The sequence below is a fragment of the Kitasatospora sp. NPDC101176 genome (assembly GCF_044768035.1).
GTDB lineage: Bacteria > Actinomycetota > Actinomycetes > Streptomycetales > Streptomycetaceae > Kitasatospora.
On the sequence record NZ_JBIWPA010000001.1, the window covers coordinates 341,830 to 398,700 of the forward strand.

General features: G+C 74.8%; 49 protein-coding genes and 1 pseudogene (2 of these 50 cut by a window edge). 23 read left to right on the plus strand and 27 right to left on the minus strand.

From position 1 onward, the window contains the following. The 3 genes from ACIRS1_RS01410 to ACIRS1_RS01420 all read right to left on the minus strand — a co-directional run. Positions 1–3,025: the 5' portion of a nitrate- and nitrite sensing domain-containing protein gene (locus tag ACIRS1_RS01410; protein ID WP_402835921.1), read on the minus strand. Its footprint begins 5 nt before the window's first position; the window shows 3,025 of its 3,030 coding nt (coding positions 1–3,025); its start codon is at positions 3,023–3,025; its stop codon lies off the left edge, out of view. A gap of 116 nt (positions 3,026–3,141) precedes the next feature. Then, a complete protein-coding gene (locus tag ACIRS1_RS01415; protein ID WP_402835923.1) occupies positions 3,142–4,023 on the minus strand; it encodes an MHYT domain-containing protein in 882 nt (293 codons plus the stop codon). 454 nt (positions 4,024–4,477) lie between these two features. Next, positions 4,478–5,545: an RNA ligase (ATP) gene (locus ACIRS1_RS01420; RefSeq protein WP_402835925.1), complete on the minus strand. Its 1,068-nt coding sequence runs from the start codon at positions 5,543–5,545 to the stop codon at positions 4,478–4,480. A 473-nt stretch (positions 5,546–6,018) separates the two neighbouring features. Here ACIRS1_RS01420 and modA point away from each other — a divergent pair, with 473 nt between their 5' ends. The 3 genes from modA to ACIRS1_RS01435 all read left to right on the plus strand — a co-directional run bounded on the left by modA (position 6,019) and on the right by ACIRS1_RS01435 (position 9,129). After that, entirely contained in the window at positions 6,019–6,879 is an 861-nt protein-coding gene (modA, locus tag ACIRS1_RS01425) for a molybdate ABC transporter substrate-binding protein (protein WP_402835927.1), read from the plus strand. A gap of 119 nt (positions 6,880–6,998) precedes the next feature. Then, positions 6,999–7,811, plus strand: a complete 813-nt coding sequence (locus ACIRS1_RS01430) for an ABC transporter permease (RefSeq protein ID WP_387897496.1) — start codon at positions 6,999–7,001, stop codon at positions 7,809–7,811. Between the two features lie 253 nt (positions 7,812–8,064). After that, a complete protein-coding gene (locus ACIRS1_RS01435) occupies positions 8,065–9,129 on the plus strand; it encodes an ABC transporter ATP-binding protein (RefSeq protein WP_402835929.1) in 1,065 nt (354 codons plus the stop codon). 53 nt (positions 9,130–9,182) lie between these two features. Here the strand turns inward: ACIRS1_RS01435 and ACIRS1_RS01440 are convergent, their stop codons facing one another. Both ACIRS1_RS01440 and ACIRS1_RS01445 read right to left on the minus strand, forming a co-directional pair. Beyond that, positions 9,183–9,896 carry a response regulator gene (locus ACIRS1_RS01440; protein WP_402835930.1) on the minus strand — a complete coding sequence of 238 codons (714 nt, stop codon included), beginning with the start codon at positions 9,894–9,896 and terminating at the stop codon, positions 9,183–9,185. Then, the gene (locus ACIRS1_RS01445; RefSeq protein ID WP_402835932.1) at positions 9,893–11,095 is read right to left on the minus strand and encodes a sensor histidine kinase; all 1,203 of its coding nucleotides are present in this window, start codon (positions 11,093–11,095) and stop codon (positions 9,893–9,895) included. The genes ACIRS1_RS01440 and ACIRS1_RS01445 overlap by 4 nt, the downstream gene beginning before the upstream one ends. A gap of 296 nt (positions 11,096–11,391) precedes the next feature. On the opposite strand from ACIRS1_RS01445, the gene ACIRS1_RS01450 reads away from it, so the two are divergent. From ACIRS1_RS01450 to ACIRS1_RS01460, 3 genes are all read left to right on the plus strand, one after another. After that, positions 11,392–12,405, plus strand: coding sequence for an ABC transporter ATP-binding protein (locus ACIRS1_RS01450; protein WP_402835933.1), 1,014 nt, complete (start codon positions 11,392–11,394; stop codon positions 12,403–12,405). Further along, positions 12,402–13,136: a hypothetical protein gene (locus ACIRS1_RS01455; protein ID WP_402835935.1), complete on the plus strand. Its 735-nt coding sequence runs from the start codon at positions 12,402–12,404 to the stop codon at positions 13,134–13,136. The genes ACIRS1_RS01450 and ACIRS1_RS01455 overlap by 4 nt, the downstream gene beginning before the upstream one ends. A 107-nt stretch (positions 13,137–13,243) precedes the next feature. Further along, entirely contained in the window at positions 13,244–13,984 is a 741-nt protein-coding gene (locus ACIRS1_RS01460; RefSeq protein ID WP_402835937.1) for a hypothetical protein, read from the plus strand. A gap of 204 nt (positions 13,985–14,188) precedes the next feature. On the opposite strand, the gene ACIRS1_RS01465 is transcribed toward ACIRS1_RS01460, so the two are convergent. The 3 genes from ACIRS1_RS01465 to ACIRS1_RS01475 all read right to left on the minus strand — a co-directional run bounded on the left by ACIRS1_RS01465 (position 14,189) and on the right by ACIRS1_RS01475 (position 16,649). Further along, positions 14,189–14,935, minus strand: a complete 747-nt coding sequence (locus ACIRS1_RS01465) for an aminoacyl-tRNA hydrolase (protein ID WP_402835939.1) — start codon at positions 14,933–14,935, stop codon at positions 14,189–14,191. A 163-nt stretch (positions 14,936–15,098) separates the two neighbouring features. Continuing rightward, positions 15,099–15,623, minus strand: a complete 525-nt coding sequence (locus ACIRS1_RS01470) for a hypothetical protein (protein ID WP_402835941.1) — start codon at positions 15,621–15,623, stop codon at positions 15,099–15,101. Between the two features lie 96 nt (positions 15,624–15,719). Continuing rightward, the gene (locus tag ACIRS1_RS01475; protein ID WP_402835943.1) at positions 15,720–16,649 is read right to left on the minus strand and encodes a hypothetical protein; all 930 of its coding nucleotides are present in this window, start codon (positions 16,647–16,649) and stop codon (positions 15,720–15,722) included. Between the two features lie 124 nt (positions 16,650–16,773). Between ACIRS1_RS01475 and ACIRS1_RS01480 the strand changes: the two genes are divergently transcribed. Continuing rightward, positions 16,774–17,145 (plus strand): YbjQ family protein, encoded by a 372-nt coding sequence (locus ACIRS1_RS01480; protein WP_360205361.1) that lies wholly within the window; start codon positions 16,774–16,776, stop codon positions 17,143–17,145. Between the two features lie 236 nt (positions 17,146–17,381). Then, a complete protein-coding gene (locus ACIRS1_RS01485) occupies positions 17,382–18,569 on the plus strand; it encodes an NAD(P)-binding domain-containing protein (RefSeq protein ID WP_402835945.1) in 1,188 nt (395 codons plus the stop codon). Between the two features lie 107 nt (positions 18,570–18,676). Here the strand turns inward: ACIRS1_RS01485 and paaE are convergent, their stop codons facing one another. The 8 genes from paaE to ACIRS1_RS01525 all read right to left on the minus strand — a co-directional run bounded on the left by paaE (position 18,677) and on the right by ACIRS1_RS01525 (position 27,488). Then, positions 18,677–19,840, minus strand: a complete 1,164-nt coding sequence (gene paaE, locus ACIRS1_RS01490; RefSeq protein ID WP_402835947.1) for a 1,2-phenylacetyl-CoA epoxidase subunit PaaE — start codon at positions 19,838–19,840, stop codon at positions 18,677–18,679. Then, a complete protein-coding gene (gene paaD / locus ACIRS1_RS01495; RefSeq protein WP_402836293.1) occupies positions 19,841–20,347 on the minus strand; it encodes a 1,2-phenylacetyl-CoA epoxidase subunit PaaD in 507 nt (168 codons plus the stop codon). It abuts the gene before it with no gap. A 71-nt stretch (positions 20,348–20,418) separates the two neighbouring features. Beyond that, positions 20,419–21,333 (minus strand): 1,2-phenylacetyl-CoA epoxidase subunit PaaC, encoded by a 915-nt coding sequence (gene paaC, locus ACIRS1_RS01500; RefSeq protein ID WP_402835949.1) that lies wholly within the window; start codon positions 21,331–21,333, stop codon positions 20,419–20,421. A gap of 13 nt (positions 21,334–21,346) precedes the next feature. Then, positions 21,347–21,652 carry a 1,2-phenylacetyl-CoA epoxidase subunit PaaB gene (paaB, locus tag ACIRS1_RS01505; RefSeq protein WP_350578449.1) on the minus strand — a complete coding sequence of 102 codons (306 nt, stop codon included), beginning with the start codon at positions 21,650–21,652 and terminating at the stop codon, positions 21,347–21,349. Further along, positions 21,649–22,674 (minus strand): 1,2-phenylacetyl-CoA epoxidase subunit PaaA, encoded by a 1,026-nt coding sequence (paaA, locus tag ACIRS1_RS01510; protein WP_402836295.1) that lies wholly within the window; start codon positions 22,672–22,674, stop codon positions 21,649–21,651. The genes paaB and paaA overlap by 4 nt, the downstream gene beginning before the upstream one ends. Positions 22,675–23,097: 423 nt before the next feature. After that, a complete protein-coding gene (locus ACIRS1_RS01515; RefSeq protein WP_402835951.1) occupies positions 23,098–24,387 on the minus strand; it encodes a M20/M25/M40 family metallo-hydrolase in 1,290 nt (429 codons plus the stop codon). A 1,119-nt stretch (positions 24,388–25,506) separates the two neighbouring features. After that, entirely contained in the window at positions 25,507–26,166 is a 660-nt protein-coding gene (locus ACIRS1_RS01520; RefSeq protein ID WP_360205342.1) for a response regulator transcription factor, read from the minus strand. Continuing rightward, complete coding sequence (locus ACIRS1_RS01525; protein ID WP_402835953.1) at positions 26,163–27,488, minus strand: sensor histidine kinase; 1,326 nt, start codon at positions 27,486–27,488, stop codon at positions 26,163–26,165. Before ACIRS1_RS01525 ends, ACIRS1_RS01520 begins: the two co-directional genes overlap by 4 nt. A 254-nt stretch (positions 27,489–27,742) precedes the next feature. Here ACIRS1_RS01525 and ACIRS1_RS01530 point away from each other — a divergent pair, with 254 nt between their 5' ends. From ACIRS1_RS01530 to ACIRS1_RS01545, 4 genes are all read left to right on the plus strand, one after another. Further along, positions 27,743–28,663, plus strand: coding sequence for a translation initiation factor IF-2 (locus ACIRS1_RS01530; RefSeq protein WP_402835955.1), 921 nt, complete (start codon positions 27,743–27,745; stop codon positions 28,661–28,663). Between the two features lie 151 nt (positions 28,664–28,814). After that, positions 28,815–29,828 (plus strand): aldo/keto reductase, encoded by a 1,014-nt coding sequence (locus tag ACIRS1_RS01535; RefSeq protein ID WP_402835956.1) that lies wholly within the window; start codon positions 28,815–28,817, stop codon positions 29,826–29,828. A gap of 97 nt (positions 29,829–29,925) precedes the next feature. Beyond that, positions 29,926–30,513 carry a TetR family transcriptional regulator gene (locus tag ACIRS1_RS01540; RefSeq protein ID WP_402835958.1) on the plus strand — a complete coding sequence of 196 codons (588 nt, stop codon included), beginning with the start codon at positions 29,926–29,928 and terminating at the stop codon, positions 30,511–30,513. Between the two features lie 105 nt (positions 30,514–30,618). Beyond that, complete coding sequence (locus ACIRS1_RS01545; RefSeq protein WP_402836297.1) at positions 30,619–31,536, plus strand: ADP-ribosylglycohydrolase family protein; 918 nt, start codon at positions 30,619–30,621, stop codon at positions 31,534–31,536. Positions 31,537–31,686: 150 nt separating this feature from the next. On the opposite strand, the gene ACIRS1_RS01550 is transcribed toward ACIRS1_RS01545, so the two are convergent. Then, a complete protein-coding gene (locus ACIRS1_RS01550; protein WP_360205325.1) occupies positions 31,687–31,953 on the minus strand; it encodes a GlsB/YeaQ/YmgE family stress response membrane protein in 267 nt (88 codons plus the stop codon). 322 nt (positions 31,954–32,275) lie between these two features. Here ACIRS1_RS01550 and ACIRS1_RS01555 point away from each other — a divergent pair, with 322 nt between their 5' ends. Continuing rightward, the gene (locus ACIRS1_RS01555) at positions 32,276–33,520 is read left to right on the plus strand and encodes a glycosyltransferase (protein ID WP_402835960.1); all 1,245 of its coding nucleotides are present in this window, start codon (positions 32,276–32,278) and stop codon (positions 33,518–33,520) included. A gap of 115 nt (positions 33,521–33,635) precedes the next feature. Here the strand turns inward: ACIRS1_RS01555 and ACIRS1_RS01560 are convergent, their stop codons facing one another. The 5 genes from ACIRS1_RS01560 to ACIRS1_RS01580 all read right to left on the minus strand — a co-directional run bounded on the left by ACIRS1_RS01560 (position 33,636) and on the right by ACIRS1_RS01580 (position 39,511). Then, positions 33,636–34,199 carry a hypothetical protein gene (locus ACIRS1_RS01560; RefSeq protein ID WP_402835962.1) on the minus strand — a complete coding sequence of 188 codons (564 nt, stop codon included), beginning with the start codon at positions 34,197–34,199 and terminating at the stop codon, positions 33,636–33,638. Between the two features lie 237 nt (positions 34,200–34,436). Further along, entirely contained in the window at positions 34,437–35,981 is a 1,545-nt protein-coding gene (locus ACIRS1_RS01565; RefSeq protein ID WP_402835964.1) for an NCS1 family nucleobase:cation symporter-1, read from the minus strand. A gap of 36 nt (positions 35,982–36,017) precedes the next feature. After that, positions 36,018–37,040, minus strand: a complete 1,023-nt coding sequence (locus ACIRS1_RS01570) for a TIGR03842 family LLM class F420-dependent oxidoreductase (RefSeq protein WP_402835966.1) — start codon at positions 37,038–37,040, stop codon at positions 36,018–36,020. Between the two features lie 186 nt (positions 37,041–37,226). Further along, positions 37,227–38,657: a dihydropyrimidinase gene (gene hydA / locus ACIRS1_RS01575; RefSeq protein WP_402835968.1), complete on the minus strand. Its 1,431-nt coding sequence runs from the start codon at positions 38,655–38,657 to the stop codon at positions 37,227–37,229. An 11-nt stretch (positions 38,658–38,668) separates the two neighbouring features. After that, entirely contained in the window at positions 38,669–39,511 is an 843-nt protein-coding gene (locus ACIRS1_RS01580) for a nitrilase-related carbon-nitrogen hydrolase (RefSeq protein WP_360205310.1), read from the minus strand. A gap of 489 nt (positions 39,512–40,000) precedes the next feature. Here ACIRS1_RS01580 and ACIRS1_RS01585 point away from each other — a divergent pair, with 489 nt between their 5' ends. From ACIRS1_RS01585 to ACIRS1_RS01630, 10 genes are all read left to right on the plus strand, one after another. Next, on the plus strand, positions 40,001–43,333 hold the full coding sequence (locus tag ACIRS1_RS01585) for a hypothetical protein (RefSeq protein ID WP_402836299.1): 3,333 nt from the start codon (positions 40,001–40,003) through the stop codon (positions 43,331–43,333). Positions 43,334–43,477: 144 nt separating this feature from the next. Then, on the plus strand, positions 43,478–43,555 hold the full coding sequence (locus ACIRS1_RS01590) for a putative leader peptide (RefSeq protein ID WP_107086570.1): 78 nt from the start codon (positions 43,478–43,480) through the stop codon (positions 43,553–43,555). A gap of 195 nt (positions 43,556–43,750) precedes the next feature. Beyond that, complete coding sequence (locus ACIRS1_RS01595) at positions 43,751–44,404, plus strand: cysteine dioxygenase (RefSeq protein ID WP_402835970.1); 654 nt, start codon at positions 43,751–43,753, stop codon at positions 44,402–44,404. Beyond that, positions 44,398–44,796 carry a rhodanese-like domain-containing protein gene (locus ACIRS1_RS01600; RefSeq protein ID WP_360205304.1) on the plus strand — a complete coding sequence of 133 codons (399 nt, stop codon included), beginning with the start codon at positions 44,398–44,400 and terminating at the stop codon, positions 44,794–44,796. The genes ACIRS1_RS01595 and ACIRS1_RS01600 overlap by 7 nt, the downstream gene beginning before the upstream one ends. Before the next feature lie 304 nt (positions 44,797–45,100). Beyond that, positions 45,101–46,333, plus strand: coding sequence for an ABC transporter ATP-binding protein (locus ACIRS1_RS01605; RefSeq protein ID WP_402835972.1), 1,233 nt, complete (start codon positions 45,101–45,103; stop codon positions 46,331–46,333). Next, positions 46,323–46,991: an ABC transporter permease gene (locus ACIRS1_RS01610; RefSeq protein WP_402835974.1), complete on the plus strand. Its 669-nt coding sequence runs from the start codon at positions 46,323–46,325 to the stop codon at positions 46,989–46,991. The genes ACIRS1_RS01605 and ACIRS1_RS01610 overlap by 11 nt, the downstream gene beginning before the upstream one ends. After that, positions 46,988–47,665 carry an ABC transporter permease gene (locus ACIRS1_RS01615; protein ID WP_402835976.1) on the plus strand — a complete coding sequence of 226 codons (678 nt, stop codon included), beginning with the start codon at positions 46,988–46,990 and terminating at the stop codon, positions 47,663–47,665. Before ACIRS1_RS01610 ends, ACIRS1_RS01615 begins: the two co-directional genes overlap by 4 nt. Positions 47,666–47,702: 37 nt before the next feature. Continuing rightward, complete coding sequence (locus ACIRS1_RS01620) at positions 47,703–48,656, plus strand: ABC transporter substrate-binding protein (protein ID WP_402835978.1); 954 nt, start codon at positions 47,703–47,705, stop codon at positions 48,654–48,656. 132 nt (positions 48,657–48,788) lie between these two features. After that, positions 48,789–49,400 carry a hypothetical protein gene (locus tag ACIRS1_RS01625; protein ID WP_402835980.1) on the plus strand — a complete coding sequence of 204 codons (612 nt, stop codon included), beginning with the start codon at positions 48,789–48,791 and terminating at the stop codon, positions 49,398–49,400. An 851-nt stretch (positions 49,401–50,251) separates the two neighbouring features. Then, positions 50,252–52,306 carry a glycosyl hydrolase family 18 protein gene (locus ACIRS1_RS01630; protein WP_402835982.1) on the plus strand — a complete coding sequence of 685 codons (2,055 nt, stop codon included), beginning with the start codon at positions 50,252–50,254 and terminating at the stop codon, positions 52,304–52,306. Positions 52,307–52,375: 69 nt separating this feature from the next. On the opposite strand, the gene ACIRS1_RS01635 is transcribed toward ACIRS1_RS01630, so the two are convergent. The 5 genes and pseudogenes from ACIRS1_RS01635 to ACIRS1_RS01655 all read right to left on the minus strand — a co-directional run. Continuing rightward, entirely contained in the window at positions 52,376–53,650 is a 1,275-nt protein-coding gene (locus ACIRS1_RS01635) for a multidrug effflux MFS transporter (protein WP_402835984.1), read from the minus strand. Positions 53,651–53,977: 327 nt separating this feature from the next. Then, a complete protein-coding gene (locus ACIRS1_RS01640; RefSeq protein WP_360205285.1) occupies positions 53,978–54,460 on the minus strand; it encodes a hypothetical protein in 483 nt (160 codons plus the stop codon). Between the two features lie 423 nt (positions 54,461–54,883). Next, positions 54,884–55,816, minus strand: coding sequence for an alkaline phosphatase family protein (locus ACIRS1_RS01645; RefSeq protein WP_402835986.1), 933 nt, complete (start codon positions 55,814–55,816; stop codon positions 54,884–54,886). A gap of 211 nt (positions 55,817–56,027) precedes the next feature. Further along, positions 56,028–56,834 (minus strand): annotated as a pseudogene (locus ACIRS1_RS01650) (ATP-grasp domain-containing protein); the annotation flags it as partial. Further along, positions 56,831–56,871, minus strand: partial view of an ADP-ribosylation/crystallin J1 gene (locus ACIRS1_RS01655; protein ID WP_402835988.1) — the 3' end only. The gene runs 340 nt beyond the window's last position; only the last 41 of its 381 coding nucleotides appear in the window; its start codon lies beyond the right edge, outside the window; its stop codon occupies positions 56,831–56,833. The pseudogene ACIRS1_RS01650 and the gene ACIRS1_RS01655, both read right to left, overlap by 4 nt.

Sequence of the window (56,871 nt, forward strand, 5' to 3'; positions counted from 1 at the left end):
ACCGGTCCCCTTCGGGTCTGGACAGGCGCAGCGGGCGGCCGCCACCAGGATCGCCGGGGTCCGAGCCGGGGCCGGTATCGGGACCGGTATCGGAGGCAGAGTCCGGGCCGGAGTCGGGGCCAGCGTCCGAAACCGAGCGCCCGGCCGTACCCGAACTCCCGAACGAGCCCGTGCCGCGCGTCCATCCGGCCCGGAACGCGGACATCGCGGCGCCCGGCGCCTCCGGGCTCCGCCCCGCGGACGTCGACCCGGCCGTGGTACGGCCACCGCGTGCGGCCGCACCGGACGGGGCCTCGCGCAGCTGCGGGGCGAGGCTCGCCTGTCGGACGCGGCGCGGCAACTCCTCGTCCCCGTAGCCCCCGTCGTCCCCGTCGTCCCTGCGGCCACCGTCATCCACTCGTCGGGCCTGCCGTCCACCCGGCCACGGCCCGAGGACCGCGCCACTCCGCCCGGTCACCGGCCGCGGAGGACCGGGCTGCGGGCCAGACCGCGGACCAGGCTGCGGGCGGGGCTGCGGGCCGGGCTGCGGGCCGGGCTGCGGGCCGGAGGCGAGACCGGACCCCCCGCCCGCAGCCGGTCCGCCCGCCCGGGCAGCGGAGGCCCGGGCGGGGGTGCGGCGCGCCGGCCCGGGGTCGCCGCCCCGGGAGCCGAACGGCAGCAGCGCCCCACCTTCCGGCGACGGCCCACCCGCCGCCGGAAGCTCGTCCCCGGCCGGGGACAGCGGCCGGCCGCCCGGCTCCCCCTCCGGCAGGCCGTCCAGCAGCCCGTCGTCCAGGGTGAAGGCCGCGCCCGGACGCGCCCTGACCGGCCGGTCCATGTGCGCGCGCCCCTCTTCCACCGGAACGACGTCCAACTCCGGTACCGGCTCGGACTCCTGGACCTGCCGCCCGCCCTCCGCGCTGTCGGCCAGCAGCACGGCGGGCAACAGGACGACGGCGGTGGTACCGCCGTAGGCGGAGGTCACCAGCGAGACCCGGACGCCGTGCCGCCGGGCGAGCCGGCTGACCACGAACAGGCCGAGCCGATCGCTGTCGAAGAGGTCGCTCTGCTCCACGGCCGCGAGCCGCCGGTTGGCCGCGGCGAGGGCCGCCCGGCCCATGCCCAGGCCGCGGTCCTCGATCTCCAACGCGTAGCCGTTGCCGACCAGTTCGCCCCGGACGTGGACCCGGGTGCGTGGCGGCGAGAACCCGGTGGCGTTCTCCACCAGCTCGGCCACCAGGTGGGTGAGGTCGGCGACGGCCGCACCGCTGACGGCGGCGGGCGGCAGCGGGTGCAGCTGGATCCGGGCGTACTCCTCGACCTCCGACACGGCTGCGCGCACCACGTCCAGCAGCGGGACGGGTCGGCGCCAGGCCCGGCCGGGGGCGGCCCCGGAGAGGATGATCAGGCCCTCGGCGTGCCGGCGCATCCGGGTGGTGAGGTGGTCCAGCCGGAACAGGTCGGCGAGCTCGGACGGGTCCTCGGTGCGGCGCTCCATCGCGTCCAGCAGGGTGAGTTGGCGGTGCACCAGGACCTGGCTGCGCCGCGCCAGGTTGACGAACACCCCGGACACTCCGGAGAGCACCTCGGCCCGCTCCACCGCCGCGGTGACGGCCGCCCGCCGGACCGTCCCGAGCGCCCGGTGCACCTGGCCGATCTCGTCTCCGCCGCCCGTCGGCTCCGGCACCTCGGCCTCGACGTCGACCGGATCCCCGGCCCGCAGCCGCCGCATCGTGGCCGGGAGTCTGCGGCCCGCCAGGTCGAGAGCCGAGTCGCGCAGACCGATCAGCTCGGTGACCAGGCCCCGCCCGATCCGCACCGAGATCACCAGCGAGGCGATCAGCCCGAGCAGACCGAGCAGCACGGCCGCCCCGGCCGGGGTGAACAGGCCCGAGGTGTAGGGGTCCTGTCCCTCGGCGGCGATCCGACCCGCCCGGTCCTCGACGGTGCGCAGGTCACGGGTGAGGTTGCCGGCGGCCAGGGCCCAGCGGTCGGGCGCCACCGCGGCGAGCGCCGCCTTCGGGTCGCCGGCCGCACGGACCCGTTCCTCGTAGTCGGCCAGATCCCTCTGGTCCTGGCCTCCGGTGACGGCGAGCAGTGCCGCCCGGCCCACGGCGCCCGGACCGGCACCCGCCGGGTCGGCGCCGGGCAGATCGGCCCCGGGGAGGTCGGCGACGAGGGCCTGCTCGAACTGCCGCCGGGCGGAGGCCACGCCGGAGAACTCGCGCAGCTGGTCCGCGGTGAGCGCTCCGGAGAGCTGGGCGGCACGCAGCAACGCGTCCTCCCGGGAGAGGAGTTCGCGAGAGCGGGCGAGCTCCGGCAGCACCCGGGCGACGGCGCCGGCCCGCCGCTCCGGCGCCGGGGTGAGCGCGCCGGCGACGGCCAGTGCCCGGTCCACTGCGGCGCCGTACACCGCGTACACCTCGGACCAGTCGGCGCTTCTGGCCGACACCCGGTCACGCAGCCCGGGCAGCGCACCGAGGGCGGCGCCGAGGGCGTTCAGCCTGGTCGCGGCGTCCGCACCGAGGCCTTGCGCGTCGGCCCGGTTGTAGCCGGAACCGGGGCGGGCCGTACCGGCATCGGCCGTGACGGGACGGCCCGAATCGGCGCGACCCTGTTCTCGGTAACGCTGATCGGGGCGCCCCTGATCGGGGAAGAGCGGGGCGACCGCCCGGTCGGTGGCGGCCACGGCCTCCTGCAGGGCGCCCGCCCGGTCGGCGCCGGGCGCGGCCAACAGCTGCCCCGCGGCAGCCCGTTCGGCCTGCAGACCGGCCACGGTGGCGGCGACCGGCGTGAGCAGGGTGCGCTGGGTGTCGCGCACACGGAGCAGCTGCCAGACGTCCTCGGCGGTCGTGACGGTGGCGAACCCCCACAGGGCGAGGACGGAGACCACCGGGACCATCAGCAGGGCGATGATCCGGGCGCGCACGGTCCTGGGCCGCAGGTCGCGCAGCACACGCGGGCCGTGCGGGCCGCGCACCCGGCAACCGGGCCGCCCGGAGCCGGGACGCGGCGGGCGGGCGGGGGCGCCGCGGTCTTCAGGCATGGGTGGAGCGCCTTTCGGGCGGGGAGGGGGCGACGGAGGGGGAGGGCCGGCGGCGGGGACCGGTGCGATCGGGGCCGGCGGGGGCTCCGGAACGGACGGGCGACGGCGGGCGGGTGTCAGGCCGCGCGTTCGTGCCGCTCGCGGGTCCCGTGGCGTCCTGGCCCCGGGTGCCCGGGGCCAGGGCCGCGGCCGGGGTAGGGACCGGCACCGGGGTGCTCGGCGGCGACGCGGAACTCCTCGATCGTCAGCTCACCCTCGTCGTGGCCGCCGGCCCGGTCCTGGGCGGGCGGCGACAGTGCGACGAAGGCCGAGGCGAGGAAGAGGAAGGAGCCGAGCCCGACGGCGAGCGGGAGGACGAACTCCATCGGGCTCGCTCCGCCCAGGCCGGTCCGGGCCGGATCGAGCCGGGCGTGCACGGCGGCCATGCCGGTGTAGTGCATGCAGGTGACGGCGAGGCCCATGGCCAGCGAGGCGGCGGCCGCCGCGTACACGTTGCGGATGGTGACGGCGACCCAGAGGGCGGCGGTGGCCGCGCCGATCGCGATGAGCACCGAGATCGCGACCGTGCCGGCGTCGTACCGCAGGCCGCCGTGCATCCGGACCGCCGCCATGCCGAGGTAGTGCATCGCGGAGACGCCGATGCCGGTGGTGAAGCCCCCGGCCAGCAGGGCCGGGCCGCGGTGACCGCCGCAGCAGACCACCACCAGGCCCAGACCGGTGACCAGGACGGCGACGGCGAGGCTGAGCACGGTCAGCGGCACGTCGTAGCGCAGCTCGGTGCCGTCGACGGCGAATCCGAACATGGCGACGAAGTGCATGGTCCAGATGCCCGAGCCGATCGCGGTGGCGGCGACGAGCAGCCAGTTCCGGCGGGCGGCGCCGCTCGCGGCGAGTGCGCGCAGGGTGCATCGCAGGCCGAGGGCGGCGCCGGCGCAGGCCATCAGGTACGAGAGGGCGGGCGTCAGCCAGCCGAAGCCGAGATGGTTGAGGGTGCCCACGGGACCTCCGGTCGACCGGTCGAACCCGGGGGCGGTTCGCGGTGCGCCCGGGCAACCCGGACCGGGCGGACTCCAGGCGGCCGGCGGCGGATCGGCGGGGTCACGTGAACCGCCGGCCCGTCATATGCCAGCCGCACGTGCGCTTCCGGTCTGGGGTGCGTGGGACGCTATCGAGGGGCCGGAATCAGCCACCCGAAGATGTGAAAAGCTGCCCGCAGAGCGCGGTCGCCGTGTTCGAATGGAGCGGTCGTGTGCCTGGAAGGCCGACGGCCACACCCGTCCGGGCATCGGCCCGGGGCTCCGGCGGCGGTCTACGGCGCCGGACGACGAACAAGTGACAGGTGACAGATAACAGATGACAGCGAACAGATAACAGATTTCAAACTCTGTCAGCTGTCCACTGTCATCTGTTCGCCGTCGCCCGCCCGCCGATCCCGCTCCGACGCCCCGGCGGTCACTCGTACTCCGTGCCGCCCTTGCGGGTCAGGTAGGCGTCGCTGACCACCTTGGCGATCGCGCGTCCGCCCACCGCCATGCTCCAACGCTCGGTCACCGGCCGGACCACCACGCCCTCGCGCAGGTGGAGTTCCCGTCCGGAGACGGTCTCCCTGCCCTGGGCCAGCCCCAGCACCACCTCGGGATCGAACGGACCGCGCCACAGCTCGGGCACCAACGGCAGCTCGCCTTCGAGGAGTTCGGCGGCGGAGTACCACTCCATCCGCCCGTCTACGACGGCCGACACGTCGAACGCGGCGTACCCGGGCAGTTCGGCGCGCCCGGAGGCCCCGTACGTCAGGTCCTGGACCCCCGTACCGAAGACCTCGCCGAAGACGCCCACCCGCTCGGCGCCGAGCCGTTCGGCCAGGCGGGCCGCCACCGCGGGGATGCCGTGGGCACGCACCGCCCGCCAGTACAGGTTGCGCTCGTCCTCGACCAGCGAGAGCCCCTGCGCGCCGATGCCCTTGGACGACACCCGCACCTCTCCGGTGGCGGCGGTGTACGTCACCAGGCAGCAGCTGCCGTGCAGCTTCTCGGTGAGCACGACCGGCTCGCCGGGCTCGAAGATGTCGGGGTAGCGCTTGAGGTTCTCGATGTCCACCCAGGGCAGCAGGTCCGGCGCGCTGAGCACGTCGCCGCTCATCGACGTCGGCACCGGCGGCTGCCACTTGACGATCCCGAGGAGTTCGGCGAAGTCCTCGCCGCGCTCGGCGGCGGCCTCCAGGTCGGTGTCGGCGAGGACTCCGGGCCGGCAGACGATGCCCTGGGAGAGTTCACCGCGCAGCCGAACCGCCCGCACCCGGTCGGCCCGGCTGCCGGCCAGCTTGCCGGTCAGACCCAGCTCACCGATCAACTGCTCCGGGAGCACGGACTGTTCGGGGATGTAGACGGCGTAGTCGCCGGTCCGGTAGCTGCCCTTGGCGACCACCGCCCGGTAGAGACCGACCTGCGCGAGCTCCAGGGCATCGGCGTTCGGGTGCTCCAGGATGACCAGTTTCTCGGCGGTGACGCGCAAGGTGGACATGGGCGGACTCCTCCCCCTCTTCGGTTCCGGCCGTTCGCCGGACGGCGGTGTGTGGTGTGCGTGGTGCGCAATACGGGATACGAGATACGAGATACGGGCGGGATACGGCGCATGTGTGGCGTGTGTGGCGCACACGGGTTGCGGCCCACGGCCCCGCCCCGACCGCTCGCACCACTCTGTCCGCTCGGCCGATCCCGCGCGACGCAATTTTCCGGCCGACACCCCCGCCCGCCTGCCCGTCGTCCGCTCCCTCGGCCTCGCCGAAGCCGCCCGCGGACGCACCGCGACCCCGGCACGGTCCGTGCACGTTTGAGCCTTCCCACAGCCGGGAACAGGCCCTCGCCACACCCTGCCTGTGCAAAGCGACAGAGGATTTATCGCTCGCATTTGCGGCACTATGATCGCCGTAATGGCCGCAGCTGCGGCCTGGTCCCCGCGCCCCTTCCGGCGCGAACCCTGGAGGGGCAGCACCGATGGACACCCGTACGACCACCACCCGCAGACTCGCCGTCGCCGCCGCCGCGGCCCTCGCTCTCAGCCTCGGGGCCACCGCGTGCGGCAGCGACGGCGGCAAGGCCTCCGACGCGGCGTCCTCCTCCGCGGCCCCGGCCGCCGCGACGGGCTCGGCGGCGACCACCGGCGCCGGCATGCCGAAGGCGACCGGCGCCATCACCGTCTTCGCCGCCGCCTCGCTGAAGGAGACCTTCACCGACCTCGGCAAGAAGTTCGAGGCCGCGAACCCGGGCGCCAAGGTCACCTTCAACTTCGGCGGCAGCTCCGCCCTCGCCACCAGCATCAACTCGGGTGCCCCGGCGGACGTGTTCGCGGCCGCGAGCCCGGCCACCATGAAGACCGTCACCGACGCGGGCGGCGCGAGCGGCGACCCGAAGACCTTCGTGCGCAACACCCTCACCATCGCCGTGCCCAAGGGCAACCCCAAGCACGTCGCGGGTCTGAACGACCTCACCGGCTCCGGGGTGAAGGTCGCGCTGTGCGCGAAGGAGGTGCCGTGCGGCGCCGCGGCCCTGACCGCGCTCAAGGCCGCCAACGTCAACCTCACCCCGGTCACCCTCGAACAGGACGTCAAGGGTGCGCTCACCAAGGTCGAGCTCGGCGAGGTCGACGCCTCGCTGGTGTACAAGACCGACGTGAAGGCCGATGCTGCGAAGATCGACGGCGTGGACTTCCCCGAGGCCGACAAGGCCGTGAACGACTACCCGATCGCCGCGCTGGCCAAGGCACCGAACAAGGACGGCGCCGCCGCCTTCGTCGCGTACGTCCAGTCGTCCGAGGCCAAGCAGGTGCTCACCGCGGCGGGCTTCCAGGCACCGTGAGCGACCGCACCACCGCCGGTGGCCCCGACGACGCCCCCGGCCACACCCCCAGTGCCGGCAGCGGTGCCGACACCGGCCCGGACGGCGGGCCCGGCGGCGGCCCCGGCGCGGCCGCAGCGGTGAAGGCCGTGCCGCGCCGGAGCCGGCGGCGGGCGAACCGGGTCCCGGTCGCCCTGCTGCTCCCGGCGCTGCTCGGGCTCGCGTTCCTGGTCCTCCCGTTGGTCGGGCTGCTGATCCGGGCGCCGTGGAGCAGTCTGTCGGACCAGCTGACCAGCGCCGCCGTCTGGGACGCACTGCGCCTGTCGCTGGTCTGCGCGACGGCGGCCACGGCCGTCTCGCTGGTCCTCGGCGTCCCGCTGGCCTGGCTGCTCGCCCGCACCGAGCTGCCGGGCCGGCGGGTGGTCCGGGCCCTGGTCACCCTGCCGCTGGTGCTGCCACCGGTGGTCGGCGGTGTGGCGCTGCTGCTGGTCCTCGGGCGGCGCGGCATCGTCGGCTCCTGGCTGGACTCGACCTTCGGCATCACGTTGCCGTTCACCACCACCGGCGTGGTGATCGCCGAGGCGTTCGTGGCGATGCCGTTCCTCGTGATCAGCGTCGAGGGCGCGCTGCGGGCCGCCGACCCCCGCTACGAGGAGGCCGCGGCGACCCTGGGCGCCTCCCGGCTGACGGCGTTCCGCCGGGTCACACTGCCGCTGATCGCCCCGGGGATCGCCGCCGGGGCCGTCCTGGCATGGGCCAGGGCGCTCGGCGAGTTCGGGGCGACGATCACCTTCGCGGGCAACTTCCCGGGCCGGACCCAGACCATGCCGCTGGCCGTGTACCTCGCCATGGAGTCCGATCCGGAGGCGGCCATCGCCCTGTCCCTGGTCCTGCTGGTGGTGTCCATCGCGGTCCTGGTCGGCCTGCGCGAGCGCTGGATGCCCACGCCGTGAGGGCCTCCGCAGCGGCCGCCCGGGCGGCCTCCCAGCCGGCCTCCCGACCGGCCACCCAACCGGCCTCCCGGGCGCCTCACCACGGCACGGCGACGCATCACTGCACGGCACCTCACCACCGGACGGCACCTCACCGGCCGCCGGGCCACCGAACACCGGGCCACCCGCCGTCGATCCACCTGACGGCGGGCCGCCTGGTACCGGGCCGCCGAAGGCCGAACCTCCGCCCACCGAGCCCCTGGACGCCGCCCCGATGAGCACCGCCCCCGCCCTCGACGCCCGGCTCCGGGTGGACCGCGCCGCGTTCACGCTCGACCTCGCGCTCACCGCCGCCCCCGGCGAGGTGGTCGCGCTGCTCGGCCCGAACGGCGCCGGCAAGTCCACCGCCCTGCGCGCGCTCGCCGGGCTGCTCCCCCTGACCGGCGGCCACCTGCGCCTTGACGGAGTGCTGCTCGAGGACCCCGGCCGGCGGGTGTGCACCCCGGCCGAGGAACGGCCCGTCGGCGTGGTGTTCCAGGACTACCTGCTCTTCCCGCACCTCAGCGCGCTCGACAACGTCGCCTTCGGCCCGCGCTGCCAGGGCCGGCCCAAGCGCGCCGCCCGGACCGAGGCGTCCGTCTGGCTCGAGCGGATGGGCCTGGCCGAGCACGCCTCCGCCCGGCCCGGCCGCCTCTCCGGCGGTCAGGCCCAACGGGTGGCGCTGGCAAGGGCGTTGGCCGTGCGCCCCCGACTGCTCCTGCTGGACGAACCGCTGGCCGCCCTGGACGCCCGCACCCGGCTCGACGTGCGCTCCCAACTCAGGCGCCACCTGGCCGAGTTCGAGGCGGTCGCGGTGCTGGTCACGCACGACCCGCTGGACGCGATGGTGCTGGCCGACCGGCTGGTGGTGATCGAGGACGGCCACGAGGTGCAGTCCGGCAGCCCGGCCGAGGTCGCCCGCCGGCCGCGCACGGACTACATCGCCCGCCTGGTCGGACTCAACCTGTACCAGGGCACGGCGAAGGACCACCAGGTGACACTGCCGACGGGCACGGTGCTGACCACCACCGAGGACCTGTCCGGCCCGGCCTTCGTGGCCTTCCCGCCGTCCGCCGTGACCCTCCACCGGGAGCGGCCCGAGTCCAGCGCGCGCAACGTGTGGAAGCTCCAGGTCACCGGCCTGGACCTGCACGGCGACCAGGTGCGCGCCGATCTCGAGGGCGAACTGCCGATGGCCGCCGACCTCACCCAGGCGGCCGTCGCGGAGCTGGACCTGGCTCCCGGGTCCGCGGTCTGGGCCTCGGTCAAGGCCGCCCAGACCCACGGCTACCCGGCCTGACCGGTCCTGCCCACGCCCCCACCTCCTCGTCCGCCCCCTGCGCGCAGGTGCCGTCAGTCCGACTCCGACGGCTCCACGAACCCCGATTCGTACGCCGCGATCACCGCCTGGGTGCGGTCCCGCGCCCCGAGCTTCGCCAGCACGCTGCTGACGTGCGTCTTCACCGTCTGCACTCCGAGGAACAGCCGTTCGGCGATCTCACCGTTGCTGAGTCCGCGCGCGACGAGCCGCAGCACCTGCGCCTCGCGCTCGGTGAGCGCCGCCCCGGCCATCGCGGCGCGCGCGGCCGGGTTGCCCTGACCGGCCGCGAGACGGCGGATCGCGGCCGGGAACAGCAACGACTCGCCCGCCGCCACCAGCCGCACCGCGTGCGCGATCTCGGCCGGTCGGGAACGCTTGAGCAGGAAGCCGTCGGCGCCGGCCCGCAGCGCCTGGTAGACGTAGTCGTCGTTCTCGAAGGTGGTCACGACCAGGATCTTCGGCGGCCGCTCCCCCGGGGCGCCGGGGCGTACGAGCTCACGGGTCGCCGCCAGGCCGTCCAGGACCGGCATCCGGACGTCCATCAGCACGACGTCCGGGCGCAGCGCCCGGGCCAGCGCCACCGCCTCCGCGCCGTCGGCGGCCTCGCCGACCACCCGTAGGTCCCCCTGCGCCTCCAGGACGGCCCGCAGGCCGGCCCGGACCAGTTCCTCGTCGTCGGCGAGCAGGATGTCGATCGTCGCCCCGGTCGCCCTCGCCCGGCCGTCCCCCGCAAGATCGTTCGTCACGAGCCCAAGCGTAGGGGGAGCCGGACGGCGAGCACCCACTCCCCGGCCCCGTCGGTGGACGCTCCCGCGCCGGCCTCCCCGCCGAGCAGTGCGGCGCGTTCCCGGATGCCGCGCAGACCCTTGCCGCCCCGGCGGCCCGTGCCACCCGCGGGCCGCACCGCACCGGCGCCGGCCACCGCCGTGCGGTTGGCGCAGCGCAGCTCCAACTGTCCGTCGCGGACGGCGATCCGCACGCTGACCGGCTGGCCCGGCGCGTACCTGAGCGCGTTGGTGACACCCTCCTGGACGATGCGGTACGACTCCCGCGAGAGCACCCTGGGCAACTCCCCCGCCGACACCTCGATCCGGGCCTCGACCGGGCTGCCGGCCGCGCGGGCGGTGTCGAAGAGCGCGGGCAGCTGCTCCACGCCGGGCCGCTCGGTCACGGTGGCGGGCGAGTCGGCGTCCGGGCTCTCCCGCAGCAGGACGAGGGTCCGTTCGAGGTCCTCCATGGCCCGGCGGCCGGTCTCCTCGATGACCTCCAGCGCCTTGGCGGTGAACTCCCGGTCCCCGACCTCGCGCGCCGCGCCGGCCTGAAGGACCGTCACCGTCAGTGCGTGGCCGATGGAGTCGTGCAGCTCGCGGGCCAACCGGTTGCGCTCCAGCAGCCGTTCGGCCCGCAGCTCCGCTTCGGCCAGCCGTTCGGCCGGGGACGGCCCCAGCAGCCGCACTGCCATGGCGAGTTGGAGCCGACCGGCGGCGACGACCAGCCAGCCGTAGCCGAACAGGGCCGGCGGCACGAGCGGGAGGTAGCGCAGGGAGTCGGCGCCGGACAGCAGATCGAATCCGCCGGTGAGTCCGAAGATCGTCGCGAACCCGACCACGGAGCCGAGCGCGACCCGCCCGATCAACCACCCTGCGGTGCGCCGGCGGTCGGCCCAGGTGCGGGAGGGCTCGGCGGAGATGTCCCGCTCCCGGTCGGGCACCAGCAACAGCCGGGCCTGGACGCCCTCCGCGAGCCGTGCGGCGGGCACCAGGGCGACGAGCACGAGCAGGGCCGCGTCCACGCAGACGCTCGCCACGACGATCTCGCCGAGACCCTTGTGGTACGTCCCCGGATAGACCATCAGGAGGACGCCCGCGAAGATCCATCCGACCATCAGGTGCAGCAGACGCGCGTACGTGGCGCCGGCGAGAAGTGGCGCGAGGATCCTGGGCATCCCGACATCCTGCCAGGTCAGCGCCTCACCGGTGCTCCCCCACCGGTGCAGGACGGTCTCCCTCCCAGGAGGGAGACCGGTCCCCGCCCGGGCGGGATCCGCCCGCGGCCCCGCTCCGGTCGAATGGGACCCACCGGAGCACGCGGCCACCGGACCACCGGACCACCGGACCACAGGAGGGCCGGAGCGCGGGGCCGCCGGAGCACGGCCCACCGGAACACCGGAGCACCACGGGCGACCAGGCCGCCGAGACGGTGACGGCAGGGGCGCCGGACCGACGAGAGAGGAGCACGGCCGTGATCGACATCCAGGGCCTCACCAAGGAGTACGGCGGCCGACGCGTCGTCGACGAGCTGTCCTTCGAGGTCCGGCCCGGGCTGGTGACCGGGTTCCTCGGCCCGAACGGCGCCGGCAAGAGCACCACCATGCGCCTGGTCCTCGGCCTCGACCGCCCGACCGCCGGACGCGCCCTCGTCGACGGCCGCCCGTACACCGAACTCTCCGACCCGCTGCGCCGGGTCGGCGCGCTGCTGGACGCCCACGCCCTGCACGGCGGCCGCACGGCCCGCGGCCACCTGCGCTGGCTCGCCGCGAGCAACGGCCTGCCGCAGCGCCGGGTGGACGAGGTGCTCGCCCAGGTCGGCCTGGCCGAGGCCGCCGGGCGGCGGATCCGGACCTTCTCGCTGGGCATGCGCCAGCGCCTCGGCGTGGGCGCCGCCCTGCTCGGCGACCCGCCGGTACTGCTGCTGGACGAACCGGTCAACGGCCTCGACCCGGAAGGCATCCGGTGGATCCGCACCCTGCTGCGCCGGCTGGCCGCCGAGGGCCGTGCCGTACTGGTCTCGTCCCACCTGATGACCGAGATGGCGCTCACCGCGGACCACCTGGTGGTGATCGGCCGCGGCCGGCTGCTGGCGGACGCCGCCACCCGCGACTTCCTCGACCGTCACGGCCGCACCCGGATCCGGGTCCGAGCCGTCGACCCGGACAAGCTGGCCGCCCTGCTCGGCGGCGGACTGCTCGGCGGCGAACTGCTCAAGGACCAACTGGCCAGGGACCAACTGCCCGACGGTGAAATGCCTAACGGCCGATCGCCGGGTGCCCGGGACATCGGGGGCGCCCCCACCGCGACCCAGGTCGACGGCGGCGCCTGGGAGGTGACCGGCCTCGAGCCCGAGCGGATCGCCGCCCTCGCCGCCGCGCACGGCGTCGTGCTGTACGAGATCACGACCCGACAGGACTCCCTGGAGGAGGCCTTCATGAGGATGACGGCCGACAGTCTCGAGTACCGCGCGGAGGCCGCCGCATGAACGCCCTCAACGCCCTCACCGCCGAGCGGATCAAGTTCACCACCCTCCGCTCGCTCTGGCTCACCCCGCTGCTCGCCCTCGGCCTGACCGCCGGCGTCACCACGACGGTCGGCGCGGCCCTCGGCGACAAGGACCACAACCTCACCGACGACCCCGGTACGGGAGTCCACTACGGGCTCAACTTCGGCCAGGCCGCGCTGACCTGCTTCGCCGTCCTGCTGATCGGCCAGGAGTTCAACACCCGCATGATCGACGCCTCGCTCACCGCCGTGCCCCGACGCGGCCTGCTGTACGGAGCGAAGCTCACGCTCGGTGCCCTCGTGGGCCTCGCCGTCGGTGCGACCGGCACGGCGGGCGCCTTCGCCGGGTACGCAACCACCGTGCCCGGCGCCTGGGACGGCCCCGGCTTCGCCCGCTCCGCCACCGCCGGTGTGCTGTACCCGGTGCTGCTCGTGGTGTTCTGCCTCGGGACGACGGCATTGCTCGGCAACCTCACCGCCGCCATGGGCCTGTTGGTACCGGTGGTGTTCCTGCTCTCGCCCCTGCTCGGCGGCGTTCCCGGGGTGCGCCGGGTGGCCCAGTTCCTGCCCGACCGGGCGGGCCAGTACGCCCTGCGCTACGCCGACGATCCACAGGTGGCGTACGGCCACTGGACCGGGCTGCTGATCATGGCCCTGTGGGCCGGCGGGGCCGCCTACGGCGGACTGCTCGCGCTGCGACGCACCGGGTGACTCCCACGGCCAAGGTGCCCCGGCCACCCCACGATCGCCGGGTGGATCCGCACTCCCCGGCGGACCACAAACCGCCAACCGACCACGAACGAAGTGGAGACGAGGGATTGAGCCCCATCCACGCACTGCGCGCCGAACGGATCAAGTTCACCACCCTGCCCTCGCAGTGGGCGGCCCCGCTGGTGGCCCTGGCCCTGACCGTCGGGATCACCACGGCCGTCAACGCCGCCTACGGCACGAAGGACCACACACCGGGCGAGGATCCCGCCGGCGGGATCTACTACGGGTTGCTCTTCGGCCACGTGGCCGTGGCCTGCACCGGGATCCTGCTGATCGGCCAGGAGTTCAACACCCGCATGATCGGCACCTCGCTCGCCGCCGTACCCCTGCGCAGGCGGTTGTACGGAGCGAAGCTCGCGCTCGGGGCCGCGGTGGGACTGCTGCTCGGCCTGGTCTCGACGGCGGGCTCGTTCCTCGTCGTCGGCGCCACCGTCGGCCTGGACCTCTCCACCCCCGGCCTGGCCCGCAGCTTCCTCGCCGGAGTGCTCTACCACCCGCTGCTGGTGCTGCTCTGCCTCGGAATGACGGCGATGCTGGGCAACTTCAGCGCCGCGCTCGGTGTGCTGACGCCGATGCTGTTCCTCGGTACCACCTGGCTCGCGGCCATCCCCGGCGTCCGCGAGGCCGGGCAGTTCCTGCCCGACCGCGCCGGGCTGTACGCGACCCGCACCCAGGCCGAGGCCGGTGTCCACTACGGGCACTGGACGGGGCTGCTGATCATGGCCCTCTGGACGGCCGCCGCGGCCTACGGCGGCCTGCGAGCCCTCCGGCGGTTCGAGGCCGGCTGACCCTCTCGACCGCCGGCGCCGGACGAGAGCGAGCGCCGAAGGGACGAAACAGATGACGGCAAACAGATAACAGATTTTGAAATCTGAAATCTGAAATCTGTTCGCTGTCATCTGTCAGCCGGCCTCCGCTGGCTGCCGCGCGTCACGGCTCCCCCACGCCGCTCACCGGTCAAGGGGCACCGATTGCACGTCACCGACCACCGATCACCGCAGCGCCGGGTGGTCCGCGACCACCGTGCAACTGCCGGGCGCGATCTCGGTGAAGCCCGCGTCCCGGACCAACGGCAGGCCACTCGCGACAAGTCCCTGCCACGCCTCAGGAGAGGCCGTCCGCACCGCGAGCGCAAACCCGGACTCGGCCCATTCCTTGCGCTGCGCCTCGTCCAGTCGCCACCACGCGAGCTGCGCCGCGTGACCGGTCTGCGCCATCGTCTTGCCCGCGCTCATCTCCAGCTCGGGGTTGAGCCACAGCACCGACAGGCCCGGCTCCGGAGCGCCGACCTCGGCCGTCTCCTCCAGGTCCGTACCCGAGACCTGGAGCTTGGCGAGCTCCTTGGGCCAGCCGTCCAGCGGGACGGGCGGGAACACCCGCACCTCGGCCTCCCGTCCGGCGACCGTGATCCCCGGCAGCTCGCCCGCCCTGCGCCACTCCCCGCCGCGGGCCCGCCGGACCACCTTGCGGATGCGGGCGTCCTCCCAGGCCACGACGCGTTCCGCCCACTCGCCGTCCGCCCCGGTCACCCGCGCGTCGGCCAGCAGGGTGAGGACCGCCCGCGCCGAGGTCTCCAGCGCGTCCGTCCGCCCGGGCGGCGTGGCCCGCTCCAGCCGGACGACCAGCGGCAGCACGTACTGCGTCCGCGCGTCGCGGTCCTCGGGGTGCGGGGCGGAGTCCCCCTCGGGGACGGGGGCGGAGGCGGGAGCGGGAGTCGGGTCATCGAACGGAGAAGTCACCCGTCCAGCATGCCAGCCCGGCCGAGCCGGTGATCACGCGGTGTCCGGGACGGACGAAAGGAAACGGGCCGACACGAGGCAGGACGGGAGGAGACGAGACGGGACGGGCCGGACACGACGGACGGGCCGGGCGCACTCCGGGCGGGACGGCGGCGCGGCCCGCTCAACGCAGCCGCTGGCGCAGTTCGTCGACCGCCGTCCGGATGCTCGCGCTGTAGGCGTCCTCGGGCAGGGCGTCCAGGCTGTGCACGGCGTGCTCCAGCTGTTCGCGCGCCAGCGAGGGCTCGCCGAGCTTGAGGTGGTCCGAGGCCAGGTTGAGGTGCAGCGAGGGGTAGAAGGCCCGCACCTGGAGGGCGGACCCGTAGGTCTCGGCGCGTTCGGCGGTGAGCGAGTCAGCCGCGGCCAGCGCCCTCAGGTCCCATTCCAGTTCGGCCTGCGGGTCGTCCTGCAGGTCGGCCAGGTAGTGCGCCAGGACGCAGCGGTGGAAGACGTCTCCGCTCTCACCGAGTGCCTCCCAGAGGGCCTCGAAGCTGGCCCGCGCCTGGGCGGTCCGACCGCGCTGCGCGGCCTGCACGCCCTCCAGCCCGAGCGAGATCCGGGCGAACACCTGGTCGCCCTCGCCGGGCGGCAGGCCGTCCGCCCCGGCCGTCCGCCCCGGCACATCACGCACATCAGACGCATCGGACATGCCCGCAGCCTAGCCGGACCCCCGCCCCAGCGCCCGGACACCGGAACGCCGGAACGCCGGGCACGGACCCGACAGCCCGAAAAGCCCGACAGCCGGTCAGCGCCGGTAGCCGCGCTGCGGGTCCCTCGCCTCGGCGTCCTCGTACGTCAGGAACCAGCCCTCGGGGTGCGTGGCCGCCAGCAGCACCTCGGTCCGCTGCTCGGCACCGAGCTCCGGGTCACCGTCGTCCGGCCCGTAGACACCGAACAGCTCGTCGTGGCAGCCGTCCCAGTCGTAGTCGTACAGGTCGGCCGGGAGGTCGCCCATCATGTCGGCCACCGACTCGGGCTGCGCGCCGAGCAGGGCCCGGGCGTCGACCAGGGCCATCCGCAGGGCGATCTCCTCGGCCAGGCAGCGCGGCAGCGGCCACTCGCCGAGCGCGAGGTCGTCGGCCAGGTCATCGAAGGCACGGGCCATCGCGCGGCGCCAGGCGCGGTGGAGCCGCCAGGTGCGCTGGGGCAGCCGGGCGAAAACCGTCCAGTCGGCGTCGTCGCCCTCGGCGACCGGGTCGTCGCCGTGCTCGTCCAGGTCGTCGTAGGCCGCGTCGGCCAGGCCGAGCAGCTGGGCGTGCAGCAGGCACGCGGTGCGCGGGGTGAGCGTCCAGTCCACCCCCGCGCCGCCCTCCTCGTCGTCCCCCTCCAGCGGGAACAGCTCGGCGAAGTCCGGCGCGAAGTCCTCGGTGACGCTGATCTCCAGCGTGCCGCCGATCGCCTCGACGCCCGGGATCGCGGCCACCAGCCGGTCCGGGTGCAGCAGCGCGCCGAGCGCCGCGTTGGCGTCCTCGGCGACCTCGCGCAGCAGTTCACGGCGCTGGCCGGCCGGGTCGATGCCCTCGAACGTCAGGTCCTCGACCGCCCTGATCGCGGCGGCGCGCAGCGCCGGCCAGTCGGTGATCCGCAGGCCCAGCACCACCGTCGCCTCGATCTCCTGCGCACCGGAGTCCTCCGCCGCGCCCGGCCCCTGTGGATGATCGCTTCGCTCGCCCATGGGGCTACGGTACGGCCTTTCGGCCGCCCGATCACCGGTCTGAACCAGCTTCTGGACGCCTTCTCGGCCATCGCCCGGTCGTGCCTCTGTCACTCGGACGCACGACGGCGGCAGGATGGGCGCCATGGCTGACATCAACGAGTACGGCGGCGGGCAGGGCCCGAACGCCGACGTCCTGGTCGTGACCACCAACGACATCCCCGGTTACCGGGTCGACCACGTGATCGGCGAGGTCTTCGGACTGACCGTGCGCAGCCGTCACATCGGCAGCCAGATCGGCGCAGGGCTGAAGTCGTTGATCGGCGGCGAGCTGCGGGGCTTGACGAAGACCCTGGTGGAGAGCCGCAACGAGGCGATGCAGCGGCTGGTCGAGCAGGCCCGCGCGCGCGGCGGCAACGCCGTCCTGATGATGCGCTTCGACGTGACGGAGGCGGCGGACGTCGGCACCGAGGTCTGCGCGTACGGCACGGCCGTGGTGATCTCCCCCGCCACCTGAGAGTGGCGCCCGACCACCGCCGAGCGCGAGGTCGCGCAGGGTCGCCGACCACCGACCCACCGACCACCGGCAGCTGACGGCTGACGGCTGACGGCTGACGGCTGACGGCTGACGGCTGACGGCACGGGAACACCCGCCGCCCAGGAGCGTCCACCGCCCGGGAACACCGTCCCCACCCCGGATGTTTCACGGTCGTGACTGTTTACGGTGCAACGAACGACGGTGGAGCCCGGCGCGTGGACGTGCTGGTGGTGGGCGCCGGCCAGGCGGGTTTGTCGGCCGCCTACCACCTGGGCCGCCGCGGCTTCGTCCCCTACCGGGCGGACGCCGACGGCGGCTTCGTCGTACTCGACGCCGACCCCGCGCCGGGCGGCGCCTGGGCGCACCGCGCGCCGTCCCTGCGGATGGCCACCGTCCACGGCTTCCACGACCTCCCGGACGCCGAGCTCCCGCCGGTCGACCCGCAGGCCCCCGCGCGCGAGGTGGTGCCGGGGTACTTCGCGGCGTACGAGGCCCGCCACGCGCTCCCCGTCGTGCGCCCGGTCACCGTGCGCACGGTGCGCGCCGAGTCCGACCGCCCGGGCTCCCGGCTGCTGGTCGAGACCGACCGGGGCACCTGGTCCACCAGGGCCCTGATCAACGCCACCGGCACCTGGACCCGCCCCTTCCTCCCCCACTACCCGGGTCACTTCGGCGGGCGTCAGCTGCACTACGCGGAGTACCGCGGCCCGGAGGAGTTCGCGGGCCGGCGCGTCCTGGTGGTCGGCGGCGGCGCCTCCGCGATCCAGGTGCTGTCCGAGGTGGCGGCGGTCGGCGAGACCGTCTGGGTCACCCGGAGCGAACCCGTCTTCCACGAGGGGCCCTTCACCCCCGAGTACGGTCGCGCGGTGGTCGCCAAGGTCGAGGAGCGAGTCCGGCAGGGGCTGCCGGTGCGCAGCGTGGTGAGCGTGACGGGCCTCGGCCCGTCCGTCGCCTACCGGCGCGCCGAGGAGCTGGGAGCGCTGCACCGGCGGCCGATGTTCGACCGGCTCACCGAGCACGGCGTCGCCTGGGGCGACCAGGAGCTGGCGGTGGACGCGATCGTGTGGGCCACCGGTTTCCGGCCGGAGGTCGGGCACCTGGCCCCGCTCGGGCTGCGCTCCCCCGGCGGCGGCATCGCCCTCACCGGCACCCGGGCCACCGCCGATCCGCGCGTCCACCTGGTCGGCTACGGCCCGTCCGCCAGCACCATCGGCGCCAACCGGGCCGGGCGCGCCGCCGTCAACGACCTGGTCCGGCTGCTCGGCGACCCCGCCGAGCAGCCCGCCCCGGCCGTGGATCCCGCCACGGCTCCGGTCCCCGTCCCGGTCCAGGCCCCGGTCCCGGTCCCGGTGCGGACCCCGGCCGTGGCCCTGCTTCCGGCTGCGGTACCGGCCGTGGTCTGACGCCCGCCGGCCCGCCCGGCCCGCGAGGCGGACCCCGGCGGTCACCGGCCCGTCGGCAACGGCCCCCGGACGCGGTCATCGGGCCGGCGAGTCGACGGATCAGCGGATCAGCGGTCGAAGTCGACCGTCACCCGGTCGGTGAGCGGCCGGGCCTGGCAGGTGAGGGTGTAGCCGGCGGCGAGCTCCTTCTCCTCCAGCGCGAAGTTCCGGCGCATCTCCACCTCGCCCTCGGTGACCAGGGCGCGGCAGGTGCCGCAGACCCCGCCCTTGCAGGCGAACGGCAGGTCGGGGCGGGAGCGCTGGGCGCCGTCGAGGATCGAGCGGTCGCGCGCGAGGGCGAGGGTGCTGCCGCGTCCGTCCAGGACGACGGTCACCTCGCTGTGCGCGCCGTCGGCGGCGTCCGCGTCGTCGCGGTCCTCGGGGCGCTCGGCGACCGGTTCGTCGTCGGCGTGGAACAGCTCCTGGTGCACCCGCTCACCCGGCACGTCCAGCTCGGCGAGCAGCTCCTTCGCCCCGGCGACCATGCCGAACGGGCCGCAGAGCCACCAGTGCCCGACGGTCGGCACGTCCACCAGCGCCGCCAGCAGGGCCCGCACCCGTTCCGGGTCGAGGCGGCCGGTGAGCAGTTCGGCGTCTCGGGTCTCCCGGGACAGCACGTGGACCAGCTGGAAGCGGCCGAGGTAGCGGTCCTTCAGGTCGGCCAGCTCGTCCGCGAACATCACGGTGTCGCTGCGCCGGTTGCCGTAGAGCAGGGTGACGGTGGAGCGGCGGTCGGCGGCCAGCACGGAGGCGGCGATCGACAGCATCGGGGTGACGCCGGAGCCGGCCGCGAGCAGCACGTGGTCGGCGGGGGCACCGAGTTCGGGGGTGAACAGGCCCGACGGCGTCAGCACCTCCACCTCCTCGCCGGGCCGCGCGTCCCGCACCAGCCACCGGGAGAACAGCCCGCCGGGCACCTCCCGGACGGCGATCCGCAGCGGGCCCCCGGCCGGGGCGCAGATCGAGTACGAGCGGCGCTCATCGCCGCCGTCCACCACCTTGCGCAGGGTCAGGGTCTGGCCCGGCCGGAACGCGAACTCCTCCGCGAGCCCGTCCGGCACCGCGAAGGTCACCGCCACGGCGTCCTCGCAGAGCCGCTCGATCCGGTCGATCCGCAGCCGGTGGAAGGCCGGGCGACGGGCCGGGCGGACGGCCGGGCCGAGGTCCTCGACGGACGGGGCCGCGGTGAGCGAGGCCTCGGCGGAGGAGGCTGCGGGCGAGGCGGCGGGCATTCAGATCTCCTTGACGCGTTCGAAGGGCTCCCGGCAGGCGCGGCAGCGCCAGAGCGCCTTGCAGGCGGTGGAGCCGAAGCGGGACAGCTCCTCCGTGTCCGCGCCGCCGCAGCGCGGGCAGGGCACGGGGAGGGCGGCGGCGGTGCGGGTGGGGCCGAGGGTCAGCGCGACGGGCCGGGGCCCGGCCGCGCCGGCCGCGCCTGCGGCGGCCGTGCTCGGGTGCGGCGGGGCGATCCCCGCCTCGGCGAGCTTGCGTCGGCCCTCGGCGGTGATCAGGTCGGTGGACCACGGCGGGTCCAGCCGCAGCCGGACCCGGACGGCCCGGTACCCGGCCGCGCGCAGTCGGCGGTCCACGTCGGCGGCCATCTCGGCGACGGCCGGGCAGCCGGAGTAGGTCGGCGTCAGCCAGGCCGTCACCTCGGCGCCGTCCGTCTCGACCTCGGCCAGCACGCCCAGATCGGCCAGGGTGAGCATGGGCAGCTCCGGGTCCGGGACGGCCGCGGCGATCTCCCAGGCCGCCCCGGTGACCTCCCTGTCGGCCGCCGCCGGGAGCGCCGCGCCGGCCGCCGTCGTCGCGCTCACCACGTCGCCCCCGGGTGGGCGCGGGCCAGCACCTGGAGTTCGGCGAGCAGCAGGCCCAGTGCCTCGGTGTGCACGCCGTCGCGACCGGCCCGGCCGAGCACGGTGGCCAGCGGCGGCACCTGCGGCACGGTCAGTCCGGCCTCGGCGAGGACGGCGCCGAGCTCGCGCAGCACCGGCTCGCGCAGTGCGGCCGGGTCCACGCCCACCCGGAGCTCCATCGGATGGGCGGTGAACAGCTCCTCCAGCAGCGGCCAGACCGCGTCCAGACCGGCCTGCATCCGCGCCGACGAGTACGGCGTGCCGTCGCCCAGCCGCAGCGTCCAGGCGGTGGCGTACTCGCGGTGGTACGCCAGCTCCTTGGCGCCCCGGTTGGCGACCGCGGCCAGCACCGGGTCCGGGTGCGTGGCGAGCGCCTCGTAGAGCGCGCCGCGGGCGGTCGCGAACAGCAGCAGCCGGGCGATCGAGTGCGCGAAGTCGCCGTTGGGCAGCTCGACCAGGCGGACGTTGCGGAACTCGTGCTCCTCCCGCCAGTACGCCAGGTCGTCCTCGGTGCGGCCGGAGCCGTCCGCCTGGCCGGCGCGGGTGAGCAGCAGCCTGGCCTGGCCGAGCAGGTCCAGGCCCAGGTTGGCGAGCGCGACCTCCTCCTCCAGCTCGGGCGCCCGGGTGCACCACTCGATCAGCCGCTGGGAGAGGACCAGGGCGTCGTCGCCGAGCATCAGGCAGCAGGCGGCGAGGTCGGCTCCGTCCAGGCCGGCCGGCAGAGTGGTGTCCACACCCAGCAGCGGGTCGGCGAAGCCCGTCCCGTACGCCCAGCGGCCCTCGCCCTCGGGGCCGGGGGCGGCCTCGGTGAGGCTCAGGTACACGTGGTCGTCGACGTCGTGCGCGTCGGTGTGCGTGGTGTGATCCTGCATGGCGGTTCCCCCGTCAGATGTGCGGGACATCCTCGGGGATGTCGTAGAAGGTCGGGTGGCGGTAGACCTTGTCGCCGCTCGGCTCGAAGAACGGGTCCCGCTCGTCCGGGGTGGAGGCGGTGATCGCGTCCGAGCGGACCACCCAGAGGCTGACCCCCTCGTTGCGGCGGGTGTAGAGGTCGCGGGCGGCGAGCAGCGCCATCCGGTCGTCGGCCGCGTGCAGCGAGCCGACGTGGACGTGGTTCAGGCCGCGCCGGGGGCGCACGAACACCTCGTACAGCGGCCAGCCGGCCTTGGACCCGGCCTTGGACTCGGTCACTTTCCGTTCTCCTGTTCGGTGTGCGCGTGCTCTCCGGCGGGCCGCGGGCTCTCCGACGGCTCCGCGGCGGCCGGTGCGGACTGCTCGGCCCGGCGCTTGGCCGCGTAGGCGACGGCCGCCTCGCGGACCCAGGCGCCGTCCTCGTGCGCGGCCCGGCGGCGGTCGATCCGCTGGGTGTTGCACGGCCCCTGGCCCTGGATGACCCTGGTCAGCTCGGACCAGTCCGGCTCGCCGAAGTCCCAGCCGCCGCGCTCCTCGTTCCAGCGCAGCTCCGGGTCCGGGAGGGTGACGCCCAGGTGCTCGGCCTGGGGGACGGACATGTCGACGAAGCGCTGGCGCAGGTCGTCGTTGGTGTGGCGCTTGATCCGCCAGGCCATCGAGCGGGCGGTGTTCGGCGAGTCGGCGTCCGGGGGGCCGAACATCATCAGCGACGGCCACCACCAGCGGTCCACCGCGTCCTGGACCATCCGGCGCTGGGCCTCGGTGCCGCGCATCAGCGTCATCAGCAGCTCGTAGCCCTGGCGCTGGTGGAAGGACTCCTCCTTGCAGATCCGCACCATCGCGCGGGCGTAGGGGCCGTAGCTGCAGCGGCAGAGTGGGACCTGGTTGCAGATCGCGGCGCCGTCCACCAGCCAGCCGATCACGCCGACGTCGGCGAAGGTGAGGGTGGGGTAGTTGAAGATCGAGGAGTACTTCTGGCGCCCGGAGATCAGCTTCTCGGTGAGCTCGGCGCGGTCGACGCCGAGCGTCTCGGCGGCGGCGTAGAGGTAGAGGCCGTGGCCGGCCTCGTCCTGGGCCTTGGCGAGCAGGATGGCCTTGCGGCGCAGGGAGGGGGCACGGGTGAGCCAGTTCCCCTCGGGCTGCATGCCGATGATCTCGGAGTGGGCGTGCTGGGCGATCTGGCGGATGAGCGTGGCCCGGTAGGCCTCGGGCATCCAGTCCCTGGGCTCGATCCGCTGCTCGGCGGCGACGACCGCCTCGAACCGGTCTTCCGGCGTCTGCGCCGGGACCGCCTCGGCCACCTCTGCTGTCACCACGGTCCCCTCTCGTGTCCTGCTCCGACGCCCCCTGGGGCGTCAACCGACTGACCGTTCGGTCGGTACCATTCTGCGCGGCGGGACGGAGGGATGGCAAGGGACACGGGAGGAGTGACGGGGTGCGGGGCGGCGGCGAACAGATCACAGACGACAGATGACAGCTGACAGATTCTGAAATCTGTCAGCTGTCATCTGTTCGCCGTCACCGGTCACCCGTCAGTCGGCACCGGCCGGTCGTCGGCCGGTCGCGGGGCCGGTCGCCGGCCGACCACCCATCTACGGCGGGCGAAGGCGCTGGCGAGCGGCACGCCGGGGAGCGGCACGCCCGCGGCCGGGCAGGCCGCGGGCGGACGGGTGGCGGGCTAGCGCCAGCCGACCCAAGCCCTCAGCGGCGGCCGGGCAGGCCCGTCACCCCTCCGTACGGTCCCGCAGCCTCGGCAGCGGAACGGCGAGGAGCGCGGCCAGCAGGGCGATCCGGGGCGCCAGCTGGTCGAGGCGGATGTGCTCGTGCCGGGCGTGGGCACCAGCGCCCACCGCGCCGAAGCCGTCCAGCGTCGGCAACCCGCGCGAACCCGGCAGGTTGGTGTCCCCTGCGCCGCCCGCCGGACCGCCGTCCAGCTGCTGACCGAGCACTGCGGCGAGCGACCGGACGTGCCGCAGCAGCGGGTTGGCCGAGCGCTCCGGCCAGGCCGGCCGGCTCGACAGCACCTCCGTCCGCACCCTCGCGCCCGGGCGCAGCGCGGTGAGTCTGGCGAGGTTGTCGAGCGTACGGCGCTGCGCCTCGGCGGTGGCGAACCGCAGACCGAGCTCCGCCTCGGCCCGGCCGGCGATCACGTTGGCACGCGAACCACCACTGATCCGACCGGCGTTGAGCTCGGTGCCGGGCTGGCCGGCGAGGCCCCGGACGACGACGAGCTGGTCGACGAGCTCGTCTACGGCCGACACCCCGTCGCGGGCGTCGTTGCCCGCGTGCGCCTCGCGCCCGGTGACGGTGAGCCGGACCCGGGTGCTGCCGCGCCGGGCGGTCTTCAGCCGGCCGTCGGGATGCGGCGGTTCGAGGCCCAGGACCGCTGCCGCGCCCCGGAGTTGGCGCTCGACGAGCCTCCTGCCGTCCGGGCTGCCGACCTCCTCGTCCGAGACGACGACCAGCCGGACCGTCCGGTGCGGGCGCTGCCCCAGGTCCGCGAGCAGGGCGAACGCGCCCTCCAGGATGGCGAGTCCGCCCTTCATGTCGACGACGCCGGGCCCGCTGAGCCTGCCGTCCTGCTCGGTGACGGGCCAGTCCGCTAGGGTGCCGACCGGCCAGACGGTGTCGTGGTGCCCGACGATCAGCAGGTGCGGAAGGGTCTCGTCCTGCCCTTCCCACTCCAGGACGAGGTGGTCTCCGGCCGGCCCCGGTTCGCGGCGGGCGGTGGCGCCGGTCGCACCGAAACCGGTGGCCAACTCCTCGGCGAGGCCGTCGAGTCGGGGGGCGTCCCCACTCGGAGACTCTATCCGGGCCAGATCGGCGCAGCGGCGCCGGACGGCGCCGGCGAGGGTGCGCGCTCTCGTGCTGAGGGCCTGCGGCAGGCCGGGGAGCGCGGCGGCGGCCGCGGCGGTCGCCAGCGCGGCGGTGGTGGTCGCGGCCATGACGGCGGCCGGGGCACCGGCGGCGGGGGCCTCGCCCTCGGCGGCGGCCTGGGCCGCGGGGACCACCACGGTGCGAGCGGGCGCGGCAGGGGCGGGCGTGGCAGGGGCGGGCGCGACGGGATCGGCGGGGACGGGCGCGCCCGCTGGGGCGGGGCCGCGGTCCGGGTCGGGTTCGGCGGCGGCACTCGGTGTGGCGGGCGACCCGACGATCTGGGGACTCAACGCTCGCCTCCGCGGCCGCCGCCGGTATTCAGCGGCCGCACCGGCCGACCGCCCCAACCCGGCTGCCGGGCCCGGCCCGACCGTGCCGATCGACCGGGATGGTGCGCGGTCCTTCGGGACGGCCCGTCTGGCCCGGGTGCGGTGGAACGGCTGGTCGGCGTGCTTGGCATTGCGTCCTCCTCGCTCGATCCGGTGGCCCCGGTGCGCCCGGGGCCCCGTGGACGGCGGCCTCCTGGTGACGGGCGCAGTGGCCGGACCGTCGCAGGGAAGCCGAGATGTGAGCCTAGAAGAACCGTTCGACTTCCTGCGAGGTGGCCCTGCTCCCAGCGTGCCGGGACCGGGCCTCAGCCACGGGCACCCGTCGGAGAACGGCGGCGGGCGCTCGGCGCGCGGGCCTGGATCGGCGCGCGGACGCGGTCGCCGGATCGCGCCCATCTCCACCATGGACCCGCCGCCCGCGTTCGGCAGCGCAAACCGCCAAGGCGCGGGATTTCCACGCCGGATGGGTGACAACGGCTCAGCGCACGGTACCAACCGGGGGCACAGCACCGGCTCAGGGGGAGCCCGGTCCGAAGCGTGGGGAACACCCACGTGAACACCGCCCGACGTAACGTCCCACGCGGCTTCGGTGGCACCATCGGAGTGCGGAGCCAGCGGGGCCCCGACAGCTTCACCGGGCACCACCGGCCCCGGTGCCCGCCCTCCCCTGGCGGCGCACCGTCCGGTCGGTGGATGGGTCGGTGGATGGGTCGGTGGACGGGTCGGTGGACGGGTCGGTGGACGGGTCGGTGGACGGCCGGTTGGCGGCGTCCTCGGTTCCACGCGGCGAGCGGCACGCACCGGACGATGTCCGGCGCGGACCGAACGTGGCTCCCGCCCCACGCGGTTCCCACGCATCCGCCCACTGCCCCCGCCCGGCCACCGGGCGGGCCGTCGAGGTCGGCCGGCCCGGCCCCGCGGTCGGGTTCAGCCGCCGTCCTCCACCATCCCGGCGTCCCGGGCGAGCAGCGCCGCCTGGACCCGGTTGCCGACCCCGAGCGCGGTGAGGATCCGGCTGACGTGCGCCTTGACGGTGCTCTCCCGCATACCGAGGGCGCCGGCGATCTCCGCGTTGGAGAGCCCGTCGGCGAGTTCGCGCAGCACGTCCGTCTCGCGCGGGGTCAGCCCGGCGATCCGGTTGCGGGCGGCCACGGACCGGGGCGCGCCCGTGCGGTGGTAGCGGTCGATGAGGCGGCGGGCCGCTGCCGGGTGCAGCATCCCCTGGCCGGCGGCGACGACGTGGACGGCCCGGGCGATCTCGGCGGGTTCGGTGTCCTTGAGCAGGAAGCCGTCGGCACCGGCGGCGAGCGCCTGGTAGACGTACTCGTCGAGGTCGAAGGTGGTGAGCGCGATCACCCGCGGGGGCTCCGGCAGTTCGCGCAGCCGCCGGGTGGCGGCGATGCCGTCGAGCCGGGGCATCCGGATGTCCATGAGGGCGACGTCGATCCGCCGGCGGCGGGCGAGTTCGACGGCCTGCAGCCCGTCGGCCGCCTCGGCGACGACGGTCAGGGCCGGGTCCTGGGCCAGGAGGTCGACGAGGCCGAGCCGCACCAGTGCGTCGTCGTCCACGACCATCGTGCGGATCATGAGGCGTCCTCCGGCTTCGGGGCGGGGGGCTGGGCGGGGATCGGGGAGGGCCCGCCGACCACGGGCCGTACGGGGGCCGGGGCCATGTCCGCGGCCGGAGCCGAGACTGCGGCCGGCGCCGGGTCGGGCGGACGCTCGGGAGCGGGCAACCGGGCGGAGAGCCGGAAGCCGCCCCCGCCGTCAGGGCCCGCGTCGAGCCGTCCGCCGAGTGCGCCGACCCGTTCGGTGAGCCCGACCAGGCCGTACCCGCCACCGGTGACCGGACCGTTCGCCGAGGCCGCGCCCGGCCCGTTGCGGACCTCGACGGTGGTGGCCGGGGCCCCGTAGCGGACCAGCACGGTGACGGGCGCGGCCGGCGCGTACTTGCGGGCGTTGGTCAATGCCTCCTGCACCAGCCGGTGCACGGCCAGGCGGTGCGTGGTGGGCACCGCCTCCGGATCCCCGGCGAGGGCCAGTTCCACCTGCTGCCCGGCCGAGACCGCCTCGCCGACGAGTTCGGTGAGGTCGCGCAGGGCGGGTGCCGGGACGCGGTCCGCCCCGGCGGACCCCGGCGGCCCCTGCCCGGCGGCCGGTGGCGGCGCGGGGTCGGCGCGCAGGGCGCCGAGGACGTCGCGCAGGTCGTCGAGCGACCGGGCCGCGGTGGTGCGGAGCAGTTCGAGGCGGTGGGCGAGCCGGTCCGGGTCGTCGGCGACGGTACCGGCGAGGGCCTGGTCGCGCAGCACCCCGGCGTGCAGCACCAGCAGGCTGAGGCGGTGGGCGAGCACGTCGTGCATCTCCCGTGCGATCCGGGCGCGTTCGGCGGACCGGGCCTGTTCGGCACGCAGTTCGCGCTCGCGGCGCAGCACGTCCACCTGCTCGTGCAGGGTGCGGATCAGCACCCGACGGCCGTGCAGCCACAGCCCGACGGACAAGGTCGCCGACTCGACGAGGAGTTGGGAGCCGGTGGTGCCGGCCCAGCCGATCAGCGAATCGGCACGGGCGGCGCTGACCAGGGCGATGACGGCGCCGCCGGCCGCGGCCGGGCCGGTCCGGCCGAGGGAGGCGAGGTGGTAGACGCTGAACAGGCCGGGGAAGGCGCGGTTGAACAGGCCGCCGGTGAGCACCGGCAGGACGGCGGAGGCCACCGGGTGGCGCCGGGCGAACACCAGGGAGAGCGCGGCGAGGGCGGCCAGTACGGTACGGACGAGGCGCAACGGTCCTTCGGCGTGGGTCCATTGGAAGAGGGACTCCTCGACGGCGAGGCCGAGGATGCCGAGCAGCAGCACCGTGTCGGCCGACGGCCGACGACCCGGGCCGTACCAGCCCAGCCGGGCTGTGTGCATCGGGATCCTCCCGTCCTCCGGCTCCCGCTCCTGCCCTCCCGCCCCGCCCGTGCGTTCCCCGCGTCCTTCCCGGCGCTCTCCCCGCTCTCCCCTGCCCTCCCGCACCCGCTCCGCGGACGTCCGGCTCGATGCTAAGGGCGGGCGACGGCCGAGCGCCCCCTCCTCCCGGGCACCCGCACCCTCGACTTTCGTCGGAGGCCGGCGCGGCTGCCCGGCCGATCCCCGCCCCGGCTCCGCTCCCTAGCGTCGTCGACATGACGACTGGTCAGCTCCGCACCCGCCCCGGCTCCTCCGCCCCCTCCGCCCCCTCCGGCCCGCCCGGATCTCCCGGCTCGCCCGACGGATCCGAGGCCGGTGGCTCCGGCATCCCGTCGCACGGTTCACCGTCCGGCGGCGACCGTCTGCTGTTCCTCGTCGAGGCACTGCGCACCTTCCACGACACGGGGGCGCTGGCGCCGAGCGGCGCGGATCTCGTGAACGCCCTGGTGGTGCCGGCCACCAGTCGCCCGGACCGGCCCATCTCGGTCCTGGAGGTCGGTGCCGGGACGGGTGTGGTGACGCGACGCCTGGCCCAGGTGCTGCGCCCGGGCGACCGGCTGCACGTCGTCGAGGCCAACCCCCGGTTCGCCGCCCGGCTGCGGGCGGACCCGGACCTGGCCGAGCCCCGTACAGGGGTCGCGGTGCGACTGTCGGCCTGCCGGGTGGAGGAGCTGGCGCGGTGGCGCCCGTCCGCACCGGAACGACCGGACGGCGCGCGCGGGGCGGTCGGCAACGGCACCGCGGACGGCGCCGGGGGCGGGACCGCGGGCGACGGCCGGGCCCGGGCGGCGGCCGAGGGCGAGCGGTACGACGTGATCGTGTCCGGCCTGCCGTTCACCAACTTCGAGCCGGCGCAGGTGCGCCACCTCCTCGACCTCTACCTGCGCCTGCTGCTGCCCGGCGGCGAGCTGACGTACTTCGGGTACCTCGGCACGACCGCGGCCCGGACCCTGGTGGCGGGGCCCCGCCGGGGTGCCCGTCACCGTGCGGTGGTGCGGCTGCTGCGGCAGTTCGAGGAGGCGTACGGGCTGGGCGGGCGGACCGCGTGGCGCAACCTGCCGCCGGCCCGCGCCCACCTGCTGCGCTCGCCCGGCGGGCGGGAGGCCGGGACGGCGCCGACGGACGCCCCCGGGTGACAGATGACAGCCGACAGATTTCAGATGACAGATTTCAGATGACAGACGACGGCGAACAGATTTTGAAATCTGTTCGCCGTCGTGCCATAGTGGGACGCGGGTCACCCCGCCCTCGCCCGCCCCGGCGCCGCACCCACCCCTGGAGCCCCCCGTGTCCACCACCTCCCGCCCCGCACAGCGCACCCTCGGCACCTCCGGCCCCGTCACCTCCGCCCTCGGCCTCGGCTGCATGGGCATGTCCGACCTGTACGGGCCGGCCGACGAGGCCGAGAGCGTCGCCACCATCCACGCCGCACTCGACGCCGGGATCACCCTCCTCGACACCGGCGACTTCTACGGCATGGGCCACAACGAGCTGCTGATCCACGAGGCCCTGCGCGGCCGGGACCGCGACAGCGTGCAGATCAGCGTCAAGTTCGGCGCCCAGCGCAGCCCGGACGGCCAGTGGCTCGGCTACGACGCGAGCCCCGCCGCCACCAAGACGGCGCTCGCCTACACGCTCCGCCGCCTGCGCACCGACCACATCGACGTCTACCGCCCGGCCCGGCTGGATCCGAACGTCCCGGTCGAGGAGACCATCGGCGCCATCGCGGACCTGGTGAAGGCCGGCCACGTCCGTCACATCGGCCTGTCCGAGGTCGGCGCGGACACCCTGCGCCGCGCCGCCGCCGTCCACCCGATCAGTGACCTGCAGATCGAGTACTCGCTGATCTCCCGCTCGATCGAGGCGGCCGTCCTCCCCACCGCCCGCGAGCTCGGCATCGGTGTCACCGCCTACGGCGTCCTCTCCCGCGGTCTGCTCAGCGGCCACTGGAACCAGGACCGCCCGCTGGCCGGCACCGACTTCCGCGGCCACAGCCCGCGCTTCCAGGGCGACAACCTCACCCACAACCTCGCCCTCGTCGAGGCGCTGCGCGGGGTGGCCACCGCGAAGGGGGCGAGCGTCGCGCAGGTCGCCATCGCCTGGGTCGCCTCGCGCGGCGAGGACGTCGTCCCGCTGGTCGGCGCGCGGCGCCGCGACCGCCTCACCGAGGCGCTCGGCGCGCTGGACGTCACGCTCACCGCCGCGGACCTGGCCGCCATCGAGGCGGCCGTGCCGGCGGGTGCGGCGGCGGGCGACCGCTACGCTGCCGCCCAGATGGCGCACCTGGACAGCGAACGCTGACCGGTGCTCCCATCGGAGCACACCGGCCGGAACCGGTCCGACCCCGGGCCCGGCACCGCACCGCCCCTGAACGCACGACCCTAAGGACGGCCTCCCCGTGACCACGGACACCACACTCACCGCCGAGCAGATCCTGATCGCGGCGGAGGACGTCCTCCGGCGGTTCGGCCCGGCCAAGGCCACCGTCGTGGACGTCGCCCGGATCCTCGGTGTCAGCCACAGCAGCGTCTACCGCCACTTCCCGAGCAAGGCCGCGCTGCGCGAGGCGGTCACCCAGCGCTGGCTCGACCAGGCGCACCACGAGCTCGCCTTCATCTCGACCGAGCCTGGCCCGGCCGCCGAGCGGCTGCACCGGTGGCTGGTGACGCTCTTCGCGGCCAAGCGGAAGAAGGCGCTGGACGACCCGGAGCTGTTCGCGACGTACATGGTGCTGGTCGAGGAGAACAGCCGCACGGTCGACGCGCACATCGAGACCCTGGTCGGCCAGATCGCCCAGATCGTCCAGGACGGCATGGAGGGCAAGGAGTTCAAGCTCGCCCACATCCTCTCCACGGCCCGCGCCGTCTTCGACGCCACCGCCCCGTTCCACGACCCGGCCTACGCGTCCACGTGGTCGGAGCCGACCGTCGAGGACCGTTTCGAGGCGCTCTGGAAGCTCATCGTCGGCGGGCTGCTCGCCAAGTAGGACGCGTCACGGCCCGGCGGGCCGGGCGCCGGAGGGAATCCGGTGGCCGGCAGACCGGGCCGTCCGGCAGACTGCCGCGCAGGTTGATCTCACTTGGAGGATGACATGCGCGCGGCCCGGCCGGTTCTGGACAGTCTGGAGGGGCTGGCCCTCGGCGACGCCTTCGGCGACCGGTGGTTCTCCGCCCCGCCCGACGAGGCACCCTCGGCACTGGCCGCCCGCCGGATCCGGCCCGCCCCCTGGCACTGGACCGACGACACCGCGATGGCCCTGGTGCTCGTGCGGCACCTGGTGGACCACGGCGAGGTCCGGCAGGACGCGCTGGCGCGGGAGTTCGCGCAGGAGTACGCCCGCGAGTACGGCCGCAAGTACGGCCCGTCGATGCACCGGGTGCTGCGCGGGATCGGCGCCGGCGAGGACTGGCGCACCGTCACCTCCGGCCAGTTCGAGGGCCAGGGCTCGTACGGTAACGGCGCCGCGATGCGGGTCGCCCCGCTGGGCGCCTGGTTCGCCGACGACCTCGACGAGGCCGCCCGGCAGGCCGAACGGCAGGCGCTCACCACACACTTCCATCCGGAGGCCGTCGCCGGCGCCGTCGCGGTCGCCCTGGCCGCGGCCCTCGCCGTCCGCAGCCGGGGCGAAACCCCGCCCGACCGGGCCGAGTTGCTGACCGAGGTCGCCGGGCGGCTGCCGGACGGCGACGTGCGCTCCGGCCTGCGGATCGCCGCCCGGCTGCCCGCGCACACCAGCGTCCGGCACGCCGCCACGGTGCTCGGGTCGGGCCTGTCGATCTCCGCCCCGGACACCGTCCCGTTCGCCCTCTGGTCCGCCGCGGGCCGGCTCGACTGCCTGCCGGAGGCGGTCTGGCACACCCTCGGGGGCTGGGGGGACATGGACACCACCTGCGCGATCGCGGCCGGGGTGGTCGCCGCCCGCACCGGTCTCGGGCAGGTCCCGGCTGCCTGGTCGGCCGCGCGCGAGGCGCTCCCGGGCTGGACCGCCGAGTCGGCGGCGCCGAACTGAGCGCAGGCCCGCCGCGGGCCCACTACGGACCTACGACGGGCCTACGGCGAGCCGACGGCTGGCCTGTGCATGCGACCGCGACATGGCCAGAGGCCAGGCGGCGGTGCCGGGCGGGGCACGAGTCCACCGCCGCCCGGCTCACCGCGGGCCCTAACGCCGCGAACTGCCGAACAGCAGCCGGTAGACGATCAACAGCACCAGGGCGCCACCGATGGCCGACAACCAGGTGGCCATGTCGAAGAAGTGCGCCGTCACCGACCTGTGCAGGAAGTGCGACGCGATCCAACCGCCGACGAAGGAGCCGGCGATGCCGATCAGGGTGGTCACGATCAGGCCGCCCGGGTCCTTCCCGGGCAGCAGCAGCTTGGCCAGGGCCCCCGCCACCAGGCCAAGCACGATCCACGCGACGATGCTCATCTGTCCCTCCCGTTCGCGGCGCGACGGCCCCGTCCCGCCGCTCTGCACCGGAGGACGCCACCCGCCCGGCCCGCGGTTCCGGCGCCACCACCCCCGCGACACCGACCGGCGACACGCACCGGCGACACGCACCGGCGAGACCGGCAGGCGACACGGCAGGCGACACGGCAGGGCGCCCCGCACCGGCCCGACCAGTCCGGAGCCGCCCCTGGCCCGGCTTCGAACCGGCCCCTTCCGGCACACCCGCCCGACGGGCCCCGCGGGCCTCTGCCCCGGGCGTGGCACCCTCCCGCCCGGGCGCCCGCGCCGGGATACTGCCGCCATGCGCATCCTGATCGCCACCGCCGGCTCCCGGGGCGACGTCGCCCCGTTCATCGGCCTCGGTGTCCGCCTGCGAGCGGCCGGCCATCAGGTGGCCGTCGCCACGCACACCACCTTCACCGCGCCGGTGCGCTCCGCCGGGCTCGAGTTCCGCCCGCTGCCGGTCGACCCGCGCGAGGAACTCGCCTCCTCCGACGGGCAGCGGCTGCTGCGCGCCGGCAGCGGACCGTACGCGATCCTGCAACTGCTGCGCCTGGGGCGGAGGTTCATGCCGGCCCTCGGCGAGGGCATCGCGGACGCCACCGCGCTGGGCACCGATCTGCTGCTCACCACCAGCACCACCAGTGCGCTGGGCCAGGTGGCCGCGGAGGCCGCCGGCATCCCCAGCATCGGGCTGTACCTCCAACCCCTCTCTCCCACCCGCGAGTTCGCGCCGGCGGTGACCGGCACCCGGTCGCTCGGCGGGCGGGGAAACCTACTCGCGGGGCACGCCGTCCAGGCCGCCACCGACCGGCTGTTCGCCCCGGCCGTCCGCGGCCTGCGCCGCCGCCTCGGCCTGCCCCCGGTCGGCATCGCCCGGGCCCGGCGCAGGCACCCCGTCCTGCACGGCTTCTCGCCCACGGTCGTGCCGCGCCCGGCCGACTGGCCTCCCGGGCTGGACGTCGCCGGCTACTGGTGGCCGGTGCGGGATCCGGACTGGCAGCCCCCGGCCCGGCTGCTCGACTTCCTGGCCGCCGGGCCCGCGCCCGTCTTCGTCGGCTTCGGCAGCCTGGTCGTCCCGGAGCCCGAGCGGCTGACCGCGACCGTCCTCGCGGCGGTGCGCGGCGCGGGGGCGCGGGCCGTCCTGCAGGCGGGGTGGAGCGGCCTCGGCGCCGAGGACTCGGACGACGTCCTGACCATCGGCGACACCCCGCACGAGTGGCTGTTCCCGCGGACGGCGGCCGTGGTCCACCACGCCGGGGCCGGCACCACGGCCGCCACGCTGCGCTGCGGCACGCCCGCCGTCCCGGTGCCCGCCCAGCTCGACGCGCCGTTCTGGTCCGACCGGCTGGCCAGGCTCGGGGTCTCCCCCGGCCCGGTGCCGCTGCACGCCCTCACCGCCCCCCGCCTCGCGGCCGCCCTCCGCCGGGCCGTCGGCGACCCGCGTTACCGCAGCCGCGCCCGATCGGTGGCCGACGTCCTCGCCGGCGAGGACGGCACCGCCAAGGTGCTGGCCGCCGTAGAGCGCGCCGCGCCGCGCGGGTGACCGCTCCCGGCCGCGCGGGTGACCGCTCCCGGAGGAGGCCGCTCCGGCCGGGGCCCCATCACACGGTGGAAACCGCTGCCCGGACGCCCACGGGGGGCGCGTCGGCGCCGCCGCCTCACACGGCGGACTGCAGGGCCTTCGCCTGGTCCGGCGTGAGGTACTTCGACACCCGGATCAGGACCGGGCCGCGCACGTAGTCGTACTCCAGCAGCGCGGGCATGCCCTTGACGATCGCCTGGATGTACTCGGACCTCTTCCTCGCATCGGCCTCGGTCGCGAACACCTCGACGGCCCCGCCGCGGGCCACCGAGTCCGCGCTCTCGCCCTCGACGTCGGCCGGCTTGATCCGCGAGTCGGAGAACGACACCTTCGACACGTACTGACCCGGGCGGCCCAGCAGGTGGTTCGGGTCGTCCTCGGCGGTGTACTGCTTGACGATCTTCAGCGACGGCACGGCCGTTGCCAGCTTGCCGAGCGCGGCCGCCGCGTCCGTCTCCTCCGGGGGCGCACCGACCGCGGCAGGGCCGCCGGCGGACGGAGCAGCAGGCGGAACGGTCGGCGAAGCGGTCGACGGAACGGCGGGCGGAGCAGCGGCCGACCGACTGTCGGCGCTGCTGCCGCAGGCCGCGGTGGCGGCGAGGAATCCGCCGGCGACCAGGATCGGGAGGGTGCGACGCATGGTGTCCTCTGGTACGTGGTGCGGGTGTTGAGCGGACCGTATCGACGCACCGCCGGCCGTGCAGGCGAGTTGACACCTCCGTGACCGCCTCGGGACCTGGACCCGCCTGGGCACCGAACCGCAGGGGCCCGGCCCTTACGACACCGAGCCGCAACGGCCCTCAACGGCGGCCCCCTCGGCACCGAGCCGCAACGGCCCTCAACGGCAGCCCCCAGCGGCGGCCCTCAACGGCGGCCCTCAACGGCGGCCCTCCTCGGCACCGTCCGTTCCCGCCGGACGGCCGCCCGGGAGCGCGCAGAGCAGCAGGTACAACCCGAAGGCCGCCGCGAAGCCGACCGCCCAGCCGTAGTCGGCCAGCGGTTCGAGCGCGGGCAGCAGCCCGTCCGCCGGGAACGGTCCGCCGTGCGAGCCGCCGACCGCGAGGACGGCCCCGACCAGCAGGGCGAGCACCCCCCGCCAGTTCCATCCGCCCGCGTACCAGTACGCCCCACCCGGCCGGTAGAGCTCGGCCAGCCGCAGCCGGGTGCCGCGCAGCACCCAGTAGTCGGCGATCAGGACCCCGGCCACCGTCCCGAGCATGCCGCCGACCACGCCGAGCCAGGTGAAGATGTACACGTGCGGGTCGGAGATCAGCTTCCACGGGAAGATCGCGATCCCCACGACCCCGGTGATCAGTGCCCCGGTGCGGAAGTCGATGAGCCGGGGCAGCAGGTTGGCGAGGTCGTAGGCCGGCGAGACGACGTTGGCGGCGATGTTCACCGACAGGGTCGCGACCAGGACGGTGAGCAGGGCGAACAGCAGGCCGGCCGGGTTCTCCATCTTCGCGGCGAGCTCGATCGGGTCCCACACGGGTTCGCCGTAGACGGCCTGCGAGCCGGAGGTGACCAGGACGGAGAGCAGCGCGAAGAGGGTCATGGTGGTCGGCAGGCCGAGTGCCTGCCCGCGGATCTGGGCGCGCTGGCTGCCGCCGAAGCGGGTGAAGTCGGGGATGTTGAGCGCGAGGGTCGACCAGAACCCGATCATGCCCATCAGCGCGGGGAAGAAGACCTTCCAGAACTCGCGCCCCCAGCCCAACTGGGAGGGCTGGTCCAGCAGCGGCCCGAACCCGCCCGCCTTGACCGTCATCCACACCAGCAGCGCCAGCGCGCCGACGATCACGAACGGCGCCGCCCAGTTCTCGAACCGCCGCAGGGTGTCCATCCCGCGGGCGATGATGGCCATCTCCAGGAGCCAGAAGAGCAGGAACGAGAGCCACTGCGTCCACGGGTAGCCGCCGAACTGCGCCGCGGTGCTCCAGGACGAGCCGAGCAGTTTGCCGGCGAGCAGGAAAATCCCCTCGCCGCCGATCCAGGTCTGGATGCCGAACCAGGCGCAGGCCACCGCCGCCCGCAGGAGCGCGGGCAGGTTGGCGCCGCGCAGTCCGAACGCGGCGCGGGCGAACACCGGGAACGGGATCCCGTACTTCGTTCCCACGTGCCCGTTGAGCAGCATCGGAACGAGCACCACGAGGTTGGCGACGGCGATGGTGAGCACGGCCTGTTTCCAGTCCATGCCGAGCGCGACCAGCCCGGAGGCGAGCGTCCACGAGGGGATGTTGTGGGCCATGCCGACCCAGAGCGCCAGGAAGTTGTAGGTGGTCCAGGTGCGCCGTTCCACCGGGACGGGTCGCAGGTCGTCGTTGGTGAAGCCGTTGGCTGGCAACCGGCCCGCGGCCGGGTCGAGTTCGACCCGGCCGTCGGGGTGCTGCCGCTGCCCTCCGCCGCCGATCGCGGTCTCGGCCATGGGCGACTCCCGTCTGCGCGAGCGCGGTTGCGGCGGTCAGGACCGGGCGAGGTGCGGGATCACGTCGCTGCCGTAGGCGTCGATGGTGGTCTCGACGGCGTCGTGCATGGCGTAGACGGCGAACTGGTCGACGCCGAGGGAGCGGAGCTGCTCCAGCCGGGCGAGCTGGGCCTGCGGCGGCCCGATGAGGCAGAAGCGGTCGACGATCCCGTCCGGGACGAAGGCGGTGTCCGGGTTCCCGGCCCGGCCGTGGTGGCTGTAGTCGTAGCCCTGGCGGCCCTTGATGTAGTCGGTGAGGGCGTCCGGGACGAGGTCGGAGTGGGCGCCGTAGTGGGTGACCAGGTCGGCGACGTGGTTGCCGACCATCCCGCCGAACCAGCGGCACTGTTCGCGGGCGTGGGCGAGGGCCTCCGGGGAGTCGTCCGCGGTCACGTAGGCGGGGGCGGCGACGCAGATGGTGAGCGCGTCCGGGTCGCGGCCGGCCTCAGCGGCGGCGGAGCGGACCGCCTTGATCATGTACTCGGTGAGGTACGGATCGGCCAACTGGAGGATGAAGCCGTCGGCCTGACGACCGGTCAGCGCGAGCGCCTTCGGCCCGTACGCGCCCATCCAGATCGGGAGCTCGGCGCCGGGCCGCACCCAGGGGAGGTGCATGTCGGTGCCGTCCACCTCGACGGTGCGCCCCTCGGCGAGCTCCTTGACGGCGTGCATGGCCTCGGAGAGCCGGGCGAGGGTGGCGGGCCGACGCCCGGCGACGCGCATGGCGGAGTCGCCGCGGCCGATGCCGCAGACGGTGCGGTTGCCGTACATGTCGTTGAGCGTGGCGAACAGGGAGGCGGTGACCTCCCAGGTGCGGGTGGAGGGGTTGGTGACCATCGGGCCGACGGTCAGCCGCTCCGTCTCCGCGAGGATCCGGCTGTAGATGACGAAGGGTTCCTGCCACAGCACGCAGGAGTCGAAGGTCCAGCCGTGGCTGAACCCGGCCCGTTCGGCGCGGATCATCCGGTCGATGAGCAGGCGGGCGGGCGGGTCGGTCTGCAGGACGAGGCCGATGTCCATGGGTGGCTCCGGGGAGAGGGTGGTGCCGCCGGCCGGGCCGTTGGCGCGGGCCCGGCGGGCGGCGGGATCTGGTCGGCACGGGCTGGTCGGCGGAGGATGGTCGGCGGGGTCTGGTGGGCGATGGCGGGCCGTCGACGGCGGGCTGCCGAGAGCGGCCCGGGCCGGTTCGGGCCGGGTCAGGCCGGTTCAGGTCAGGTACTGGCAGGTGTCCCGGCGCAGGAAGGTGCCGTGGCCGGCCCGGCCGAGCCACTGCCCGTCGTCGAGCACCACGGTGCCGCGTGAGAGCACCGTGCGGGCGCGGCCGGTGAGCCGGCGCCCCTCGTAGGCCGAGTAGTCCACGTTCATGTGGTGGGTGGCGGCGGAGACGGTCTGCACGGCGGAGGGGTCGTAGACGACGAGGTCGGCGTCGGACCCCGGCGCGATGGTGCCCTTGCGCGGGTGCAGTCCGAACATCCGGGCCGGGGTGGTGCAGGCGATCTCGATCCAGCGGCGGCGGGTGATGTGCCCGTCGACCACGGCCTGGTGGAGCAGGTCCATCCGGTTCTCCACCCCGGGAAGGCCGTTGGGGATCTTCGAGAAGTCTCCGCGGCCGAGTTCCTTCTGCCCGACGAAGCAGAACGGGCAGTGGTCGGTGGAGACCACCTGGAGGTCGTTGGCGCGCAGCCCGCGCCAGAGCGCCTCCTGGTGCTCGCGCGGGCGCAGCGGCGTGCTGCACACGTACTTGGCGCCCTCGAAGCCGTCCGCACCGGCCTCGGCGAGGTTGTCGGTGGAGAGGAACAGGTACTGCGGGCAGGTCTCGCCGAAGACGTTGAGCCCGGCGTCGCGGGCCTGCGCCAGCTCGGCGAGGGCGGAGGCGGCGGAGACGTGGACGACGTAGAGCGGGCTGCCGGCGACCTGGGCGAGCTTGATGGCCCGGTGGGTGGCCTCGGCCTCCAGGAGCTCCCGGCGCACCTCCCCGTGGAAGCGGGGGGCGGTGCGCCCGGCGGCGAGGGCCTGCTCGACCAGCACGTCGATGGCGATGCCGTTCTCGGCGTGCATCATGATCAGCCCGCCGTTGGCGGCGCCGCGCTGCATGGCGCGCAGGATCCGGCCGTCGTCGCTGTAGAACACGCCGGGGTAGGCCATGAACAGCTTGAAGGAGGTGGACTCGCCGGAGTCGACGAGGGCGTCCATCTCCTTGAGGACGCCGTCGTTGACGTCGGAGACGATGGTGTGGAAGGCGTAGTCGACGGCGCAGTTGCCGTCGGCCTTGGTGTGCCAGGTGTCGAGGCCCTCGCGCAGCGAGCCGCCGACGGGCTGGACGGCGAAGTCGACGATGGTGGTGGTGCCGCCCCAGGCCGCGGCGCGGGTGCCGGTCTCGAAGGTGTCGGAGGCCGCGGTGCCGCCGAAGGGCAGTTCCATGTGGGTGTGGGCGTCGACACCGCCCGGGATGACGTAGTGGCCGGTGGCGTCGATGACGGTGTCGGCGGTCCAGGCCCCGGCGGCGGTGCTGCCGGTGGTGGCGAGCGCGACGACGCGTTCGCCCTCGACGAGGACGTCGGCGTGGAGTTCGTCGGCGGCGGTGATGACGAGGCCGCCGCGGACGACGGTGCGCTGGTGCGGGTCGCGGGTGGTCATCGCGGTGCTCCTCACGCCTCGGAGATCGGTCCGTAGGCGTCGGGCCGGCGGTCCCGGTAGAACTGCCACTGCTGGCGGACCTGTTCGATCAGGCCGAGGTCGAGGTCGCGGACCACGAGCTCCTCCTCCTTGTCGGAGGCGACGTCGCCGACGAACTGGCCGCGCGGGTCGACGAAGTAGGACGTGCCGTAGAAGTCGTTGTCGCCGTACTCCTCGGTGCCGACGCGGTTGATGGCGGCGACGAAGTACTCGTTGGCGACGGCGGCGGCGGGCTGCTCCAGCTGCCAGAGGTAGGAGGACAGGCCGCGGCTGGTGGCGGAGGGGTTGTAGACGATCTGCGCGCCGGCCAGGCCCAGGGCGCGCCAGCCCTCGGGGAAATGGCGGTCGTAGCAGATGTAGACGCCGACCCGGCCGACGGCGGTGTCGAACACGGGCCAGCCGAGGTTGCCGGGCTTGAAGTAGTACTTCTCCCAGAAGCCCTTGACCTGGGGGATGTGGTGCTTACGGTACTTGCCGAGGTAGCTGCCGTCGGCGTCGATGACGGCCGCGGTGTTGTAGTAGACGCCGGTCTGTTCCTCCTCGTAGACCGGGACGACGATCACCAGACCGAGTTCGCGGGCGAGGTCCTGCATCCGGCGGACGGTCGGGCCGTCCGGGACGGCTTCGGCCCAGCGGTAGTGCTCGGGCTCCTGGACCTGACAGAAGTACGGGGAGTTGAAGACCTCCTGGAAGCCGATGATCTTCGCGCCCTGGGCGGCGGCCTCGCGGGCGTACCGCTCGTGGAGGGCGATCATGCTCTCCTGGTCGCCGGTCCAGCGGGTCTGGACGAGCGCGGCACGGACGATCTGCGACATGGGTACCTCCGCAACTCCGCTGCCCGGCCGTGGGGTCGGGCCTGCGGTCTGAGGGTTGACGGGGCGGGTCTCGTCTGCGGGTCCCTGGGGATCCGCAGGGGTCTACGTGCGTAGAAAGCGACCTGTAGACCGTAGGCCGGGCCTCGGTGGCCTGACAATACGTCGGGGGCAATGCGTCTGGGGCGATCCTGTTGCGCGGACACGCGGATGGCCCTGGATGGGATGAAACGATCATCTACCCCGGGAGCGGGCTTCTTACTCATTCGAGTGAAACCGGGCACTCCACGTGCGGGATCAGCCACGGCCGGGTAAAACGCGGCTGGAAGCGGCTGCGCACCGTTATCCTCCGGGCGCGCAGCGCGACTCAGGGGCGGCAGCACAGCGGGGCGGCAGAGCGGCAGCACAGCGGGGCGGCGGTGCGGCTGCACCCGGGCGGGGCGAGGGGATCGACCGGGCGGATCGAGCGCGGGGAAGAGGCAGTTGAACGCAGTGGGGGAGGCGAAGGTGACGGCCACGGTGGAGCGCGGCCCCGGCAGGCTGCTCCGGTGGGCCCGGCGCGACGGCCACGCGGGGCGGCCGCCCGCCCTGCCCGCCTGGGCCGGTCTGCTGCTCTCCCCCGGCGCGCTGCTGCCGCTCGCCCTGGGCGTCCTGCTGTTCCGACTGCGGGCGCCCCGGGTGCGGAACGTCGCCCTCCAACTGGCCGGCTCCCGGGCGGCGGCCGAGTCCGTGGTCGGCGGGCGGACGGCGGAGTACCTGGCCGCGCTGCGCGTCGACGCCTGGCTCATCGCCGGGTACGGCCTGACCTCGACGGCCGTCGCCCTGCTCGGCGGCTACGTGTTCGGGCGGCCGCGCTGGCGGCTCACCGCGCTCGCCGCCGGCGGAGCCGGACTGCTCGCGGCCTGCTGCGACGCCGGCGAGGACGTCCTGCTCACCCTCGGCCTCGACGGCGGCCGGGCGGGCTCCGACGCCCCCTTCGCCGCCGCCACCGCCCTCGCCACCGTCAAGTGGCTGCTCCTGCTGCCCGCCGGGGTCGCGGCACCGGTCGTCCTGGTGGTGGTCGCCGCCCGGGCCCTGCGCGGGATCGGGCGGCGACGGGCCCGGCGGGGCCTGCCGCCCGAGGCGGCCGAGGCGGCCGACGCCGAAGCCACCGGGGCCACCGTGGACGCGCCCGCCGGTGCCGACGCCACCGACCGGCCGCTGCTGATCCCGCCCTGGCCGGTGGCCCCGCCGCACGCCCGGCACGGCGCGGCGCACCCGCCGGGCCCCGAGCCGTCCGGCTCCCCCGCCGCGGCCGGGCGCCACACGCACTGGCGCGACGGCTCCCGGGTGCCGCCGGGCCGCGAGCCCGCACCGCTCGGCTTCTGCGTCTCGGGCGGCGGGATCCGCTCGGCCTGCGTCACCCTCGGCGCGCTCCAGTCGCTGCGGCCCTGGCTCAAACGGGCCCGCTACCTGGTCTCGGTCTCCGGCGGCGGCTACACCGTCGGCGCGATGCAGCTCGCGCTCACCGACTCCGCTCCCGGCTGCCCGGTGCACGCCGTCTCGGGTCTGACGGCCGACACCGTGCTGGAGCCCGGCTCGCCGGAGGAGGACCACCTGCGCCGCCACGGCAGGTTCATCGCCGACGGCGCCGGCGAGTGGCTGGTCGCGCTCGGCACGCTGCTGCGCGGGGTGATCTCGGCGTTCGCCCTGCTGCTCGCCGCCGTGCTGGTGCTCGGCCTCGGGCTCAGCCGCTTCTACCACCTCGTGCCGCTCACCGACCTGGACGGCCTGGCGGCGGCCGGTCTGCGCAGGGCCGGCGCCGTACCGGGCCCGCTGGAGTTCCGGCCCCCGGCCGTCGCCGCGGTGGCCGGGCTGCTCGCGGCCGCGGCCGGGTGCTGGCTGCTCTGGCTGCTCGCCTTCCCGCCGCTGGGCTGGAGCGCGCTGCTGCCGCGCGCACTGCGCTGGCTCTTCCGCACCGCGCTGGCCCTGGCCGGCCTCCTGGCCGTCGGGGTGCTGGCGGTGCCCGGGCTGGCCTGGGGCGCGGTCAGCCTCCAGCAGGCGCTCGCGGCGGGCCCGCAGCTCACCGGTGCCGGGCTCAGCCTGACCGTTGTGCTCAGCTACCTGGCGCTGCTGCTCGGCATCCTCTGGCGCGACCGGCGGACGCTCCGCCGGGGCGCGGCCGCGCTCGGCGGGGCGCTGCGCGGCGCCGGGCGGATCGGCGGCGGACTGACCGCCAACCTGCCCCAGTACGTCATGGTCTGGGCTGCGCTGACGGCCCTGTCCGCGGCCGCCCTGCTCGCCCTGGGCTGGGCCGTCGCCACCGGGTACGCGTGGCCGGCGTCCGTCCAGGTGCTGCTGCCGCTGGTCCTCGGCGCCGTCGGGCTCAACCTCGACCAGACCTGGACGAGCCTGCACCCGTTCTACCGGCTGCGGCTCGCCTCGGCGTTCGCGGTGCGCCGGGTGGCGGAGGGCGGCCGGGTGCTGGCCCGCCCGTACGACTTCTTCCGGGAGCAGACGTGGCTCAGCCACTACGCCGCCCGGCACCCCGACTTCCCCCAGGTGATCTTCTCGGCCGCGGCCAACCTGTCCGGCAACTCCCGTACTCCGCCCGGTCGTCGGGCGGTGTCCTTCTCGCTCTCGCACGACTACGTCGGCGGCCCGGACGTCGGGTACGCGCGCACCGACGCGCTGGAGCGGCGCACCCGGCGGCACATCGCCCGGGACCTCACGGTGCAGTCGGCGATGGCGGTCTCCGGTGCGGCCTTCTCCTCCGCGATGGGCCGGCAGTCCCGCGTCTACCAGGGGCTCTTCGCGGCCACCAACGCGCGGCTGGGCACCTGGCTGCCCAATCCCGCGGTGCTCGGTCCGGCGTGGTCCGGCCCCCCGGACTGGCGCCGCCCGGCGCAGCCCGCCGTACGCCGCCTCCCCTACCAGCTGCGGGAGTTGACCGGCCGGTTCCCGGCGGACGACCGCTTCCTGCTCACCACCGACGGCGGGCACTACGAGAACCTCGGGCTGGTCGAGCTGCTGCGGCACCGGGTGCGGACGGCGGTCTGCGTCGACGCCAGCGGGGACTCCGGTCACGAGGACAGCCTCGCCGCCGCGATCACCCTGGCCCGCGAGGAGCTCGGCGTCGTCATCACCCTGCACCGGCCGGACCTGCTGGCCCCCGGCAGCGCCGCCGAACAGGCCGGGGACTGCCACGGCGGGCCGGGCGCACCGCCACCGGCCGGCGCGCTCGCGGCGCGCTACTCGGCCCGGGCGGTGATCACCGGGGACATCCTCTACCCCGAGCCGCTCGACGACCGGTCGGCCCCGGGCGGAGCACCGGTCGAGGCGGACGAACGGACCGGAGCCCGGGCCGGCACCCGGGACGGCGGCCGGCACGGCACGCTGATCGTGCTGCGCGCCGCCCTCACCGCCGACATGCCGTACGAACTGCACGCCCACGCGGCGGTCAACCCGGCCTTCCCCAACGACGGCACCAGCGACCAGTGGTTCGACCACCGGCAGTTCGACGCCTACCAGACGCTGGGGCGCTACCTCGGGGACCGGGCCGCGCCGGTGATCGAGGCGGCGCTGGCCGGGCACGCGGCAGCCGCGCACGGGGGCGAAGCCCGGGGCGGGGGCGCCGCCTGCCCGGGCGGAGCCGGGACCGTCCACGGGAGCGCGTACGGGGGTGAGGGTTTCGGCGAGCACGAGGGCGGGGCCGGCGAGCGGGCCCCGGCGGAGGCGGACGCCGGGGGCGCGGCCACCACCGGGTCGGTGCCCGCACAGCCGGCGCCACCGGTGCCCGCCGCGCCGGCTCCCCCCTCGGCCGGGGGCCCGACCGTCACCGGGTGACCGGACCGCCGGTCGGGCGGCGGCGGGGCGGGTGACACGCCTTCCGCCTTCACGATTGCCCTGGCCACCTCCCGGATTGCCCGGGCCACCTCGGAGATTGCCCTGGCTTGACTTCGTCCGGTTCGCTCGGGAAGGATCCGGCACATGGACTCCGGCGCCACTCTGGTTTGCCGCCTGCACGTCGATCTGCGACGCCAGGCGAGTTCCATCTGTGCCTGTTGACCTTGTTCCTTCCCGCCGGTCCCGCCCTGTGACGTCCGCCAGGGTCCGTGCCGCGCAGCCGCACCCGACGTTCTGATCCCCCGCCCCGCCCGGCGCACCCGTACGTGCCGTGCCGCTCCGTCGGCCCGCGCCCGCCTCGTCGCCGCCGGAGCAGGGCGCACCCGCCGACGTTCCCGCCGCACCCGAGGACGCCTCATGAGCCTGCACCTCGTACCCGACGACCCGACGACCACCCCCGACACCGGCACCGGGGCCACCGGCACCAGGACCGGCACCGTGACCGGCAGCGGCACCGTGCCGGTCCGCGCGGGCGTCCCCGCCACGGGGGCCCCGGCCTCCCCCGGCACCGCCGGCCCGGCGACCGCCACGGCCACCGCCCTCGAGGAGGCCCGCGCGCCGCTCACCCCGAGCGCGCTACGGGCCGTCGTCCGCGAACTGGCCGAGCAGCCCGACCAGTGGATCCACCTCGTCCGCCTCTCCACGGACGAGCGCTGGTACCAGCGCCTGCTGTCCGACGACGACCACGAGGTGTGGCTGATCAGCTGGCTGCCCGGCCAGTCCACCGGCTTCCACGACCACGGCGGTTCGCGCGGCGCGTTCACCGTCGCCCTCGGAGAGTTGGAGGAGCTGTCCCTGGGCGGGCCGGACCAGGGCCTGCTGATCCGCCGGATCCCGGCCGGAACCGCCCGCGCGTTCGGTCCCGAGTACGTGCACGACGTGCGCAACACCGCCTCGGGCCCGGCCGTCACCCTGCACGCCTACTCGCCCCCGCTGGGCACGATGGCGCACTACGACCTGCGGGCCGGAGGGCTCGTCCGCACCTCGACGGAAGGACCGGAGCAATGGTGACCACGATCGACGACCTGGTGGAGCGGGCCCGTGAGGGAGTCCACCGGCCGCGCGCCCGGGAGGCGTACCAGTCGCAGCTGGAGGGCGCACTGCTGGTCGACATCCGCCCGGCGGCGCAGCGGGCGGCGGAGGGCGAGATCCCCGGCACGCTGATCATCGAGCGGAACGTCCTGGAGTGGCGGCTGGACCCGACGGGCAGTCACCGGATCCCCGAGGCCTCGGGCTACGACGTCGAGGTGATCGTGGTCTGCTCGGAGGGGTACGCCTCCAGCCTGGCGGCGGCCTCGCTGCGGGAGCTGGGGCTGCACCGGGCGACCGACCTGGACGGCGGCTTCGTCGGCTGGGCGGCCGCCGGGCTGCCGACCCGTTCGAGCGGCGGGGCTGCCGGGTAGTCGGGGCGGTTTGGGCCCGCCCCGTCGGACGGGCGGGCTCCGTGCCGCCGGCCGGGTGGTAAATGAGAGACAGGAGATGACTCAGGTCATAGGCTGATCGGAGTTTCCGCCGGTCCAAAGCTGGGCAGCCACGCGGGCGGAAGAACGCCCGCACGGACGGTCCGACAGACGCGTCACCGGGGTGGCGGCCGACACGGCCTCCACCGACGTCGCCGCCGATTGTCGACAAACCGTCATCAACCGAAAGACCGAACGACCGAACAGGCGCCGCCTCCCCGGGGCGCCCTGACGAGGAAACCTCCCCGTGATCAGATTCGAGGGCGCCGGCAAGCGCCACCCCGACGGCACCATCGCCGTCGAGGGCCTGGACCTGGAAGTCCCGACCGGCCGGATAACCGTCCTGGTCGGACCATCCGGGTGCGGCAAGACCACCCTGCTGCGCATGGTCAACCGGATGGTCGAACCGACCTCGGGCCGGGTGCTGCTGGACGGCACGGACGTCGCCGAGCTGGAACCCGCCGGGCTGCGCCGCGGCATCGGGTACGTGATCCAGCAGGCCGGCCTCTTCCCGCACCGCAAGGTGATCGACAACATCGCCACCGTCCCCTACCTGCTCGGCTGGGACCGCAGGAAGGCCCGCGCCCGGGCCGCCGAACTGCTCGAACTGGTCGGGCTCGCGCCCGAGACCGGCAAGCGGTACCCCTTCCAGCTGTCCGGCGGCCAGCAGCAACGCGTCGGCGTCGCCCGCGCCCTGGCCGCCGACCCGCCGGTCCTGCTGATGGACGAGCCGTTCAGCGCCGTCGACCCGGTCGTGCGCGCCGGGCTCCAGGAGGAACTGCTGCGCCTGCAGTCCGAACTGCACAAGACGGTGCTCTTCGTCACCCACGACATCGAGGAGGCCGTCCGGCTCGGCGACCAGGTGGTGGTCCTGCGCGAGCAGGGCCGGATCGCCCAGCTCGCCGACCCGCACACCCTGCTCACCGCCCCCGCCGACGAGGGCGTCGCCGCCTTCCTCGGCCGCGACCGCGGACTGCGCGGCCTCGGCCTGCGCCCGGCGAGCGCCATCGACGTCCGCCCGGTGGGCGACGGGCTGCACCACGGCGGCTGGGAGCTCGCGCTGGACGACGAGCGCCGCCCGATCGGCTGGATCGACCGCGACGCCGTCACCGCCGAGCTGCACCCGGCGGCCGGGTACCGCCCGGACACCGACACCCTGCGGACCGCCCTGGACGCGGCCGTGCTCTCCCCCGCCGGGGTGGCCGTCGCCCTGGACCCGGACGGACGGGCCACCGGCACCGCGACGCGCGACGCCGTTCTCGCCGCCCTGTCGGCCCCCGGCGCTCCCGGCGCTCCCGGCGCTCCCGGTGGCCTCGGCACCCCCAGCGCTTCCGGTGCCCCCGGCACACCGGGGCCCGGCAGCACGGCGGCCGCCGGGGCGGCGAAAGCCGCCGGAGCTGCGGATCCGACGGGCCCCGCGGAACCGGCCGAAGGCGCCGAGCCGGCCCGCGCCGCGGACGGAGCCGACGGTGGACGGTGAACCGATCGTCCGCTGGTACTGGATCGGCGACCACCTCGGCTACCTCGGCGACCTGCTCGCCGACCACGCGGTGATCGCGCTCCTCCCGGTGCTCATCGGCCTGCTGCTGGCCGTCCCGCTCGGGCTGGCGTGCAGCCGCTTCCCGCGGCTGTACCAGCCGCTGGCCGCCGTCTTCAACGTCGTCTACGCGCTGCCCTCGCTGGCGGTGTTCGTGGTGCTCATCCCCTACACCGGTCTCGCCACCCAGGCGACCGTGATGATCCCGCTCACCTTCTACGCCGTCGCCGTGCTGCTGCCGACCACCGTGGACGGGCTGCGCGCCGTCCCGGACCCCGTCCGGCAGGCCGCGACCGCGATGGGGTACGGGCCGTGGCACCGGCTGACCGCCGTCGAGCTGCCCGCCGCCGTGCCGTACCTGATCGCCGGGCTGCGGGTCGCGGCGGTGTCCAGCATCTCGCTGGCCAGCGTGGGCGCCCTGGTCGGGCGCGGCGGGCTCGGCTACCTGTTCATCGACGGCTTCCAGCGCACCTTCCCGACCCCGATCGTGGCCGGCATCGCGCTGATCGCCGTCCTCGCCCTGGCTGTCGACCTGCTGCTGGTGGGCGCCCGGCGGCTGCTCACGCCGTGGGCCGTCCGGGAGAAGGGGGCGGGCTCGTGAACTGGCTGAGCTGGCTGGGCGACTTCTTCTCCGCCCCCGACCACCGCAGTGGTCCGGACTCGATCGCGCACCGGGTCACCGAACACCTGCTGCTCTCCGGCGAGGCTCTGCTGTGGGCGGCGCTGCTCGCCGTCCCGGTCGGACTGCTGATCGGCTACACCGGGCGCGGCGTCACCGTCGTCACCGCCTTCGCGGGTGCCGCGCGCGCCCTGCCGACGCTCGGACTGGTGACGCTGGCCGTCCTGCTGGCCGGGGTCGGCGACACGGCCGTCCTGGTCCCGCTGGTCGCGCTGGCCGCGCCGCCACTGCTGGTCGCCGCCGTCGAGGGGGTCCGCGGCACCGACCCGGACGTCCGGGACGCCGCGCGGGGCATCGGACTGACCCACCGCCAGGTGCTGTGGCAGGTCTGCCTGCCTTCGGCGGCGCCGACCCTGCTCGCCGGACTGCGCACCGCGACCGTCCAGGTGATCGCCACCGCCACGGTGGCCGCCTACGTCGGACTGGGCGGCCTCGGCCGCTACGTGATGGACGGGCTGGCCACCCGCAGGTACGCCGTCACCGTCGGCGGGGCGCTGCTGGTGGTGCTGCTCGCCGTCGGCGCCCAGGCCTTCTTCGCACTCCTCGCCCGGTACGCGCTCCCGCCCGGGATCCGCGCCCAGCGCCGGGCCCGCTGAACCCCGTTCCCACCCTTCCGGAAGGACACCTGTCACCATGTCGACACACCACAGAGGCCGACGCGCCGTCGTCCTCGGCACGCTCGCCGCGCTCGCCCTCGGCGTCACCGCCTGCGGCTCCTCCGGCGGCGACCCGCTCGGCGGCGGCTCCGGCGCGACCGCCTCCGGGAGCGGTTCCACCGGCGGCTCCGGGAGCGGCTCCGGGTCGACGGTGGTCGTCGGTTCGGCGAACTTCCCGGAGAACGTCCTGCTCGGCTCCATCTACTCGCAGGCGCTCAAGGCCAAGGGCGTGAAGGTCGAGGAGAAGTTCAACATCGGCAGCCGCGAGGTGCTCTACGGGCAGCTGCAGAGCGGCAACCTGACCGTCCTGCCCGAGTACAACGGTGCACTGCTGTCCTACCTGGACGCCAAGGCCACCGCCGTCACCAAGGAGGACGTGAACGCGGCGCTGACCAAGGCCCTGCCCGGGGCGCTGGCGATACTCGACTCCTCCCCGGCCGAGGACAAGGACTCGCTCAGCGTCACCCAGGCGACCGCCGACAAGTACAACCTCAAAAGCATCGCCGACCTGGCCGCCAAGGCGGGCGAGTTCACCATCGGCGGCCCGCCGGAGTTCAAGACCCGCCGCGAGCAGCAGTTCAAGGACGTCTACGGCCTGACGTTCAAGGAGTGGAAGCCCACCGGTGACACCACCGCGAACGCGCTCAAGGACGACAACGTCCAGGTCGGCAACGTCTTCACCACGGACCCCAAGATCGTCCAGCTGAAGCTCGTCCCGCTGGCCGACCCGAAGAACGCCTTCGGTGCGCAGAACGTCACCCCGCTGGTCAACAAGGCGGGCGTGGACGCCACGGCGACGGCGGCGCTCAACGCGGTGTCGGCCAAGCTGGACACCGCGGGTCTGACCTCGTTGATGAAGCGCGTCGCCATCGACAAGGAGGACCCGTCGGCGGTGGCCAAGGACTGGCTGAAGGCCAACGGACTCGGCTGAGCCAGGAGTCCGGAGCGACGGGACGGCGGCCCGGCGGCGGGCCCGGGGGCGATCCCCGGGCCCGCCTCCCGGGCCGTCGGCCGCCGCACGGGGATCTTCCCTTCGACGCCGCGAACATGACAGTGTGACGCCATGCGCACTCGTCTCCTCGCCGCCACCCTCACGGCATTCGCCGCGGTGAGCCTCGCTGCCTGCTCCAGTTCCGGAACGGGCTCCGGCACGTCCACCGCCGCGGCCGGCTCCCCCTCCACCGCCGCCACCACCACCGCGCCCGACGCCGCCTCGCCCGGCGCCACCACGGCGCCCACGGCCCCCGCGACCACCACGGCGCCCTCGGCCGGCGCCACCGACCAGGCCACCCCCTCGGCCGGCGCCACCGGGGCTCCCGCGCCCGCCACCCCCTCGGCGCCCGCCGCGGACGGCGGCTCCACCGCGGCCCCGGCCAAGCCCGCACCGCCCGCCGACGCCGGCCTGCCCGCCAAGCCGGACGGCGGCCTGACCGACAAGCTGGTGGCGGCACTGAAGGCGATCGACCCGGCCATCGTCGGCGACAAGCCCGACCAGGCCGTGGACCGGGCCCGCAACCAGTGCCAGGCCATGTACCAGTTCCCCAAGGACAAGGCGAAGCTGGTCGAGCTGGCCAACCAGCGCTTCACCTCGCCCGACCACCCGCAGGGCTTCGGGCCGGACACCGCCGCGAAGATCAACGACGCGCTGCGGGCCACCCTCTGCCCGCCGGCGTGACCCGCCGCGGAGCCTGCCGCGCGACCCGTCTCGCGACCCGCCGCGTGACCCGTCTCGCGACCCGCCGGCCCGTGAGGACCACCGGAACCGGCGGGACCGCCCCGGCGACGACACGCCCCGACCGCCCGGCGTCCTGAGCGCCGGGCCGCCGTGGGGGGGCCCCCCCCCCCGGGGGGGGGGCCCCGGCCCCCCCCCCCCCCCCCCCCGGGGGGGGGGGCCGGGGGGCCCCCCCCCGCCGCCCGGCCGCCCCCGGGGGGGCGGCGGGCCCCCCCCCCCCGGGGGGGGCCCCCCCCCACGGCCCCACCCCGCGCGCCCGCCTGCGGCGGAGCGCAGGCCTGCCTGCCCGCGCTGCCGGCTCCCCGCCACCCGCCACCCGCCGCCCGAGGTGCCGGGACGTCCCCTTGGGCCGCCACGGCCGTTTGCTGACGAACTGTTAGGGCTCTTGACAGACAAGTGGTCTAGTCCAACCATAAGCATGTCGATCCGACCGGGATGCACTGTGGGGGTGTGACCACCGGCGGCTGAGGCACTGCCCTGCCCTGCTCCGCTCCACCCCCGCACCGTCCGGCGCGCACGCCCGCGAACCGCCACCCGCCCCCGAGCGGGCCGGTGGGCCTCCGCGCGCCGACACGTCCCCTTGTCCCCGTGTATCCGCGTATCCGTGTCCACGCACCTGCACGTCCACGCACCCGCACGTCCGCACACCCTTGCGCCTTCCCGCCCGGACCGGCACGCCCGAAGCCGCCCGGCCGACCCCACACGGCCGCCGCGACCCGGCCGGACCGCAGGTCCTGGGCCCGCACCACTCCGCATCCCCAACGTCCCGCCCCACCAATAATGTTGGAGAACCCATGCGTCTACGCAGAACGATCCAGGCAGCCCTGACCGCCTGCGCCACCCTGGCCGCCTCGGCCGGCCTGGTCGCCGCCGGAACGGGCACCGCCCAGGCCGCGACCCCGCTCCCCAGCCGGGTCTTCGCCCCCTACTTCGAGTCCTGGACCGGGCAGAGCCCCGCCACCCTGGCCGCCCAGTCCGGCGCCAAGTACCTGACGATGGCCTTCCTCCAGGCCGCCACCAAGGGCTCCTGCACCCCGTACTGGAACGGCGACACCTCCAAGCCCGTCTCCAGCTCGACCTTCGGCGCCGACATCGCCGCCATCCGCGCCAACGGCGGGGACGTGATCCCCTCCTTCGGCGGCTACACCGCCGACAACACCGGCACCGAACTGGCCGACAGCTGCACCGACGTCAACCAGATCGCGGCCGCCTACGAGAACCTGATCACCACCTACGACATCAGCCGGATCGACCTCGACATCGAGGACAACTCGCTGACCAACACGGCCGGGATCGACCGCCGCAACAAGGCGATCAAGGTCGTGCAGGACTGGGCCGCGGCCAACGGGCGCAACGTCCAGTTCTCGTACACGCTGCCGACCACCACCAGCGGGCTGGCCTCCAGCGGCCTCGCCGTACTGAAGAACGCGGTCACCAACAACGCCCGGATCGACGTCGTCAACATGATGACCTTCGACTACTACGACAACGCCGCCCACGACATGGCGGCCGACACCCAGACCTCGGCGCAGGGCCTCTACAACCAGCTCGCCAAGCTCTACCCGTCCAAGACCCCCGCACAGCTGTGGGGTTCGATCGGGATCACCGAGATGGTCGGCATCGACGACTTCGGCGCGGCCGAGACCTTCACCGTCGCCAACGCCACCACCGTCTACAACTGGGCGGTGTCAAAGGGCATCAACACGCTGTCCTTCTGGGCGCTCCAGCGCGACAACGGCGGCTGCCCGGGCAAATCCGGCGACGACTCCTGCTCCGGGATCAACCAGAACACCTGGGACTTCACCCACATCTTCGCACCGTTCACCAGCGGCTCGACGGTGAGCAACGACTTCTCCGTCGCGGTCAACCCCAACTCGGCCACGGTCAGCGCCGGTTCGTCGACCTCGGCGGCCGTCGCCACCGCGGTGACGGCGGGGTCGGCCCAGAGCCTCACCCTCTCGGTCAGCGGCGCCCCGACCGGCGTCACCGCCACCGTCACCCCCGGCAGCGTCACCGCCGGCACCGGCGCCACCCTCAACGTCACCACCACCGCGGCCGTGGCGCCCGGCGTCTATCCGCTGACCGTCACCGGCAGCGCCGCCTCCGGCAGCCACAGCAGCGTGTTCACCCTGAACGTCACCGGCACCCAGCCGGGCAACGACTTCTCCGTCGCGGTGAACCCGAACTCCGGCACCGTCGCGGCCGGTTCGTCCGCCTCGGCGGCCGTCGCCACCGCGGTGACGACGGGTTCGACCCAGAGCCTCACCCTCTCGGTCAGCGGCGCCCCGACCGGCGTCACCGCCACCGTCACCCCCGGCAGCGTCACCGCCGGCACCGGCGCCACCCTCAACATCGCCACCACCGCGGCGGCCGCCGCGGGCACCTACCCGCTCACGGTGACCGCCAGCGGGCCGTCCGGCAGCCACACCGCCGCCTACACGCTGACCGTCACCGGAACGACCCCGCCGACCGGTCTGGTCAACGGCGGCCTGGAGAGCGGCAGCCTCGCCCCGTGGACCTGCCAGAGCGGCGGCGCCGTGGTCTCCACCCCGGCCCACTCCGGGTCCTACGCGCTGCAGGCGGCGGCCACCGGCGGCCAGACCGGCGAGTGCTCGCAGACCGTCACCCTGAAGCCCAACACCAGCTACACGCTGAGCGGCTGGGTCCAGGGCAACTACGCCTACCTCGGCGTCAGCGGCGGGGCCACCGGCAGCACCTGGGCGAACGCCACCGGCTGGACGAAGCTGACCGTCCCCTTCACCACCGGCGCCTCCGGCACCGTCACCGTGTACCTGCACGGCTGGTACGGCCAGGGGAACGTCTACGGGGACGACTTCGCGATCGCCTGACGATCACCTCACGGGTGACGGATAGCGGATAACAGATTTCAGATGACAGCTGACAGATTTCATCATCTGTCAGCTGTCATCTGTTTGCGCCTTCGGCGCCCGGCACAGCGTCAGATAGGTCACCGTGGCCAGCACCCCGCAGGCCAGGACGACCACGGCCAGCAGCACGGCCGACGGCTTCCCGCCGAGGCTGCTCAGCGGCGCGACCACCGCCCCGGACAGGAAGTTCCCGGTGCCGAGCAGCGCCGAGGCCGTCCCCGCGGCCGGCGGCTCCACCAGGCTCAGCGCCTGCGCCGCCGTGTTCGGCAGGAGCACGCCCATGCTGCCCATCATCACGAACAGCGGCGGGCAGAATCCGAGCAGACCGGAGTCCCAGACCGTCGTCGTCAGCACCAGCACGGCGCCCGCGGCCACCGCCGTCCCGAGCGCGGCCAGCATCAGCGCCCGCGCCGTGAAGCGCTTCGCCAGCACCCGCCCGTTCAGCTGGGTCATGACGACGATGGCCAGTGAGTTCGCCCCGAACAGCAGGCTGTAGGTCTGGGGCGAGACCCGGTACACGTGCTGCAGCACCGTCGACGACCCGCTGATGTAGCCGAACAGCGCGCCGTACGCGAAGGCGCTGGTCAGCGCCACCCCGAGGAACGGCAGGTCGCGCAGCAGCCCGCCCATCGTGCGCAGCGCCGCGCCGACGCCGCCCCCGTTGCGGGCGTGCGGCGGCAGCGTCTCGCGCAGCGCGCCGAACGCGACCAGGGTGAGCAGCAGTCCGAGCGCGGTGAGCGCGCCGAAGGTGCCGCGCCAGGACGTGAACCGCATCAGCTGCGCGCCCACGATCGGGGCGAGGATCGGTGCCAGCCCGGATATCAGGGCGATCGAGGCCAGGAAGCGCAGCATGGCGACGCCCTGGAAGCGGTCCCGGGCGACGGCCCGGCCGATCACCAGTCCGGCGGATCCGGCCGCGCCCTGGACGAAGCGGGCGACGATCAGCACCGTCAGGCTCGGCGCGATCGCGCACACCACGCTGGCCAGGGTGAAGAGGGCGAGTCCGGCGAGCAGCGGCGGGCGGCGGCCGAAGCGGTCGCTGAGCGGTCCGAAGAGCAGCTGACCGGACGCCACGCCGAACATCGAGAAGGTGAGGGTGAGCTGGACGGCGGCCGGGTCGGCGGCCAGCTCCTGCGCGATGTCGGGGAGCCCGGGCAGGTAGAGGTCCGTGGTGAGCGGGCCGAGCGCGACGAGACCGCCGAGGACGGCGACGGTGGCCCGGCCGGTCCCGCCCCGGTCGGTGGCGGTCGTGGCGGAGGTGGTGGTCGACGTGTCACCGGCGGGGCCGACGGTCGGGCCGGGCATGGGGCTCCTCACGGAACGGGGGCGGGGCGGGACAGGGGGCGGGACGCGTTCGTCCAGCTCCGTCCTATCGCAGCCCGGGGCGCCTCCGACAGCGGGGGTCCACCAGGTGGTTCAGCGTCGGCCGTGCTCAAGGCCCCCGAGCGGCGTCCGCGCCGCCGCCGTACGGCCTGCGGTGGGCCTGCGGACGGTCTGCACACGGCGACGGCCCGCCGCGCACGGGGGTGCGGGACGGGCCGGTCGGGGAAGGACGGTGGGCCGGTCGAGGGGCGACCGAGTCCCGGTGGGGCCGTGGAGCCGAGGGGCCGTGCAGCAGAGGAGTCCGGCGGGTCAGTGCTTGGTCGGCCGCTCGGCGCGCAGCGCCGCCTGGACCGCCGCGCCGTCCTGCCACGCGTAGAGCTGGTTGCCGGTGAGGGTGACGTTGTAGTGCCCGCAGGTCGCGCTGGCCTTGGCCGCGACGCCCTCGGGGAACCAGCCGGCCTTGAGCGTCACGGGCACCGAGTGCGCGGACCTGCCGGGCATGCCCGTGGTGCAGCCGACGGGCAGCCGGCCGTCCGGGAGGGTGGCGCGCAGCAGGCGGTCGTCACCGGTCGTCGACATCAGGTACTGCACCGCGGAGGCGTTGTCGGGCAGCCAGGTGGGCATCGAGCGGCGCTCGGCCTTGGCCTGGCTCCCGCTCGCGAAGGAGGCGTGCTCCTGGTGGCGCCCGTCGTACCACTCGGACACCCGCGGGCCGACTGCCACGGCTGCCACGGCGACGGCCATGCCGGTGCCCGCGACTCCCAGCGCGACCTTGCTCACGATGCCCTTCATGCCCGTCTGCCCTCTCCGTGTCCGTTGCCTTTGCGGTGCCGGTCGCCGTGTCGGTGACCGCCCCCGGCCCGGTCCGCGACGTCCGCCGCCCGGGTGTATCCATCGTGGCGTGCGCCGCCCGGCCGGAGCGTCACCACCAGGTCGAGATCTCGCCTCCATCCCACGGGGTACGGTCTCCACCTTCAGAGGTATGTCCGGCGGCCGGGTCTCAGGGGTAGGCCGCCCTCGTGGTGGTGTCCTGCGGCGGTCGGGCCTTGCCGGGGCCCCGATCGAGCGTCACTCAGGTGCGGCTCCGGCGCAGCCCGGTGTGCTGCACCCGGGGGGCGGCGCGGGGTTTCTGAGGTGGCGTCCGGGTCGTTCCGGCGGGCCGGTCTGAGGCTCCGTCCGGGGCGGACTGAGGGGTGGGGCGGGGTGCCGCCCCACTCAGACCGTCACGGGCTCCGCTTGCGTCACGGGCGTCACGGGCTCCGCGGGGGCCGCGGGGGCCGCGGACACCGGTCGGGCGAGCGGGAAGGGCCGGCCGTCGAGGGTCCAGTGCGGGTCGATGGGGCGCAGCAGGGAGGCGTACACCTGGGCGGCGACGTCCGGGTGGCGGATCTCCCCGGTGGGCGGACCGGCCGGGACGTCGTGCCCGGCGCAGGCGACCCAGGCGGTGCGCTCCTCGGGGGTGCGGCCGCCGTGCCCGCCTGCGTCGACGTGCCCGTGGTCGGTGACGACGATGACGGTCCACTGCTCGTCGGCGTGGGTCGCCCGGCCGCGGACGGCGTCGAGCAGCCGGCCGAGGCGCGCGTCCGCGGTGCGCATGGCCGCGCGGTACTCCTCGCCGCAGCCGAGGAAGTGGGCGGTCTCGTCGACGGCGCCGAGGTAGACGAAGGAGGCCTCCGGGTCGGCGGTGGACAGGACGTGGACGGCCTCCCGGGTGACCTCCTCGTCGACGGTCTCCCATGCCTCGGGGGTGTCCTCCGCCGGGGATATGTAGGAGAGCCGGCCGGGGGCGCGGAACAGCGGGCCGCCGGACTGGTTGATCGCCAGAGGGTCCCAGCCGGCCGCGACGAAGGTGCGGCGGCGGTCACCGCGGGCGAGCCGGGTCGCGAAGTCGGGGAAGACGTCGAGCCGGTTGCCCGCGAGGTGGTTGCCCCAGACGCCGTGCTTGGCGGGCTCGACCCCGGTGACGATGGTGGCCCAGCACGGTCCGGACATGGTGGGCGTGGTGTCCGCGACGGTGACCGGCACCAGGAAGCCGGCCTCGGCGACCTCCTGGAGCCGGGGCATCGGCACGTGCTCCAGGTAGTCGTGGCGGACACCGTCGATCCCGACGACGAGCACACGGGGGCGGGGCCACTGGGCAGCGGACATGGCGGGGCTTCCTTTCGGTCGTGCACACCCGGCCGCGCCCGCCGAGGGCGCCGCCGACCGCGCCATGTTTCACCTCCCGCCGTACCGCCGGGCGTCCGCCTGCCGAACGCCGGGTGTCCGCCAGGTGCCAGGCGGCGGTACGGACGAACCGGCGGTCGGCCGCGGCGAGTTCCGCGGCCGGTCCGGCCGCGCGCAGCACCACGTCCAGGACGCGGTCCGGGTCGGCGGCGTAGCAGTGCGCGAACCACGGCATGTTCGCCTCGACGACGGCCCAGTGCACGGCCGGGTCGTAGGGGTCGGCGATCGGGCCGACGTCCAGGACGACCGCGCTCGGCAGGGTCTCGCCGACGTCGGCGAGCAGGCGCCGGGCGAAGGCGGTCGCCCCGGCGTCCAGCGGTGCGGGGTCGAGCCGTCCGAAGCGGGCGTAGCGGCTGCCGGTGAGCACCTCGCCGTCGCGGACGAACAGCCGGTACTCGGCGGCGAAGGTCACCGGCTCGCTGACCAGGACGGGCGTGTCGGGGCCGATCCGGTCACCGGTGCGCGGCAGCCGGGTGCCGTCCGGGTAGACGGCGGGCGGGATCGACTTGTCGGCGGGTGGCTTGACGAACGCCGGACGGCGCAGCGCCCACGCCTCGGCGAGGGTGGTGAGTTCGATCCGGCGGCGGGTGTACTCCGCGGGCAGGCGGGTGAGCCAGTCGTCCTCGGGTTCGAGCAGGGCGAGGCCGAGCGGGCCGGCGACCCGGGCGGCCGCGAACGGGCCGCCGTACCAGTGGAGGGGTCGCCCGGCGAGGCGCTCGACGGTCGCGGGGCCGTCGAGGACGGCGGTGGCCAGACCCCGCCCGGCGGCGGCCTCGACGAGCAGGGCGGTGGTGCTGGTCCGCTGGGCGGAGGTGAGCAGCACGCGGCCGGGCCCGGTCTGGCCCGCCGTAGCCCGGCCCGTCACGGAGCGGCCCGTCACGGAGCGGCCCGCCGCCGCTTGGCCCGTCACCGCCCGACTCGTCACGGAGCGGCCCGTCACGGCTGGGGGTGGAACGTGTGGACGACCTCGATGCGGC

Coding starts and splice junctions, on each gene's coding strand:
- ACIRS1_RS01420 (WP_402835925.1), bottom strand. CDS start 5,545: ATGTCCACCTTGCGCGTCACCGCCGAGAAACTGGTCATCCTGGAGCAC.
- modA (WP_402835927.1), top strand. CDS start 6,019: ATGGACACCCGTACGACCACCACCCGCAGACTCGCCGTCGCCGCCGCC.
- ACIRS1_RS01435 (WP_402835929.1), top strand. CDS start 8,065: ATGAGCACCGCCCCCGCCCTCGACGCCCGGCTCCGGGTGGACCGCGCC.
- ACIRS1_RS01445 (WP_402835932.1), bottom strand. CDS start 11,095: ATGCCCAGGATCCTCGCGCCACTTCTCGCCGGCGCCACGTACGCGCGT.
- ACIRS1_RS01455 (WP_402835935.1), top strand. CDS start 12,402: ATGAACGCCCTCAACGCCCTCACCGCCGAGCGGATCAAGTTCACCACC.
- ACIRS1_RS01470 (WP_402835941.1), bottom strand. CDS start 15,623: ATGTCCGATGCGTCTGATGTGCGTGATGTGCCGGGGCGGACGGCCGGG.
- ACIRS1_RS01475 (WP_402835943.1), bottom strand. CDS start 16,649: ATGGGCGAGCGAAGCGATCATCCACAGGGGCCGGGCGCGGCGGAGGAC.
- ACIRS1_RS01480 (WP_360205361.1), top strand. CDS start 16,774: ATGGCTGACATCAACGAGTACGGCGGCGGGCAGGGCCCGAACGCCGAC.
- paaE (WP_402835947.1), bottom strand. CDS start 19,840: ATGCCCGCCGCCTCGCCCGCAGCCTCCTCCGCCGAGGCCTCGCTCACC.
- paaC (WP_402835949.1), bottom strand. CDS start 21,333: ATGCAGGATCACACCACGCACACCGACGCGCACGACGTCGACGACCAC.
- ACIRS1_RS01520 (WP_360205342.1), bottom strand. CDS start 26,166: ATGATCCGCACGATGGTCGTGGACGACGACGCACTGGTGCGGCTCGGC.
- ACIRS1_RS01525 (WP_402835953.1), bottom strand. CDS start 27,488: ATGCACACAGCCCGGCTGGGCTGGTACGGCCCGGGTCGTCGGCCGTCG.
- ACIRS1_RS01530 (WP_402835955.1), top strand. CDS start 27,743: ATGACGACTGGTCAGCTCCGCACCCGCCCCGGCTCCTCCGCCCCCTCC.
- ACIRS1_RS01545 (WP_402836297.1), top strand. CDS start 30,619: ATGCGCGCGGCCCGGCCGGTTCTGGACAGTCTGGAGGGGCTGGCCCTC.
- ACIRS1_RS01550 (WP_360205325.1), bottom strand. CDS start 31,953: ATGAGCATCGTCGCGTGGATCGTGCTTGGCCTGGTGGCGGGGGCCCTG.
- ACIRS1_RS01555 (WP_402835960.1), top strand. CDS start 32,276: ATGCGCATCCTGATCGCCACCGCCGGCTCCCGGGGCGACGTCGCCCCG.
- ACIRS1_RS01560 (WP_402835962.1), bottom strand. CDS start 34,199: ATGCGTCGCACCCTCCCGATCCTGGTCGCCGGCGGATTCCTCGCCGCC.
- ACIRS1_RS01565 (WP_402835964.1), bottom strand. CDS start 35,981: ATGGCCGAGACCGCGATCGGCGGCGGAGGGCAGCGGCAGCACCCCGAC.
- ACIRS1_RS01570 (WP_402835966.1), bottom strand. CDS start 37,040: ATGGACATCGGCCTCGTCCTGCAGACCGACCCGCCCGCCCGCCTGCTC.
- hydA (WP_402835968.1), bottom strand. CDS start 38,657: ATGACCACCCGCGACCCGCACCAGCGCACCGTCGTCCGCGGCGGCCTC.
- ACIRS1_RS01580 (WP_360205310.1), bottom strand. CDS start 39,511: ATGTCGCAGATCGTCCGTGCCGCGCTCGTCCAGACCCGCTGGACCGGC.
- ACIRS1_RS01590 (WP_107086570.1), top strand. CDS start 43,478: ATGGACTCCGGCGCCACTCTGGTTTGCCGCCTGCACGTCGATCTGCGA.
- ACIRS1_RS01595 (WP_402835970.1), top strand. CDS start 43,751: ATGAGCCTGCACCTCGTACCCGACGACCCGACGACCACCCCCGACACC.
- ACIRS1_RS01600 (WP_360205304.1), top strand. CDS start 44,398: ATGGTGACCACGATCGACGACCTGGTGGAGCGGGCCCGTGAGGGAGTC.
- ACIRS1_RS01620 (WP_402835978.1), top strand. CDS start 47,703: ATGTCGACACACCACAGAGGCCGACGCGCCGTCGTCCTCGGCACGCTC.
- ACIRS1_RS01625 (WP_402835980.1), top strand. CDS start 48,789: ATGCGCACTCGTCTCCTCGCCGCCACCCTCACGGCATTCGCCGCGGTG.
- ACIRS1_RS01630 (WP_402835982.1), top strand. CDS start 50,252: ATGCGTCTACGCAGAACGATCCAGGCAGCCCTGACCGCCTGCGCCACC.
- ACIRS1_RS01635 (WP_402835984.1), bottom strand. CDS start 53,650: ATGCCCGGCCCGACCGTCGGCCCCGCCGGTGACACGTCGACCACCACC.
- ACIRS1_RS01640 (WP_360205285.1), bottom strand. CDS start 54,460: ATGAAGGGCATCGTGAGCAAGGTCGCGCTGGGAGTCGCGGGCACCGGC.
- ACIRS1_RS01645 (WP_402835986.1), bottom strand. CDS start 55,816: ATGTCCGCTGCCCAGTGGCCCCGCCCCCGTGTGCTCGTCGTCGGGATC.